Origin of the sequence: Amycolatopsis sp. NPDC006131 (genome assembly GCF_040614175.1) — a bacterium.
GTDB lineage: Bacteria > Actinomycetota > Actinomycetes > Mycobacteriales > Pseudonocardiaceae > Amycolatopsis_E > Amycolatopsis_E tucumanensis.
Window position 1 is genome coordinate 53,286 of sequence record NZ_JBEXTX010000008.1, and the last position, 55,773, is coordinate 109,058.

Annotated in this window: 56 protein-coding genes and 1 pseudogene (2 of these 57 running past the window's edge); 18 read left to right on the forward strand and 39 right to left on the reverse strand. The window is 71.2% G+C overall.

Going from position 1 to position 55,773, the window contains the following annotated elements; genetic code table 11:
• On the forward strand, positions 1-269 hold the 3' portion of the coding sequence (locus tag ABZ215_RS07315; RefSeq protein WP_354948446.1) for a 4Fe-4S binding protein. Its footprint begins 73 nt before the window's first position; 269 of the gene's 342 nt are visible here — the last part of the coding sequence; its start codon lies beyond the left edge, outside the window; it ends in the stop codon at positions 267-269.
• A 366-nt stretch (positions 270-635) separates the two neighbouring features.
• Here the strand turns inward: ABZ215_RS07315 and ABZ215_RS07320 are convergent, their stop codons facing one another.
• Together ABZ215_RS07320 and ABZ215_RS07325 are read right to left on the reverse strand one after the other, a co-directional pair.
• The gene (locus ABZ215_RS07320) at positions 636-932 is read right to left on the reverse strand and encodes an SDR family oxidoreductase (RefSeq protein WP_354948448.1); all 297 of its coding nucleotides are present in this window, start codon (positions 930-932) and stop codon (positions 636-638) included.
• Between the two features lie 164 nt (positions 933-1,096).
• Positions 1,097-2,026 carry an AraC family transcriptional regulator gene (locus ABZ215_RS07325; RefSeq protein WP_354948450.1) on the reverse strand — a complete coding sequence of 310 codons (930 nt, stop codon included), beginning with the start codon at positions 2,024-2,026 and terminating at the stop codon, positions 1,097-1,099.
• Between the two features lie 129 nt (positions 2,027-2,155).
• Here ABZ215_RS07325 and ABZ215_RS07330 point away from each other — a divergent pair, with 129 nt between their 5' ends.
• Positions 2,156-2,872: an SDR family oxidoreductase gene (locus ABZ215_RS07330; RefSeq protein WP_354948452.1), complete on the forward strand. Its 717-nt coding sequence runs from the start codon at positions 2,156-2,158 to the stop codon at positions 2,870-2,872.
• Between the two features lie 45 nt (positions 2,873-2,917).
• Here ABZ215_RS07330 and ABZ215_RS07335 read toward each other — a convergent pair whose 3' ends face one another.
• The 5 genes from ABZ215_RS07335 to ABZ215_RS07355 form a co-directional block, all read right to left on the reverse strand.
• A complete protein-coding gene (locus ABZ215_RS07335; RefSeq protein ID WP_354948454.1) occupies positions 2,918-4,561 on the reverse strand; it encodes an AMP-dependent synthetase/ligase in 1,644 nt (547 codons plus the stop codon).
• 40 nt (positions 4,562-4,601) lie between these two features.
• Positions 4,602-5,708, reverse strand: a complete 1,107-nt coding sequence (locus ABZ215_RS07340; RefSeq protein ID WP_354948455.1) for an alpha/beta hydrolase fold domain-containing protein — start codon at positions 5,706-5,708, stop codon at positions 4,602-4,604.
• Positions 5,709-5,851: 143 nt separating this feature from the next.
• Positions 5,852-6,058, reverse strand: coding sequence for a hypothetical protein (locus tag ABZ215_RS07345; protein WP_354948457.1), 207 nt, complete (start codon positions 6,056-6,058; stop codon positions 5,852-5,854).
• Between the two features lie 209 nt (positions 6,059-6,267).
• Entirely contained in the window at positions 6,268-7,068 is an 801-nt protein-coding gene (locus ABZ215_RS07350) for an alpha/beta fold hydrolase (RefSeq protein WP_354948459.1), read from the reverse strand.
• Entirely contained in the window at positions 7,065-7,907 is an 843-nt protein-coding gene (locus ABZ215_RS07355) for an alpha/beta hydrolase (protein WP_162146020.1), read from the reverse strand. Before ABZ215_RS07355 ends, ABZ215_RS07350 begins: the two co-directional genes overlap by 4 nt.
• A gap of 124 nt (positions 7,908-8,031) precedes the next feature.
• Between ABZ215_RS07355 and ABZ215_RS07360 the strand changes: the two genes are divergently transcribed.
• From ABZ215_RS07360 to ABZ215_RS07375, 4 genes are read left to right on the forward strand one after another with little or no spacing between them, the layout of a single operon-like run.
• Entirely contained in the window at positions 8,032-9,201 is a 1,170-nt protein-coding gene (locus tag ABZ215_RS07360; protein ID WP_020415836.1) for a CoA transferase, read from the forward strand.
• Positions 9,201-10,169, forward strand: coding sequence for an NADPH:quinone oxidoreductase family protein (locus tag ABZ215_RS07365; RefSeq protein WP_354948462.1), 969 nt, complete (start codon positions 9,201-9,203; stop codon positions 10,167-10,169). Before ABZ215_RS07360 ends, ABZ215_RS07365 begins: the two co-directional genes overlap by 1 nt.
• Entirely contained in the window at positions 10,166-11,497 is a 1,332-nt protein-coding gene (locus ABZ215_RS07370) for an MFS transporter (RefSeq protein WP_354948464.1), read from the forward strand. The genes ABZ215_RS07365 and ABZ215_RS07370 overlap by 4 nt, the downstream gene beginning before the upstream one ends.
• Positions 11,498-11,514: 17 nt before the next feature.
• Positions 11,515-12,333, forward strand: coding sequence for an IclR family transcriptional regulator (locus tag ABZ215_RS07375; protein ID WP_354948466.1), 819 nt, complete (start codon positions 11,515-11,517; stop codon positions 12,331-12,333).
• Here the strand turns inward: ABZ215_RS07375 and ABZ215_RS07380 are convergent.
• From ABZ215_RS07380 to ABZ215_RS07410, 7 genes are all read right to left on the reverse strand, one after another.
• Positions 12,305-13,297: an amidohydrolase family protein gene (locus tag ABZ215_RS07380; protein WP_354948468.1), complete on the reverse strand. Its 993-nt coding sequence runs from the start codon at positions 13,295-13,297 to the stop codon at positions 12,305-12,307. The two genes, ABZ215_RS07375 and ABZ215_RS07380, sit on opposite strands and share 29 nt — an antisense overlap.
• Positions 13,294-14,352: an AMP-binding protein gene (locus tag ABZ215_RS07385; protein WP_354948470.1), complete on the reverse strand. Its 1,059-nt coding sequence runs from the start codon at positions 14,350-14,352 to the stop codon at positions 13,294-13,296. Before ABZ215_RS07385 ends, ABZ215_RS07380 begins: the two co-directional genes overlap by 4 nt.
• On the reverse strand, positions 14,349-14,870 hold the full coding sequence (locus ABZ215_RS07390; RefSeq protein WP_354948472.1) for a 3-hydroxybutyryl-CoA dehydratase: 522 nt from the start codon (positions 14,868-14,870) through the stop codon (positions 14,349-14,351). Before ABZ215_RS07390 ends, ABZ215_RS07385 begins: the two co-directional genes overlap by 4 nt.
• Positions 14,871-15,075: 205 nt before the next feature.
• Positions 15,076-16,596: an amidohydrolase gene (locus ABZ215_RS07395; RefSeq protein WP_354948474.1), complete on the reverse strand. Its 1,521-nt coding sequence runs from the start codon at positions 16,594-16,596 to the stop codon at positions 15,076-15,078.
• Entirely contained in the window at positions 16,593-17,009 is a 417-nt protein-coding gene (locus ABZ215_RS07400) for a RidA family protein (protein WP_354948476.1), read from the reverse strand. The genes ABZ215_RS07395 and ABZ215_RS07400 overlap by 4 nt, the downstream gene beginning before the upstream one ends.
• A 17-nt stretch (positions 17,010-17,026) precedes the next feature.
• Positions 17,027-18,463 carry an aldehyde dehydrogenase gene (locus ABZ215_RS07405; RefSeq protein ID WP_354948478.1) on the reverse strand — a complete coding sequence of 479 codons (1,437 nt, stop codon included), beginning with the start codon at positions 18,461-18,463 and terminating at the stop codon, positions 17,027-17,029.
• Between the two features lie 76 nt (positions 18,464-18,539).
• Positions 18,540-19,307, reverse strand: coding sequence for an enoyl-CoA hydratase/isomerase family protein (locus ABZ215_RS07410; RefSeq protein ID WP_354948480.1), 768 nt, complete (start codon positions 19,305-19,307; stop codon positions 18,540-18,542).
• A gap of 103 nt (positions 19,308-19,410) precedes the next feature.
• Here ABZ215_RS07410 and ABZ215_RS07415 point away from each other — a divergent pair, with 103 nt between their 5' ends.
• Positions 19,411-20,169 (forward strand): SDR family oxidoreductase, encoded by a 759-nt coding sequence (locus tag ABZ215_RS07415; protein ID WP_354948482.1) that lies wholly within the window; start codon positions 19,411-19,413, stop codon positions 20,167-20,169.
• A 46-nt stretch (positions 20,170-20,215) separates the two neighbouring features.
• On the opposite strand, the gene ABZ215_RS07420 is transcribed toward ABZ215_RS07415, so the two are convergent.
• The gene (locus tag ABZ215_RS07420) at positions 20,216-20,410 is read right to left on the reverse strand and encodes a tautomerase family protein (protein WP_027935530.1); all 195 of its coding nucleotides are present in this window, start codon (positions 20,408-20,410) and stop codon (positions 20,216-20,218) included.
• A 5-nt stretch (positions 20,411-20,415) separates the two neighbouring features.
• Positions 20,416-22,080, reverse strand: coding sequence for an MFS transporter (locus ABZ215_RS07425; RefSeq protein ID WP_354948484.1), 1,665 nt, complete (start codon positions 22,078-22,080; stop codon positions 20,416-20,418).
• 154 nt (positions 22,081-22,234) lie between these two features.
• Here ABZ215_RS07425 and ABZ215_RS07430 point away from each other — a divergent pair, with 154 nt between their 5' ends.
• Positions 22,235-23,008 (forward strand): fumarylacetoacetate hydrolase family protein, encoded by a 774-nt coding sequence (locus tag ABZ215_RS07430; protein WP_354948486.1) that lies wholly within the window; start codon positions 22,235-22,237, stop codon positions 23,006-23,008.
• Between the two features lie 22 nt (positions 23,009-23,030).
• Here ABZ215_RS07430 and ABZ215_RS07435 read toward each other — a convergent pair whose 3' ends face one another.
• Positions 23,031-23,609: a helix-turn-helix domain-containing protein gene (locus ABZ215_RS07435; protein ID WP_354948488.1), complete on the reverse strand. Its 579-nt coding sequence runs from the start codon at positions 23,607-23,609 to the stop codon at positions 23,031-23,033.
• Between the two features lie 115 nt (positions 23,610-23,724).
• Between ABZ215_RS07435 and ABZ215_RS07440 the strand changes: the two genes are divergently transcribed.
• The 4 genes and pseudogenes from ABZ215_RS07440 to ABZ215_RS07455 all read left to right on the forward strand — a co-directional run bounded on the left by ABZ215_RS07440 (position 23,725) and on the right by ABZ215_RS07455 (position 26,337).
• Entirely contained in the window at positions 23,725-24,756 is a 1,032-nt protein-coding gene (locus tag ABZ215_RS07440) for an aldehyde reductase (RefSeq protein WP_354948490.1), read from the forward strand.
• 27 nt (positions 24,757-24,783) lie between these two features.
• Positions 24,784-25,260, forward strand: coding sequence for a hypothetical protein (locus ABZ215_RS07445; protein ID WP_354948492.1), 477 nt, complete (start codon positions 24,784-24,786; stop codon positions 25,258-25,260).
• A gap of 218 nt (positions 25,261-25,478) precedes the next feature.
• Positions 25,479-26,024: pseudogene (locus tag ABZ215_RS07450) on the forward strand (nitrilase-related carbon-nitrogen hydrolase); the annotation flags it as partial.
• Between the two features lie 88 nt (positions 26,025-26,112).
• Positions 26,113-26,337: a hypothetical protein gene (locus ABZ215_RS07455; RefSeq protein ID WP_354948494.1), complete on the forward strand. Its 225-nt coding sequence runs from the start codon at positions 26,113-26,115 to the stop codon at positions 26,335-26,337.
• A 104-nt stretch (positions 26,338-26,441) separates the two neighbouring features.
• Here the strand turns inward: ABZ215_RS07455 and ABZ215_RS07460 are convergent, their stop codons facing one another.
• The 8 genes from ABZ215_RS07460 to ABZ215_RS07495 form a co-directional block, all read right to left on the reverse strand.
• Positions 26,442-27,938 carry a CoA-acylating methylmalonate-semialdehyde dehydrogenase gene (locus ABZ215_RS07460; RefSeq protein WP_354948496.1) on the reverse strand — a complete coding sequence of 499 codons (1,497 nt, stop codon included), beginning with the start codon at positions 27,936-27,938 and terminating at the stop codon, positions 26,442-26,444.
• On the reverse strand, positions 27,935-28,798 hold the full coding sequence (locus ABZ215_RS07465; protein WP_354948498.1) for a fumarylacetoacetate hydrolase family protein: 864 nt from the start codon (positions 28,796-28,798) through the stop codon (positions 27,935-27,937). Before ABZ215_RS07465 ends, ABZ215_RS07460 begins: the two co-directional genes overlap by 4 nt.
• Positions 28,795-29,670 (reverse strand): dioxygenase, encoded by an 876-nt coding sequence (locus ABZ215_RS07470; RefSeq protein ID WP_354948500.1) that lies wholly within the window; start codon positions 29,668-29,670, stop codon positions 28,795-28,797. Before ABZ215_RS07470 ends, ABZ215_RS07465 begins: the two co-directional genes overlap by 4 nt.
• Positions 29,670-30,497 carry an alpha/beta hydrolase gene (locus ABZ215_RS07475; protein ID WP_354948502.1) on the reverse strand — a complete coding sequence of 276 codons (828 nt, stop codon included), beginning with the start codon at positions 30,495-30,497 and terminating at the stop codon, positions 29,670-29,672. The genes ABZ215_RS07470 and ABZ215_RS07475 overlap by 1 nt, the downstream gene beginning before the upstream one ends.
• Positions 30,498-30,523: 26 nt before the next feature.
• Positions 30,524-32,107, reverse strand: coding sequence for a bifunctional 3-(3-hydroxy-phenyl)propionate/3-hydroxycinnamic acid hydroxylase (locus tag ABZ215_RS07480; RefSeq protein WP_354948504.1), 1,584 nt, complete (start codon positions 32,105-32,107; stop codon positions 30,524-30,526).
• A gap of 98 nt (positions 32,108-32,205) precedes the next feature.
• On the reverse strand, positions 32,206-33,162 hold the full coding sequence (locus ABZ215_RS07485) for a cyclase family protein (RefSeq protein ID WP_354948506.1): 957 nt from the start codon (positions 33,160-33,162) through the stop codon (positions 32,206-32,208).
• Entirely contained in the window at positions 33,159-33,488 is a 330-nt protein-coding gene (locus tag ABZ215_RS07490; RefSeq protein WP_354948508.1) for a cupin domain-containing protein, read from the reverse strand. The genes ABZ215_RS07485 and ABZ215_RS07490 overlap by 4 nt, the downstream gene beginning before the upstream one ends.
• Before the next feature lie 13 nt (positions 33,489-33,501).
• On the reverse strand, positions 33,502-34,875 hold the full coding sequence (locus ABZ215_RS07495; RefSeq protein WP_354948510.1) for an amidohydrolase family protein: 1,374 nt from the start codon (positions 34,873-34,875) through the stop codon (positions 33,502-33,504).
• Between the two features lie 53 nt (positions 34,876-34,928).
• On the opposite strand from ABZ215_RS07495, the gene ABZ215_RS07500 reads away from it, so the two are divergent.
• Positions 34,929-35,708, forward strand: coding sequence for an FCD domain-containing protein (locus tag ABZ215_RS07500; RefSeq protein ID WP_354948512.1), 780 nt, complete (start codon positions 34,929-34,931; stop codon positions 35,706-35,708).
• Positions 35,709-35,868: 160 nt separating this feature from the next.
• A complete protein-coding gene (locus tag ABZ215_RS07505) occupies positions 35,869-37,866 on the forward strand; it encodes a glycoside hydrolase family 3 N-terminal domain-containing protein (RefSeq protein ID WP_354948514.1) in 1,998 nt (665 codons plus the stop codon).
• 64 nt (positions 37,867-37,930) lie between these two features.
• Here the strand turns inward: ABZ215_RS07505 and ABZ215_RS07510 are convergent, their stop codons facing one another.
• Genes ABZ215_RS07510 through ABZ215_RS07555 form a run of 10 tightly spaced genes read right to left on the reverse strand, consistent with a single transcriptional unit; the run spans position 37,931 to position 47,817 of the window.
• On the reverse strand, positions 37,931-38,929 hold the full coding sequence (locus tag ABZ215_RS07510) for an amidohydrolase family protein (protein ID WP_354948516.1): 999 nt from the start codon (positions 38,927-38,929) through the stop codon (positions 37,931-37,933).
• Between the two features lie 14 nt (positions 38,930-38,943).
• On the reverse strand, positions 38,944-39,468 hold the full coding sequence (locus ABZ215_RS07515; RefSeq protein WP_354948518.1) for a 3-hydroxyanthranilate 3,4-dioxygenase: 525 nt from the start codon (positions 39,466-39,468) through the stop codon (positions 38,944-38,946).
• Positions 39,465-39,902 carry a RidA family protein gene (locus tag ABZ215_RS07520; protein ID WP_354948520.1) on the reverse strand — a complete coding sequence of 146 codons (438 nt, stop codon included), beginning with the start codon at positions 39,900-39,902 and terminating at the stop codon, positions 39,465-39,467. The genes ABZ215_RS07515 and ABZ215_RS07520 overlap by 4 nt, the downstream gene beginning before the upstream one ends.
• A complete protein-coding gene (locus tag ABZ215_RS07525; protein WP_354948522.1) occupies positions 39,889-40,683 on the reverse strand; it encodes a fumarylacetoacetate hydrolase family protein in 795 nt (264 codons plus the stop codon). The genes ABZ215_RS07520 and ABZ215_RS07525 overlap by 14 nt, the downstream gene beginning before the upstream one ends.
• Positions 40,684-40,693: 10 nt before the next feature.
• Positions 40,694-42,157 (reverse strand): 2-hydroxymuconic semialdehyde dehydrogenase, encoded by a 1,464-nt coding sequence (locus ABZ215_RS07530; RefSeq protein WP_354948524.1) that lies wholly within the window; start codon positions 42,155-42,157, stop codon positions 40,694-40,696.
• Positions 42,158-42,207: 50 nt separating this feature from the next.
• On the reverse strand, positions 42,208-43,809 hold the full coding sequence (locus ABZ215_RS07535) for an ATP-dependent acyl-CoA ligase (protein WP_354948526.1): 1,602 nt from the start codon (positions 43,807-43,809) through the stop codon (positions 42,208-42,210).
• Positions 43,806-44,150 (reverse strand): zinc ribbon domain-containing protein, encoded by a 345-nt coding sequence (locus ABZ215_RS07540; protein ID WP_354948528.1) that lies wholly within the window; start codon positions 44,148-44,150, stop codon positions 43,806-43,808. Before ABZ215_RS07540 ends, ABZ215_RS07535 begins: the two co-directional genes overlap by 4 nt.
• Complete coding sequence (locus tag ABZ215_RS07545; RefSeq protein ID WP_354948530.1) at positions 44,147-45,334, reverse strand: thiolase family protein; 1,188 nt, start codon at positions 45,332-45,334, stop codon at positions 44,147-44,149. Before ABZ215_RS07545 ends, ABZ215_RS07540 begins: the two co-directional genes overlap by 4 nt.
• Before the next feature lie 23 nt (positions 45,335-45,357).
• Positions 45,358-46,992: a thiamine pyrophosphate-binding protein gene (locus ABZ215_RS07550; RefSeq protein ID WP_354948532.1), complete on the reverse strand. Its 1,635-nt coding sequence runs from the start codon at positions 46,990-46,992 to the stop codon at positions 45,358-45,360.
• A gap of 15 nt (positions 46,993-47,007) precedes the next feature.
• Entirely contained in the window at positions 47,008-47,817 is an 810-nt protein-coding gene (locus tag ABZ215_RS07555) for a cyclase family protein (RefSeq protein WP_354948534.1), read from the reverse strand.
• Between the two features lie 121 nt (positions 47,818-47,938).
• Between ABZ215_RS07555 and ABZ215_RS07560 the strand changes: the two genes are divergently transcribed.
• Positions 47,939-48,886, forward strand: coding sequence for a LysR substrate-binding domain-containing protein (locus ABZ215_RS07560; RefSeq protein WP_354948536.1), 948 nt, complete (start codon positions 47,939-47,941; stop codon positions 48,884-48,886).
• A 320-nt stretch (positions 48,887-49,206) separates the two neighbouring features.
• On the forward strand, positions 49,207-50,559 hold the full coding sequence (locus ABZ215_RS07565) for an MFS transporter (protein WP_354948538.1): 1,353 nt from the start codon (positions 49,207-49,209) through the stop codon (positions 50,557-50,559).
• A gap of 140 nt (positions 50,560-50,699) precedes the next feature.
• Here the strand turns inward: ABZ215_RS07565 and ABZ215_RS07570 are convergent, their stop codons facing one another.
• Genes ABZ215_RS07570 through ABZ215_RS07580 form a run of 3 tightly spaced genes read right to left on the reverse strand, consistent with a single transcriptional unit; the run spans position 50,700 to position 53,775 of the window.
• A complete protein-coding gene (locus ABZ215_RS07570; protein WP_354948540.1) occupies positions 50,700-52,133 on the reverse strand; it encodes an alpha/beta hydrolase in 1,434 nt (477 codons plus the stop codon).
• 26 nt (positions 52,134-52,159) lie between these two features.
• On the reverse strand, positions 52,160-52,879 hold the full coding sequence (locus ABZ215_RS07575) for an ABC transporter permease (RefSeq protein ID WP_354948542.1): 720 nt from the start codon (positions 52,877-52,879) through the stop codon (positions 52,160-52,162).
• 11 nt (positions 52,880-52,890) lie between these two features.
• Positions 52,891-53,775: an ABC transporter ATP-binding protein gene (locus ABZ215_RS07580; protein ID WP_354948544.1), complete on the reverse strand. Its 885-nt coding sequence runs from the start codon at positions 53,773-53,775 to the stop codon at positions 52,891-52,893.
• A 108-nt stretch (positions 53,776-53,883) separates the two neighbouring features.
• On the opposite strand from ABZ215_RS07580, the gene ABZ215_RS07585 reads away from it, so the two are divergent.
• Both ABZ215_RS07585 and ABZ215_RS07590 read left to right on the forward strand, forming a co-directional pair.
• Positions 53,884-55,023, forward strand: a complete 1,140-nt coding sequence (locus tag ABZ215_RS07585; RefSeq protein WP_354948546.1) for a histidine kinase — start codon at positions 53,884-53,886, stop codon at positions 55,021-55,023.
• On the forward strand, positions 55,020-55,622 hold the full coding sequence (locus ABZ215_RS07590) for a response regulator transcription factor (RefSeq protein ID WP_020415857.1): 603 nt from the start codon (positions 55,020-55,022) through the stop codon (positions 55,620-55,622). The genes ABZ215_RS07585 and ABZ215_RS07590 overlap by 4 nt, the downstream gene beginning before the upstream one ends.
• 137 nt (positions 55,623-55,759) lie before the next feature.
• Here the strand turns inward: ABZ215_RS07590 and ABZ215_RS07595 are convergent, their stop codons facing one another.
• Positions 55,760-55,773: the 3' end of an LLM class flavin-dependent oxidoreductase gene (locus tag ABZ215_RS07595; RefSeq protein ID WP_354948548.1), read on the reverse strand. It continues 997 nt past the right edge of the window; 14 of the gene's 1,011 nt are visible here — the last part of the coding sequence; its start codon lies beyond the right edge, outside the window — the gene reads right to left on this strand; the stop codon is at positions 55,760-55,762.

Here is a 55,773-nt window from a genome sequence, read left to right on the forward strand (position 1 = left end):
GCATCTACGAGGGTGCCCGCAAGCGCTACATCAACCCCCTGGAATGCATCGAGTGCGGGAACTGCCTGCCGGCCTGCCCGGTCGACGCCATCACGAAGGGACCGCCGCCCGACGCTCCCGAATGGGCCGAGGACAACGCCCGGTTCTTCGCCGAGCCGCTGCCCGGCAGGACCGAGCCCCTCGACTCACCAGGCGGCGCCTCGCTGCTCGGCCCGATCGGGGTCGACACCGAGCTCGCCGCGAACACGGGCAAGGACCAGACGGGATGAGCTTCTCCCCACCGCCCGGTCGACGTTGCCGTCCTGCCTCAGCGCGGCCCAGCAGCGTGAAACCAAAGCTCGGCTGTGCGCGTGTTCGAGCACGTGCATGACCAGCCAACGCAGAGTCCTCGTATACCCGCCTGCGGGCAACGCAGCTCGCCCGTGTCCCACGTCGCAAGGCGCGCAGCCCACCCGTCTGCGTCTCCAGGCGACGAGCCGGAACCCGCTCGGCCGACGTGGACTGGCGCTCAGTGCGGCGACGGGGCGGACGGGGTGGTCCCGCCTGGGGGGCCACCAGACCCCGTCGCGCCCACGCTCCTTTTTGTACAGTCCGGCACCCGGATCGAGCGGCACGACCCGCCGGCGCACCAGTGGTCAGCGAACGGCCAGCGGGAGGCCGCCGTCGGCCGGGAAGTCGGCGCCGGTGATGTAGGACGAGGCGAGGAAGAGCGCCAGCTCCGCGATCTCCCTGGGCTCGCTGAACCGTTTGAGCGGGATGCGGTCGGCCAGCCAAACCTGCCTCTCGGGGGAGTTCGGCTGGTGCATCGGGGTGTCGGTGACTCCCGGGTGAAGAGGTCGAAGTCCTCCCACCGGAAATCCTGAAGCGAACCTCCCCGGGAGTTCGCCCGCGTTGTTGACCAAGACGTCGACGCAGCCGTGAACCGACTCCACGTGCCGGACCGAGGCTCTGGAGACAGATGTAGTCGCGTCGAAGGCAAGTGTTGCGAGGTAGGCCCGGCAGTTCTTCCGTCGCCCCGTTGCTGATCCGGAGGCCGAAAAACGCGCGAAAGGGACTGCACTACAACTTCGGCAAAAGCAGGCGCGGTCGCGGGCCTTCAAGCCGATGCCTCACGCGCCCGCGCGCGGTACCGGCCCGGCGCGTCGCCGTGGGCACGGCTGAAGGCCCTGCTGAACGCGGGAAGCGAGGTGTAACCGACCCCGGCGGCGACGCTTTCGACCGTGTCGTCGGTGTCACGCAGCCGGACCGCGGCGAGGTCCATCCGCCACTGCGTCAGGTAAGCCCCGGGACTCTGCCCGATCGCAGCCGGAAACCTGCGGGCGAGCGTCGCGCGGGACACCGAGATCGCCGACGCCAGGGTGGTCGCGGTCCACGGCCGGGAGGGCTCACGATGGATACGTTCCAGCGCCTCGCCGACGACCGGATCGGCCAGCATGCCGAGCCACGTCCCGCGCTGCTCGGCGGGCCAGGTCGCCAGCCAGGCCCGCAGCACCTGGATCAGCATGACGTCGGCGAGGCTGTTCAGCACAGCGGCCGTCGCCAGCTGCGGGTGGGCCAGTTCGCGGCCGAGCAGGCGCACCGCGTCGTCGAAACACGCCGCGCCGGAATCGGCGCGCACGTGGACCAGCGGCGGAAGCGCACGGAGCACCTGGGTGCGCACCGCCGGGTCGTGGTCGTAGTGAATGGTCACCAGCCGGATCCGCGCCGGCGCCGACCCGATCGTGACTGTCTCGCCGGACTCGCGGGCACGAGCGGCGCCCGCCGCGTCGCAGGCGCGGGCCGTGACGCCGGGCGCGCTCGCGAGCGTGTGCACGGTCCCGGCCGCCAGCAACACGACATCGCCGGTGGCGAGCTCGCGCGGCTCCGCGCCATCCACGATCAGCCACGCGCTGCCGGACGTGATGGCGTGCATCGTCTCGCCGGGACAGTCCTCCAGGCGGATTCCCCACGTGCCACCGGCCTCGATCCGGGTGCCGATCGTGCCCCGGACACCGGAAACGGCGAGCACGTCAGCCAGTACGTCCATGACCTGCACTGTACTGACAACTCTCGCAGAGTGAGGCAGATGGCTAACAATCTGACTCGATCAGCCATCGTTCGCCGCTTCGCCGGCCCATAGGTTGGCGGTACGGCACAACTGCGAAGAGAGGGAACAATGCGACTGCGCGGAGCAACCGCACTCGTCACCGGAGCCAACCGGGACCTCGGCAGGCATTTCGCCCGGGAACTGCTGGAGCGGGGCGCGGCCAAGGTCTACGCCACGGCACGACGGCCGGAGATGGTCGATCTTCCGGGCGTCGAGGTGCTGCCGCTGGACGTCACCGACCCCGCGTCGGTCGCGGCGGCCGCTGCCGTGGCCGGGGACGTCACCCTGCTGGTCAACAACGCCGGAGTCTCCTACGGAGTCAACCTCGTCGACGGGGATCTGAACAAGATCCGGGCCACCCTCGACGTCCACGTCTACGGCACCCTGGCGATGATCCGGGCGTTCGCGCCTGTGCTGGGCGGCAACGGCGGCGGCGCGATCCTCAACGTGCTGTCGAACCTGTCGTGGCTGAGCTACGACGGAAACAACGCCTACGCCGTCGCCAAGTCCGCGGAGTGGAGCCTGACGAACGGCGTCCGGCTCGAGCTCGCCGGTCAGGGCACGCTCGTCAGTGGCGTGGTCTTCGGCCCCACCGCGACCGAGACCATGCGCACGCACGCGAGCGACGCGGTGATGAACGATCCGGTGGACATCGTCCGGACCGCGCTCGACGGGATCGAGGCCGGCACGACCGAGATCATCGCCGATCGGTTCGGCGCGGAGGCGAAGGCCGCGCTGTCCGGGCCGCCCCGGGGATTCGTCCTGGAGACGGTTCCCCGCGGATAGCGGGCGCGCAGGCCGACGTGTTCCGGTCGGCCTGCCCGGCCACCATCACGCAAGCCCACCGTCGCGGTAGAGGCCCTCGATCACGCCCGAATACTTGTCATCGATCACTCGGCGGCGCAGCTTCATCGTGGGTGTGAGTTCGTGGCCGGGCAGCCACTCGGCGTCCAGGACGGCGAACTTCTTGATCTGCTCGACGCGAGCGAGACCCGCGTTCGCGGCGTCGATCTGTGCCTGGACGGCAGCTGACACCGCCGCGTCGGTGTCGCCGGGGCCGAACGCCGCACGATTCGGCACGACCAGGCACACGTTGTAGGGGCGCCGATCTCCGATGACGCACACCTGGCTGATCGCACGACCAGCGGTGAGCACTGCCATCTCGATGTTGGCCGGAGACATGTTCTTGCCGGCCGCGTTGATGATGAGCTCCTTCTTGCGGTCGACGATCCACACGAATCCGTCTCCGTCGATCCGGGCGACGTCACCTGTGTGGAACCAGCCGTTCGCGTCGATCGCTTCCGCCGTCTTCTCGGGCAGGCCACGGTAGCGGCGCATGACTTGAGCGCTTCGAACGAGAAGCTCACCGTCGTCGGCGAGCGCGAGTTCGACGCTGCTCAACGGCTTGCCGACGCTTCCCGGTCGCCGGCTGGCCGGCGTGCTGATCGTGACCAGACAGGACAGCTCCGACATCCCCAGCACCTCGCAGAGCGGAAGACCGAGGGCGTCGAAGAACTCCACGACACTCGGCGGTGTGGGCGCAGCGCCGGTGTTGACCCACGTGGCAGCGTCCAGTCCGAGTCGTTCGCGGACGTGGGCGGCGAGCGCCGGGTTCTCGAGTACGTCGGAGACGAGGTCGCCTTCGTATTCCTCCTCCGCGCGGACCTTGAGCTTCTCCCAGATTTGGGGAACCGCGCCGAAGATCGTCGGACGGACCTCCGCGATCGCATCGAACAGCTGGGACGCATCAGCTACCGATGTCACCGTATTGCCGTAGGTCATGAAGGCCGAGTAGTGCGAAGCCCATCGGTCGGCCACGTGGGCCGCCGGCAGAAAGCTGATCTGGCGGCCGCCGCCGCTCAGCGGCAGGGACGAATGCACTCCACGGAGCTCCTCGAGCATGCCCCGGTGCGTCAGTTCGACGCCCTTGGGCGACCCCGTGGTTCCCGACGTGTAGATCAACGTCAGGAGATCGTCCGGTCCCACGCCTGCGGACGAGAAGTCGAAATCGGTCGTGTCCGCGGCAAGTTCCGGCGCGAGCCCGTCGATCACCAGCACCTGCTCCAGCGGAGTGCCCAGTCGCCGGGTTGCCTCCACCACGCCCGAGAAGGTTCGTTCCGTCACGAGGAGGCGTGCTCCGGAATCGACGAGGACGTGTCTCAGCTGCTCGGCCGGCGAAGTGTTGTAGAGGCTGAACGGCACGGCGCCCAGGAACATGACAGCGGCGTCGACGACGTGGAACTCCGGCCGGTTGCGCAACATGAGGGCCACGACGTCACCGCGGCCGACACCTAGCTCCCGAAGACGGCTCGCCACTTCACCGATGCGGGCCAGCACCTGGCGGTATGTCCACTCGACCTTCGACTCGTGTGACCGGAGGGCCGGCTGATCGAGTCGCGCGGAAGCGGTCGCGAGGAGGACCTCGCACAACGAGGTGGACTGCTCCAGCCGGGCGTGGGGTGAACTGTGCGACACGGACCTTCCTTCACGGGTCGACGTGCGTTCGCGCACGAGGTCAGTTCCCGCGCACCCGCTTCGCGAACCCCACTATGTCGGCGACTGCCGCCTTTGTGCTGGTACCGACGTAGTGGCGGAAGATGACCTCGGCACCGTGGACGATGCCCAGGTTCACCCGGGCCGACACCGCGACGCCGGCTCGCGCGAGCTTGCGGGCGAAGGCAATTCCCTCGTCGCGCAGTGGATCCAGCTCGTTGACCGAGATCACGAACGGCGGTAGACCGCGCAGATCCTCTTCGGTGGCGTAGTAGGGCCACGCGATGGGGTCTTCGGTGTGCTCGCCGTGCGGGTCGTAGGCACGGACGAGGAGAGCCATCATGCCTGTCTCGATGAAGTACCCGTCGTTCTCGACCAGCGAAGGCAGCTCGGCGAGTCGCCGTTCGCGGTCCCACCCGTAACCACCGCTGATGTACGGAACGCTGGCGTAGACGCCGTCGATGACGTCGATCCCCCGCCGCTTCGCGAGCAGTGCCGTGGCGATCGCCAGGTTGCCGCCGCCCGACTCACCTTGGATGACGACCGACGAGACGCCGAGCTCGCCCCTGTGCTCGTGGACCCACACCGCACCGGTGAGGCAGTCCTCGACCCCGGCGGGGAAGGGGTCGTGGGTCGCCGCGGTGCAGGCATTGCGGAAATCGACCATCACGACGACCGCACCGGCGAGGGCGACGTCGGTGCACCAGCGGCGGTGCACCGGATTGTCGGTGGTCAGGATCGCCATGCCGCCGCCGTGCGCGTAGACGACGCCGGGCAACGGGCCGTCCACGCCACGCGGTCGAAAGATGTGCAGGGTGATCTCGTTGCCGTCCACACCAGTGATGCTTGCGGTGCTCACGTCGACGTCGTCACTGTCGCCGGGCAGGGACAGGTCGATCGTCTCGTACAGCGCTTGGAACCCGTCGTGTGCGGCGCGGACGGCCGCCAGCACGGTCTCGAGATCGTCGGACGAGGAGACGGGCGGGGGCGCTCCGGTGACCTCGAGTCCGACGGCAGCGAGGCCGGCGAGCATCGCCGGGGAGAAGCGCTCGTCGCTCACGGGCGAGCGGGCCTCGTCGCCGAGTCGGCCTGGCAATACGGGGGCGGCAAGGAACGGGGTCGCAGTCATGCCCACCTCATCGTGGTATCGGTCACATTGCCCATCACTGTAGGTCGAGACGTTACATTTGGCAATAGGTAACAGGCGTCCCGGTTCAGGGGCTCGCGCGGCGGGCGTGGACCGGCTGTCGGCCGCCGCGAATCGCGCGACCGCTACTCGTGGATCCCGTCCAGGTGTGCTCTACGCCGGCCGGCGAACCGGGAGTACCAGGCGGCAAGCCCGGGGTCGTCGACACTGGCCGGGTCCAGAATGGATTCCGCGTCCTCTCCCCGGAACAGCCGCTTGAGCGGCACTTCCAGCTTCTTCCCCGTTCGCGTGTGCGGGATGCCCGGAACAGCCGCGCCGGCGGCCGCGTTCACCCGCGAACTGCTCGCCGCGGTCCCGGGGCGCCGGTCAGTGCACTCGGCGTGGTGACGAGTGAGGTTGTGGACGGCTGTCGGGTTGGTGCGCAGCGAGCAGGTCCGCGGCCGCGGTATCGGCTACGTCCACCCGTCGCTGCGTTCCTGCACCGCCCTCGGGCTGCACCGCAGCTGCATCTCACCCGGCTGCCTCGACCATCCCCAACTGGTCAGCGCACCAGGCGCGCCAGCCGGTCCGTGTGGGTCGCGAAGACCGCGTGGCCGGCGTCCAGGGTGACCTGCTCGAACGCGGGGGCCAGGTCGTCGGCGTCGCGGATCATCACGTCCTGCAGTTCGACCGGCAGGGCGCGATCGGCTGTCGTGCGCACGTACGTCCTCGGGACGCGGCCCCACCGCTCGGCGGTCGCGCCCGCCGGGGTGCTGAGGAACGACAGCGGCTGGTCCGGGCTGAGCAGCGCGGCCAGCGCGTGGAAGCCCGCACTGTCCACGCCGGAGAAGTACGCGGCGTGGAGTTCCGCCAGGTATGCCGGGTCGGTGCTGCGCGGGTCGATGCGAACCGCGCCGATGGCCGCCGGATCGCCCAGGTACAGGCCGCCACCCAGCGCGGTCTTCGCCTCCGGCAGCGCCAGGTAGGCGCCCGCGGTGCCGAGCCGGGTCGGGACGAACGCCGCCACGTACACCAGTTGTGCCACCAGTTCCGGGGCCAGTTCCGCCACGCGGGTCGCGATCGTGCCGCCCATGCTGTGCGCCACCAGCACGGACCGGCGGCGCAGGGCCGCGATCACGTCCCTCGCGACCTCGTCCAGCGTCAGGTCCGCGAGCGGGGACCGCTCGGTGCGCAGTGCGGCGGTGTCCCTGGTCAGGTAGCTCGCCGGGAAGCGGGCCTGCGTACCGTGGCCGGGCAGGTCCAGCGCCAGCACCCGGTGCCCGCGCGCGGTCAGTGCCGCGGCCAGGGCCGTGAAGTGCCCCGCGCCGTGCCACGCGCCGTGGATCAGCACCACATCGGTCACGACTCCCACCTCTCCACCAGGATGCCGGCCAGCTCCGCGGGACGTTCCTCCGGCACGTAGTGCCCGCAGTCCTCCACCCAGCACGACGACACGTCCGACGCCGCCGCCTCGACGGTGTCGAGCCACCCGAGCCCGACACCGTACCGCGCGCCGACGACCATTGTGGACACCGTGACCGGCCCAGCGGCGCGGAACGCGCGGTTGTCCTCGATGTCCTGGGGCAGCGCCCGGTAGTACCCCATGGTCGCGCGCACCGCACCGGGTGCGGCCAGGGCGCGGGCGTAGGTGTCCAGGTCCACGTCGTCGATGGCGTCCGTGACGTACAGGCCGATCGAGTCGCGGCGGAACATGAACTCCAGGTAGCCGCGTTCCCGCCCGGCCAGCAGGAACTCGGGCAGGTCGGGCACCATGTTGAACCCGAAGTGCCACGACCCGCCGGTCAGCGGGTTCGCCGCGGCGAGGCTGTCCCCCAGCCCGGGAATGCCCGCCTCGACGAACGTCAGGCTCAGCAGCGCGTCCCCGTGCAGCGCCGCGAGCGGGTATGCGACCTGACCGCCGACGTCGTGCCCGACGACGTGGTACCGCCCGAACCCCAGCGACGTCATCAGCCGGTGCACCACCTCCGCCACGGACCGCTTGTCGTACCCGCCGGTCATCCGCGAGCTGGCGCCGAAGCCGGGCAGGTCGGGGACCACGACCGTGTACCGGTCGGCGAGCAGCGGAACCACGTGCCGCCACGCGTACCCCGTCTGGGGCCATCCGTGCAGCAGCAGCACCGCGGGCCCGTCGCCGGCGACCGCGCACTCGACCACACATCCGGGGAGCCTGATCCGTGCCATGTGGACAGCCTGCCGGACCACCGGCCGCGAACAGGGCATCCGTTTCCGTTCACCGGAAACGTGTCGTAGGACCCGGGCATCCGGCGTTCCTATGGTCGGCGGACCACTGCCGCAGGGAGGCCGCATGATCGACCAGATGACGGTGCTGAGCTTCGCGCACTTCGTCCAGGGACCCGCCGCCGCGCAGTACCTCGCCGACCTCGGCGCCGACGTGGTGACCGTCGAGCCACCCGGCGGGTCGTGGGAGCGGCGGGTGGGCAGCGGCGGCATCCGGCTCGCCGGGCGCAGCGTCACGTTCCTGTCGGTGAACCGCAACAAGCGGTCGATCGTCGTCGACCTCAAGCACCCGGACGCGCTGACCGTGCTCCGCCCGCTGATGGAGCGGGCCGACGTGCTGCTGGAGAACTACCGGGACGGCGCGCTGGACCGGCTCGGGCTCGGGTACGAGGCGGTCCGGGCGATCAAACCGGACATCATCTACGCCTCCGCCAGCGGCTGGGGCTCCCGTGGCCCGATGGCGGGTCGTCCCGGTGTGGACCTGCTCGTGCAGGCCCGGACCGGGCTCGTCGACGTGACCGGGAACGGTCCGACCGCGGCGGGCACCCCCGTCGTGGACCACCACGGCGCGGCGCTGCTCGCGATGGGCGTGCTGGCCGCCTACGCCCGCAAGCTCACCACCGGTGCGGGTACGCGGGTCGAGTCGAGCCTGCTCGGCGCGGGGCTCGACCTGCAGGCAGAGTCGCTCGCACTGTACTTCTCCGGCAGGCGGACCGCCGCGGACCTCGCGCGCCCGGCCGAGCTGGCGTGCTGGTCGATCGACGCGCCGTACGGCGTGTACCGGCTGCGGGACGCGTCGGTCGTGATCGCGGTGCACGGCGCGGTGGACGAACTCGGTGAAGCGCTCGGCTCCCCCGTGCTGGCGGCCTACGACCAGCAGGCGCGCCGGGCCAAGCGCGACGAGTACACCGCGGCGGTGGCCGAGGTGCTGGGCGCCATGACCTACGCGGAGGTCGCGGAACGCCTGGGGCCCCGGGGTTTCTGGTTCGAGCGGGTGGCCGGTTACGACGACGTCCGCACCGATCCGCAGGTGGCCGCGGAAGGGCTGCTCGCCGAGTTCGACGTGGACGGTGAACCGGCGACGGTCCTGCGGCACCCGGTCCGCTACGACGGCGAACTGCCCGGCATCCGCACCGCACCCGCGGAACTCGGCGAGCACACCCGCGAGGTCCTGCGAGCCGCCGGGTTCTCGGCGGCCGAGGTCGACGGGTTCCTCGCCGCGGGCGTGGTGGCCTGATGCGCGCTCTGGTGTGCACGCGCCTCGGCGAGCTGGACGTGCTCGACGTGCCGTGGCCGGCCCCCGGGCCGGGTGAGGTGGTGGTCGCGGTCAGCCACATCGGGTTGAACTTCCACGACACGCTGGTCGTCGCGGGCACGCACGTGGTGCGGCCGGAACCGCCGTTCTCCCCCGGCAGCGAGTACGCGGGCACGGTCGTCGCGGTGGGCGCCGGGGTGACGTCGGTGCGGGTGGGTGACCGGGTCGCCGGGAACGAGGAGTACGGGTGCGCGCGCGAGGCCGTGGTGGTGCGCGCGGACCGGGTCACCGTCCTGCCCGCGCACGTCACCGACCGGCAGGCGGCGGCGATCCTGGTGACCTACTCGACCGCCTACCACGCGCTGGTCCAGCGAGCGGGGCTGAAACCCGGCGAGACACTCGCCGTGCTCGGCGCGGCGGGCGGGGTCGGCTCGGCCGCGGTGGACGTCGGAAACCTGCTCGGCGCGAGGGTGATCGCCGGTGCGTCCACGGTGGAACGCGCGAACGGGGCGCTGCGGTACGGCGCGCACGAGACGTTCTCCTACGGCGGCACGGACGCCAAGGCCGCCATCAAGGAGCTGACCGGCGGGGGCGCGGACGTGGTGTTCGACCCGGTCGGCGGCGCGGTGGGCGAGGCCGCGTTGCGTGCCGTCGCGTGGGCGGGCCGGTACCTGGTGGTCGGGTTCGCGTCCGGGGACATCCCGCGGGTGGGCCTGAACATCCCGCTCGTGAAGGGTTCGTCGGTGGTGGGCGTGTTCTTCGGCGAGTTCGTGCGGCGGGCACGCGCGGTCCACGAGGCGAACCTGCGGGTGATCTTCGACTGGGCCGGTGCCGGGCGGTTGCGCCACCGCGTGCACGACGTGCTGCCGCTCGAAGACGGGCCACGGGCGCTCCGCGATCTCGCCGCGGGCAAGGTCGAGGGCAAGCTCCTGCTGCACGTGACCGCATGACGCGCACTGGGATCGCGGTCACCGCGCTGCTCGCCGGGACGCTGCTGGCGCCGCTGAACTCGTCGATGGTGGCGGTGGCGCTCGCCCAGATCGGGCGGGAGTTCGCGCTGCCGCCCGGGACGACGACCTGGGTCGTCACCGTGTTCTACCTGACCGCGTGCGTCTGCCAGCCGGTGCTGGGACGGGTCGCCGACCGGATCGGGCCTCGGCGGTTGTTCGCCGCCGGGATGGCCGTCGCCGCCATCGCCTCGGCCGTGGCCACCACCGCGACGTCGCTGCCGGTGCTCGTGCTGTGCCGCGGTGTGCAGGCGGCGGGTGTGTCCGCCGCGTTCCCTCGCGCGGTCCTCGTCATCCGCCGCAGCGGCGAGGTGCGGCGGCTCGCCGCGGTCGCCACCGCCAACACGACCGCGGGCGCGGTCGGGCCGGTGCTGGGCGGGCTGCTCACCGAGTGGGCCGGGTGGCGGGCCGTGTTCTGGGTGAACCTGCCGATCATGCTGGTCGCGCTGGCGCTGGCGTGGCGGGCGATCGGGCCGGACGAGCGGCGGCAGCGGAACGGCATGAACCTGGACCCGCTCGGCGTGCTGCTGTTCGCGGTGGCCGTGGTCGCGTTGCTCGACCTGATGCTCCGCCGCTCGTGGCCTGCCGCCGTGGTGCTCGTGGTCGCGGCGACCGGGTTCCTGTGGTGGGAGCGGCGGGCGGCGGCGCCGTTCGTGGATGTCCGCGCACTCGCCGCCGCACCCGGGCTGGTGCCGGTGCTCGGCACGTTCGTGCTGTTCAACCTCGCCTACTACGGTGCGTTCTACGGGTTGCCGCCATGGCTGCAGAACACCCTCGGCTACGACGCGGCGGCCGCCGGGCTGCTGGTCATGCCGATCGCGGCGAGCAGCGTGGTGGTGACCTTGGCAGGCGCTCGCGTGGCGGGCCGGTGGACGTTGCCGCTCTCCGGCGGGTTGCTGCTGGTCGGGGTGGCCGCGCTCGCGGCGTTCGGGCCCGGGACACCCGCGTGGCTCATCGTGCTCGACGGGGTCGTGCTCGGCATCCCGTACGGCCTGTGCAACCTCCGACTGCAGCGCCTCATGTACGAACGCGCACCGGAACGCATGTCCGGGGTGGTCGCCGGCCTGTTCCAGTCGGCACGCTACGTGGGTGCCATCCTCGCCGTCGGCGTGGTCGGGGCGACCGGCGCCTTGCGTCCGCTCGCGCTGGCGATGACCGTCGTCGCGGCGGCCGTGATCGGCCTCCTCGCGTTCGACCTCCGACGATCGGGGTCGTCCGGGTTAGGATCAGCCGGTCAGGACCCCGGCCGGACGCTGTGGGCGCGGCCATGACCGAACCGGTGCCGATCATGAGCGTTCCCCGCGAGGCGAGCACCGGCCGCACGGTGGCCGGCCGGGTGTTCGCGCTGCTCAACGCGTTCTCCCAGGAGCGGCCCGCGCTCCGGCTCATCGAACTGGCCGCCGTGACCGGCATGCCCGTGTCGACCGTCCACCGCATCGCGACCGAGCTGGTCGAGCTGGGTGCGCTCAAGAAGGAACGGGACGGCGTCTACCGGATCGGCCTGCGGCTGTGGGAGCTGGGGGCGCTCTGCCCGGCGCCACGCACACTGCGGGAGGTGTCGCTGCCGTTCATGCAGGACCTGTACGAGGCGACCGCGGAGAACGTGCACCTCGCGGTGCTCGACGGCGACGAGGTGCTGTACGTGGAGCGGGTGTGGGGCCGCCGCTCGGTCGACGTCGTCACGCGGGTCGGCGGCCGGGCGCCACTGCACGCGACAGGGGTCGGCAAGGTGCTGCTGGCGCACGCGTCGCGGGAGCTGCAGGAGTCCGTGCTGGCCGCCGGGTTGAAGCGGTACACGCCGCACACGATCGTGATGCCGGGGATCCTGATGCGGTCGCTGCAGGAGGTCCGCGCGACCGGGATCGCCCGGTGCGCGGAGGAGCTGTCGCTGGGCACGGTGTCGGTGGCGGCGCCGATCTTCGGGCCGGACCGCCGGGTGGTGGCGGCGTTGTCGGTGGTGTCGCACACCGTCACGCACACCCGGGCGCTGACCGCGGTCGAACCGGCGTTGCGGCTCGCGGCGCTGTCGATCTCCCGGGACCTGGCCAACGGTTACGACGGCATCGGCACTGCCGACGTCACGCCGATCCGCCCAGCAACGCGGTGATCGTGCCGGACTCGATCCTCGCGGCGTCCGGCGGCGCCAGCCGCAGCGCGTCGACCGTCCCGAGTGGATCGACATCCGCCAGCTCGAACGGGTAATCGGTGCCGACGAGCACCTGGCCGGCGCCGAAGTCCTCGACGAGCCTGCCCAGCAGCGGGGCCGAGAACGTGGCGGTGTCGTAGTAGAGGCGGCGCAGGTAGGCACTCGGCGGGTGCGGGGTGGTGCGGGCGACCGCCTTGCGGGACCAGCCGAGGTCGAGCCTGCCCTGCAGGGCGGGCAGGCAGCCGCCGCCGTGTGCGAGACACACGCGCAGGTCGTGCCGTTCGAGGACGCCGCCGAGGACCAGCCGGGACACGGCGAGCGCGGTCTCCATGGGGAACCCGGCGAGCTGCGGCAGCCAGTAGTCGGCGAGGCGGGCGCCGCCGGGCGTGCTGTTGGGGTGGAGGAACACGAACGCCCGGCGCTCCGCCAGGTACTCCCAGAGCGGTTCGTGCACGGGGTCGTCCAGCTCCGCGCCGAGCCCGCGGGTGCCGATGGCGATGCCGGCACACCCCAGTTCCTCCAGGCAGTACCGGGCTTCGTCGGCGGCTTTCCCGGTGCCGAGCGGCACGTGGCCGAGCGGATCGAGCACTCCCCGGTGCCCGGCGAGCAACTCCGCGAGCGTGTCGTTGCCGCGCCGGACCGTGTCGAGAACCCTCGCCTCGTCGGTCGCGTCGGCGCAGGTGACGAACGGCGGCACCGACACGAGCTGCCGGGTGACGCCGGTGCGTGCCATGTCGGCCAGCCGCTCGTCCACGTCGTACTGGGCGGCGGGCAACGGGATGGGCGCGCCCGGCGGCATTCCGGAGATCACCGGGTCGATCCGGACCACCCCGTCGCCGCGGTCGGCGAGCCCCCGATCGGACAGCCAGTCCAGCAGCGGCAGCGGGAGGGCGTGCGTGTGCACGTCGACGACCGGGCGGTTCATCGCGTCCTGCCGAGGTGGTAGAGGTAGCCGTCCTCGAGACGGCACAGGTCTCCCGTGCGGAGCCAGCCGTCGCGGACCGGCGAACCGGGCGGGAACGCGTAGGAGCGCGCGATGTTCGGCCCGCGCACGCACAGCTCGCCCGCCTCGTCGAGGTCGATCTCGATGCCGGGGAACGGCCGTCCCAGCGACGCGCGGTGCGGGCCGAGGTGGTCGGCCGGGGTGCTGAAGGCGATCGTCTTCGGCGCCTCGACCTGGCCGAACACCTGGCACAGCACCTGGCCGAACAGCGCGTGCGCGCGGTCGATCTCGTCGTCGGTCAGCGAGGTGCCGCTGTAGATCAGCAGCTTCAGGCTCGACCAGTCGACGCCGGCGGCCCGCGGGTGGTCCAGCAGCGCCCGGAACGTCGGCGGCATGGCCAGGAGAACCGTCGGCCGGTACTCGACGACGGCGTCCAGCAGCGCGTCCACTCCGGGCTCGTCCGGGATGGTGAACGTGCCACCGAGCAGCAGCGTCGGCAGCACGAGGTTGCCGAAGCCTCCGGACACCGGCTCCGGGCACAGCACCCGGGGGCGGTCCGGCCAGGGCAGCGTGTCCCGGAGCAGGACCGCGACCGCGCCCAGCGCCCCGCTCGTCAGCTCGACGCCCTTGACCGGGCCGGTGGTGCCGCGCGTGAACCCGAGCCGCACCACCACGTCCGCGGGCGCGACCTCGACCGGCCCGCCGGGTGCCGGGATGTCCACATCAGACAGTATGGTCGCCGGGCCGATCCGGTCGAGCCGTTCGGCGAGCGCGGCGTCGTCCAGCGTGCCCGGTGGGATCCCGGCCGACCGGCGGCCTGCGACGTAGCACGCGGCGTTCACGAGCCACTGCAGTGGATCGTTGCGCCGGACCTGCACCACCGTGTCCTCGGGCGGCAGCTTCGCCAGCAGTTCGACCAGGCCGAGCACCGTGGTTTCGGCGTCGCGGTAGGACAGTGCGGTCCCCGCGTGTTCGAACGCCACCCGGTCCGGGTGTGCCCGCAGCGCGTCGAGGACCAGTTCGCCCGCGGGCCTCACAGGCGCTCGTCCGGCATGACCGTGCCGCACGCCTTGCACGTCCGCGCGTCCACGTCCCCGTAGAAGCGCTGGTAGGCGCCCGCGACCGGATCCGTGCGGTAGTCGCTGACGTGCACGGCCTCCTCGTGCAGGAACTCGTCGCACTTCGGGCAGAACCAGCGGAAGCGGTCCAGCTCGCCCGGACGCCGCAACCGCTCGATCACCAGCACGAACGCGTCGGGTGCGAACCGGGGCGAGTGCGCGATACCGGTCGGCGTGAAGATCGTGGCCCCCTCGGGGATCACGGCGATGTCCGAACCGCCCTCCGGCTTGCGGTAGTGCAGGTCCATCGAGCCACGGACCATGAGCATCACCTCGTCGCTCGGGTTGAGGTGGAACTCGCTGCGGTACTCGCGGCCGCGGGCGAGGAACGCGAGCGACTCGCTCTCCTGCCACAGCACCTTGACCCGCTTCCCTGCCGCCGCCAGTTCGTCGGCGGCTTTCCGCAGCTCCACGATGGGCATCTTGCTGGGGTGCATCGGTTACCTCCTAGGTTGTGTTTCCAAGTGGCGGAGCCGCTTGTTCCTGCGCCGTCAGCTTGCACCGCCGCGGGTTCTGAGGCGGTTCCTCGCGAGGACAGCGCCTCCGTGGTGACCTGGCGGTCATGAGGAGGCGATCCCGGAGCGAGGGGCCGCCTCAGGTTCCGCTACCCGCACCGGCCCGCAAACCACTTCGATACAGGCTCTAGTCGAGCAGACCCGTGTCGTGGACGACCTGTCCGTCCACGATGGTCATGAAGGTCCGGCCGTCGTCGACGATCGCGAGATCGGCCAGGTAGCCGGGCGCGATCCGCCCCTTGATCGCCTGCTCACGGGTGTGCGCGGCGCCCGAGGTGGTGTACAGGCGGATGGCCTCGGCGCGCGTGATCGCCTGTGCCGCGCCGACCACGCGGCCGTGCGCGTCCTGCCGGGTGGTCATGGCGTGGATGTTCTGCCACGGGTCGAGGTCGTTCACCGGGTAGTCGGTGCCCGCGGCGACGCCGTCGATCCCGAGCCCGTCGACGAGGTCCCGCAGTGGCACGGCCGCGTCGGCGCGGTCGTCGCCGAGGTGGCCCGCGATGGCGTCGCGGTTGCGCCACAGGAACGGGACCTGCGCGGCCACCTGCACGCCGAGTGCGCAAGCCCGGGCGATCTGGTCCGGCTGGATGAGGCTGGCGTGGATGAGCACGTCCGGCAGCGTGGTGCCGCCCCGGGTGGCCTCGTACACGTCGAGGGCGAGGTCGATGGCCGCGTCGCCGACGACGTGGGTGCCGACGGGCCAGCCCGCCCGGTGCGCGATGCCGACCAGCTCGGTGAGCCGGGCCCGGTCGACGAACAACTCGCCGTGATGGCCGGGCCTGTTCTCGTACGGCTCGCGCGTGGCCGCCGTGCCGAGTGTCATGCCGCCGTCGACCTGGAGCTTGACGCCGCGGGTGAGGTACCGGTCGCCAACGGGTTTCGGTGGGCCCCCGGCGAGCAGATCACGCCACTCCGCCGCGGAGACCGACGGGTTCAGCTCGCCGGTCGGCGTGACCATGGCCGCCACCCGCACGGTCGCGGCGCCCGATTCGGCCAGGTCGCGCAGCACGTCCACGTCGGACGGCGGCAGCGCGCCGGCGACCACGGAGGTGATCCCGTGCTCGTTGAGCACCCGCATCGCCGCCGTCAGCTGCGCGGCCCGCTCCCCGGGTGTCCACGGCGGCACGATGCGGGCGACGGCGTGCACGTCACCTTCGACGAGACGGCCGTCGTGCCCGTCCGGGTCGATGCCCGCCAGCCGCAGCGCCGCGGTGCTGACCGACGCGGCGTGGCCCTCGGGCAGGAACACCGGACGGCCGCCTGCGGCACGGTCCAGTTCCGCGCGGGTCGGCGCCCGGCCCACCTGGAGCACCGGGTTCCACATCTGCCCCTGCACCCACGCGCCGGGCGCCTTGGTCGCGGCGAGTCCGGCCACCCGTGCCAGGGCCTCGTCGAGGGTGCGCGCACCGGCGAACGACACGATGTGCCCGGCCATGCCCGCCTGCTCGAAGTGGCAGTGCGAGTCGATCAGCCCGGGGAGCACGGTGTTCCCGGCCAGCCGCACGACCCGCGTGGCCGCTCCGGCGAGGGCCGCGACGTCTTCGGTGGACCCGACGGCGGAGATCCGGCCGCCGGTGACAGCGACCGCCTCGGCGGCGGGTGCGCCCACCGCGTGCACCCGGCCGCCGAGCAGCACGAGGTCGGTCATGGCCGGGCCACGGCCGCGATGCACTCGACCTCCACCTGCACCCCGGTCCTGTGCGGCGTGGCGATCACGGTGGTCCTGGCCGGGAAGTGCGGGGTGCCTTCGAAGAACTCCCGGTAGACCGCGTTGAACGTCGGGAAGTTCGCGACGTCGGCCACGAAGCAGGTGCACTTGAGGACCGTCTCCCGGCTGCCACCGGCCGCCTCGACGACCGCGACCAGGTTGGACAGCGTCTGCTTCGCCTGCGCCGCGAAGTCGTCGGAGACGATGGTGCGCGTCTCCGGGTCGAGCGGGCCGGTCCCCGAGCAGTAGATCGTGTCCCCGTGCACGATCGCCTGGGACAGCGGCGCGGCGGTGCCTGCCGAGAAGCCCACGGTGGGCGCGTTGCGAGTACTGACGGCACGAATCTCGGTCATCTTTGCTCCCAGCTGGTTCACGGTGTGGCGATCTCCATGACGACGGCCTTCGGTTCGGTGAAGAACTCCCGGCTGTACGTGCCGCCCTCGCGGCCGACGCCGGAGTGCTTCGCGCCGCCGAAGGGCGCGCGCAGGTCCCGCACGAAGAAGCAGTTCGCCCAGACGGTCCCGACCCGCAGCGCGCGTGCGACGCGGTGGGCGCGGGAGAGGTCCTGGGTGAACACCATGGCGTTCAGACCGTATGGCGTGTCGTTGGCGGCTGCCACCGCATCGGCCTCCGTGTCGAACGGCAGCACCACCACGACCGGCCCGAAGATCTCCTCCTGGGTGACGCGGTCACGCTGACCGGCGCCGACCACGACGGTCGGGCGCACCGACCACCCGTCACCGACACCGCCCGTGTGCAGGCGGGCACCGGCCGCGGTCGCGATGTCCAGGTACCCGGCGACCTTCTCGAAGTGTTCTCGCGAGGACAGCGGGCCGATCTCGGTGGCCCGCTCCTTGGGGTCGCCGAGCACCATCGCGTCGGCGGCCGCGGTGAACCGGGCCAGGAACTCGTCGAAGATGTCGCGCTGCACGTAGAGCCTGCTGCCGGCGAGGCACACCTGGCCCGAGTTGCTGAACACGGCCTGGACGGCCCAGCGGGCCGCGTGGTCGAGGTCGGCGTCGCCGAAGACGATGTTGGCGCCCTTGCCGCCCAGTTCCAGGCTGACCGGTGTCAGGTTGGCGGCCGCGGCCCGGGAGATCGCTCTGCCGGTCGACGACTCGCCGGTGAAGGTGATCCGGTCGACGTCCGGTGACTCGGTGAGCGCCTGGCCTGCCGCGTTGGGCCCGTACCCGTGCACCACGTTCAGCACCCCGGGGGGCAGCCCGGCCTCGAGCGCCAGCCGCGCCAGGATGGTGGCGGATGCCGGGGTCTGTTCGGCGGGCTTGAGCACGACCGTGTTGCCCCAGGCCAGCGCGGGCGCCACCTTCCAGCTCGCCATCATGAGCGGGAAGTTCCACGGCGCGATGGCCGCGACCACACCGGCCGGGTCGTACTGGGTGTAGGCGTGGTGCCCGTCCGGCATGGGGAAGGTCTCGGCCGGGGTGAGCCGCGAGTGGTCGGCGAAGAACCGGAAGTTCCGCGCCGCGCGGGGCACGTCGTGGCCCGCGGTCTGGCTGATCGGCTTGCCCATGTCCGTCGTGTCGGCCAGCGCCAGCTCGCCGGCGTTGGCGACGATGAGGTCGGCGAGCCGGTGCAGGATCTCCCCGCGCTCGACGAAGCTCATCCGCGGCCACGGCCCGTCGTCGAAGGCCTGCCTGGCGGCCTGGATCGCGCGCCGCGCGTCGTCGGCCGAGCCGAGCGCGACCGTGGCCCAGGGCGCTCGCGTCCACGGGTCGACGGACTCGAACGTCGCCCCGTCCGCCGAGGCGACCTCCTCACCCGCGATGACGTGCCCGAAGGATTCCACCGCTCGTCCTCCCTTTCCTCGCTTCTCGGCTCACCCTCCGCCGCGGGCCGGGCTGTGCACAATGGTCCGTTTCCATTCACCGGGAACGCCCCCGTACGGTCTGGGACCACTCCCCCATCCGCCGCGCGAACTCCGGTGACCGCACCGCGCGGAGCTGTTCGGTGATCTCGGCGTCGATCGCCTCCTGGAAGGTGCCGGTCGCCGCCGCGATGAGCCGTTTCGTCGCCGCCGCGGCGGCTGGATCGGCTTCGGCGAGCCGCTGGGCCCGTGCGAGTGCCTCGTCCAGCGGCGCGGGCACGATCTCGTCGAGCAGCCCGATCCGCAGCGCCTCCTCGGCGCCGACCTTGCGGGCGGACAGGGCGATCTCGGTCGCCCGCGCCTGCCCGGCCGCCCTGGCGAGCAGCCACGTGACACCCCAGTCGGGCACCAGCGCCATCCGGATGAACGGGCTCGCGAACACCGCGTCCGGCGAGCCGATCCGCAGGTCGCAGGCGAGTGCCAGCGCCATTCCCGCGCCGACTGCGGCCCCGTCGACGGCCGCGACGGTCGGGGCGCGGAACTCCAGCAGCAGCCTTGCCGTGGCGAACTCGCGTGCCATCCGCGCCCTGGCCTCGTCGGGGGTTTCCGCACCCAGGTCGGCGAGCACGTCCAGGTCGCCACCCGCGCAGAACGCGCCACCACGGCCCGTGATCACCAGTGCACGCACCCGGTCGTCGGCGTTCAGTTCGGACAGCACGCCGGGCAGCCCGTCGAGCAGCGCGCGGTCCAGTGCGTTGCGGCGGTGCGGCCGGTCCAGCGCCAGCACGGCGACCCCGTCGGCGGGGAATGTCACGGTTGCGTCCATGCGGCGAGCGCACCGCACGCGCGGACAGATCGCCAGCACCCGTTCTCATCCACCGGAAACGCGCGGTGGTGACGTCGCGGCCTGCGGCGGATGATCGCGGACGATGTCGACCTTTGTGGAGGAACACGTGACCGGACAGCTCAGCGGCAAGACGGCGATCGTGACGGGCGCGGCGTCGGGCATCGGCCGGGCGACCGCCGAACTGTTCGCCGCCCGCGGCGCGACCGTGCTCGCCGTCGACCGCGACGTACAGGGACTCGCCGAGCTGTCGATGGCCACGCTGGCCGTCGACCTCGCGGCGCCCGGTGCCGCCGAAGAGGTGTTCGGCCACTGCGCCGCGACCGTCGGCACACCGGACGTGCTCGCCAACATCGCGGGCAAGGCCGGTGACCGGTCCGCGGGCGACACGAGCGACGAGGACTTCGAGTTCTTCGTGCGCACGAACCTGACCACGACGTTCGCGCTGTCCCGGCGGGCGGTCCAGGTGTTCGGCGGCGGCGGGGTGATCGTCAACACGGCCTCGTCGTTCGCGCTGACCGGGGTCGCCGGGTCGGCGCCGTATTCGGCGGCCAAGGGCGCGGTCGCGAGCTTGACCCGGCAGATGGCCGCCGACTACGGCAGGCGCGGCATCCGCGTGAACGCGGTCGCGCCCGGGCTGATCGAGACGCCGGCGACGCGCGCGAAGATCGCGTCCGGGATCTTCGACGACCTGGTGACCCGAGCCCGCCCGCTGCCGAGGGTCGGCACACCCGAGGACGTGGCGCGGGTCTTCGCGTTCCTCGCCTCCGACGACGCCGCGTTCGTCACCGGTGTCACCATCCCGGTGGACGGCGGCTGGACCAACACCCACTTCCGCGACTGAGTGCACATCGAAGGGGGCCGCGAGGATCGCGGCCCCCTTCGCTGTGTCAGCGGGACCGGCGCTCGGCGATGGTCTCGTCGTTCGCCGCCCAGTGCGTCGGCGGCAGTTCCCGCACCAGCACCCGCACCGACTCCCCCGGCACGCCCAGGCTCGTCACCACCGCGTGGTGGACCGCGGTGATCAGCTCACGCAGCTCCGCCTCGGTGCGTCCGGCCACCAGTGACACGTCGACGATCGGCATCCCGGTCACCGGCCCTGGCGAACGGGTTCGGCGGGTTCGGCGGCCGTGTCGCCGTCCAGGCTGACCTCGCCGAGGTCGACGCCCTTGGTCTCCGGCAACGTGAACAGCAGGATCACCAGTCCCAGCGCCATCGCGCCGACCGGATACCACAGAGCGGTGGTGAAGCTGCCGACCTCGGCGCTGATCGCGACCATCGTCGCGGGCAGCAGGCCACCGAACACGCCGACGCCGAGCTGGTACGGGATCGACAGCGCGGTGGCGCGGATCCTGGTCGGGAACACCTCCGCCATCGCGGTCGCGGCGGGGCCCTGCGTCATCTGCGCGAGCGCGACCAGCGCCAGCAGCAGCAGCGCGACACCGAGCACCCGCCCGTCGAAGAAGTCACCGATCCCGTCGACCTTGATGGTGGTCGCCGACCCGTCCACCGGGTAACCTGCCGCTTCGATGGCCGCCACGAGGTCGGTCTGCAACGACTCGCCGCCCGCGATCTCGGTGCCGTTCACCACGACCGTTGTCGGCCCGGACACGTCCTGCCGGTCGAACACGACCGAGTTGGCCTGCAGCACGTTGCGTGCCCGGTCGCAGTCCGAGGTGAACTCGGCCGTGCCGGCGGGGTTGAACTGGAACGAACAGTCGGCGGGGTCGGCCTTGATGACGACCGAGACGCTGTCCTGTGCCGCCGCGAGCGCCGGGTTGGTGGTCGACGTGATCGCGTCGGTGACGGGGAACGCGAGCAGCGCGGCGAGCCCGAGCCCGGCGAACAGCACCGGCCGCCTGCCGATCCGGTCGGACAGCCAGCACACGAACACGCACAGGAAGAACCCGATCAGCATGATCACCATGTAGATGGCGTTGACGGTGAACGAGTCGGCCTTCAGGTAGGTCTTCATCGTCGTCACCATGTACACGGTCGACAGGTAACCGATGAACGACTGCGCCGACGCCATCACGAACACGATCGCGATCATCCGCACCCGCGCCCGCGACCCGAACGCCTCCCGCAGCGGGGCCTTCGCCTGCGTTCCCTCCCGCTTCATCTTCAAGAACAGCGGGCTCTCGTTGAGCTTGCTGCGGATCCACACCGACAACGCCAGCGGCAGCACCGAGATGAGGAACGGCACCCGCCAGCCCCACGAGTCGTACGCCGCGGTGCCCACGATGGACTCCACGACGAGCTGCACCCCCAGCGAGAGGCTGAACGCGAGCGCGGTGGTGCCGGTGAGCCAGCCGACGAAGAACGAGCGCTGCCTGGCGGGCGCGTACTCGGAGACATAGGTGACCGCCGCACCGAACTCGCCGCTGACCGCGAGCCCCTGCAGGATGCGGCACGTCACCAGCAGGATCGGCGCCGTGATCCCGATCTGGTCGGCGGTCGGCAGCAGCCCCACCGCGACGGTCGACACTCCCATCAGGACCAGCGTCATCAGGAACACGATCTTGCGGCCGACGAGGTCGGTGATCCGCGCGAACACCACCGCCCCGATCGGCCGGACGATGAACCCGGCGGCGAACGTGAGCAACGCGAACACGGTCTGCGCCGCGGACCCGTAGTCGCTGAAGAACTTGCTGCCGATGACCGGCACGAGCGCCCCGTAGAGGAAGAAGTCGTACCACTCGAACGCCGTGCCGACGGCCGACGCACCGACGACCTTGAGCTCCTGTTTGTTCATGGACGGTCTCCTCGAGCCAGCCGTGCCGCCCGCCACGTCGCGGGCGGCGGTTTGGAGCGACCGTAGGTCCGGTCGTGGCGAGAACAACGCACCCGTTTCCGGTGGCCGGAAACGATGGATGGTGGTACCTGGCCGAAACGTCCACAGTGGCGTCATGACCGTGACCACGTGGACAGTCGAGCGGGCCGTCGGGGAACTGCGCGCTGCGGAGACCGGCCGCACCGCCCGCCGTCCCATCACCGACGACTGGCCGGAACTCGACCTCGCCACCGCCTACCAGGTGCAGACGGAGTTCGTGGCCGCCCGCGGCGAACGGGTGATCGGTGTCAAGCTGGGCCTCACGTCCCACGCCAAACAGCGGCGGATGGGCATCGACGCGCCTCTCACCGGCTGGCTCACCGACGGCATGGTCCTCGCCGCAGGCGCCCCGGTCCCGGTCGGCGAGCTGATCCACCCCCGGGTCGAACCGGAGATCGTCTTCACCCTGGGTGCCCGCCTGCGAGGCCCCGGCGTCACCCCGGCGACCGCCATGGCCGCGGTCAGCACCGTCTCGGCCGGGCTCGAGGTGATCGACAGCCGCTACCGCGACTTCCGCTTCACCCTGCCCGACGTGATCGCCGACAACGCGTCGTCGGCCCGCTTCGCCGTGGGCGACGTGACCCGCGATCCCCGCGAACTCGACCTCGCCCTGGAGGCCTGCGTGCTGCGCGAAGCAGGCGAGGTCGTCGACACCGCCACCGGCGCGGCCGTCCAGGGCCACCCGGCCAACGCGCTCGCGCTGGCCGCCAACGCACTCGCCGAACGGGGCCTCGCCCTGGAAGAAGGCTGGCTCGTCCTCACCGGCGGCCTCAGCGACGCGCTGCCCTTCCGCCCCGGCCACCCGATCACCGCGGAGTTCGCCCACCTCGGCAGCGTCACGGTCGGCTGACCGCTGGTGGGTGCCCGCCGCCTCAGTCCCGGGAGCGCGTGCCGTTCAGGAAGAAGCTCGCGGCGGTGGCGCTGGCTTCTTCCAGTCCCAGGCGGTGCTGCTGGTTGAGCGCGATCGCCTTCAGGATGGTGCCGGCGAGGAACTCGTAGAGGATCTCGACGGGCAGGTCGTCGCGCAGGACGCCGGTCTCGATTCCCCGGGTGAGTACCTCGTGCAGCGGGGCGGCGAGTTCTCCGTGTGCCGCTTCGAGTGTCGCCTGGTCGTTGGTGAGCACCGCGTAGCGGTCGCCGACGGCCACGAACGCGCGCAGGATCCGCTCGATCGCCTCTTCGACGGTCGCGCGTTCGAGGTTCGCGTCCACGAGGCGGCGTGCCACGGCGTCAAGGGCGTCGGCCGTGAGGGCTTCGAGCAAGGCCTCGCGGTTGGCGTAGTAGCGGTACAGCGTGGCGCGGCTGATACCGGCTGCGAGGGCGACCGTGGCGAGGTTCGCGCCTGCGCCCTCTTCGGAGAAGACCCGGGCCGCGGCGTCGAGGATCGCGGCGGACGTGCGGTCGAAGCGCGGGGCGATCTTGCCCCTGCTGGGAGATGGTGCTCGTTCCATGGTGAGTAGCAGCGTATCAGGTTGAGACATCGCTGTCTTGATGCTCGCGTCTCACACTGATACATTCGTGTCTCATACGAAGACACGCTTGTTGTCGAGCGCAGGGAGCGAAATCATGAGTGGCGAGTTGGTATTGGTCAGCGGGGGCTCGGGTTTCGTCGCGGCCCACTGCATCCTGCGACTGCTCGAAGCCGGTTACACCGTGCGGACGACGGTTCGCTCCCCGGAGCGAGAGGAGCACGTCCGCCGGTCGTTGCGTGCGGGCGGCGCGGAACCGGGTGACGCGCTCAGCTTCGCGTTCGCGGACCTCACCTCCGGCGAAGGCTGGGCGAGCGCGGTGCGAGGCTGCGACTACGTGCTGCACGTCGCCTCGCCGTTCCCGGCCGCCGTGCCCCGCCACGAGGACGACCTCATCGTGCCGGCGCGTGACGGTGCGCTGCGGGTGCTGCGCGCCGCGCGCGACGCGGGGGTGCGGCGGGTGGTGCTGACCTCGTCCTTCGCGGCGATGAGCTACGGCCACACGAGTTCCGGCCGGACGTTCACCGAGCAGGACTGGACCGATTTGGACGGTCCCCGGGTGAGTGCCTACGCGAAGTCCAAGACGCTGGCCGAGCGCGCGGCGTGGGACTTCGTGGATCGTGCGGGCGGGTCGCTCGAACTCGCCGTCGTCAATCCGGTCACGGTGCTCGGGCCCGTGCTCGGACCTGATCTGTCGACCTCCAACACACTCGTCCGGCGTCTGCTGAACCGCGAGGTACCCGCGCTGCCGCGCCTGTCCTTCGCCCTGGTCGACGTGCGGGACGTGGCAGACCTGCACCTGCGGGCGATGACTGATCCGGCGGCCAGGGGCGAGCGCTTCCTCGCGGTCGCGGGAGCGACGCTGTGGATCGCCGACATCGCACGCGTGCTCCGGGACCGGCTGGGCGCGCGGGTGCCCACACGTGAGGCGCCGGATCTGCTGGTACGCCTGGCATCGCGCGCGGATCCGGCGCTGCGCGGGCACGTGCACGAACTGGGCAAGGTCAAGCGGGCGAGCGCGGAGAAGGCACGCCGGGTGCTGGGCTGGCAGCCCAGGTCCAACGAGGAGCTGATCGTCGACACTGCCGAGAGCCTGCTCCGGCTCGGCTTGGCCGGGAACGCGGCCTAGCACGCGCACGGGAGCTCGGAGGACTCGATGAGCAACGTCTCGAACGATCGACGACGCTGGTTGTGGCTGGCCGTCGGCGCGGTGGCCGCCCTGTTCGCCGTGGGCGGTCGCTGGGACATCCCGCTGGCCGCGTGGCTGTTCCCGGTGTTCCTGCTGCGCTTCGCGCGCACCAGCCACCCGCTCGGCAGCCTGGTCCTGGTGTGGCTCGTGTCCTGGGCCGGGGCGATGTTCTGGATCTGGCAGACGGCCGTGCCGATGACCGGGATGACGGTGCTGGCCGGCCTGACCTTCGGCGTCGTGCTCGCGCTGCCCTACATCGCCGACCGGCTGGTCGCGCCACGACTGGGCACGGCCGGTGAGTTGTTGCTGTTCCCGATGGCGGTCGTCGTGTCCGAGTTCCTGTTGGGCACGTTCGCGCCGTTCGGCACAGTCGTCGGTCTGCTCGCCAACACCCAGTTCGACAACCTCGCGTTGTCGCAGGTGGCGTCCGTGACCGGCTCGTAGGGATCGGTTTCCTCATCGGTGGATGTGCGACCGTGGCGAACTGGGCCTGGGCGCACCCGCCGTCGTGGCGCACCGCGCGCGTGGTCGGCGGCTACGTCGCCGTCCTCGCCCTCGTGGTGGTCGGCGGCGCGGCGCGGATGGCGTGGTTCCCGGTGGACACCACGCAGACCGTCCGCATCGCGGGCCTCAACGCCAACATGGGCCTGATCCACGACCAGATGACGGCCCTCGGCCGCCCGGACGTCGAGGTGACCCGCGGGCAGGGCGCGCTGCCGCGGTTCGATCCCGACACGGTGAGAGCGGAGTCCGCCGCCGTGATCGACGACCTGTTCGCCAGGACGAGGAACGCGGCCCAGGCCGGCGCGAAGATCGTCGTCTGGTCGGAGAACGCGGCCTACGTCTCCCACGCGGGCCTGCCCGCGCTCCTCTCGCGGGCGCAGGACATCGCCCGGCAGGAGCAGATCTACCTGCTCGTCGCCGACAACGTCTACCTGCCCAGCCCTCGGGACAGCCGGGACGAAACCCACCTGATCGGCCCGGACGGCGCTGTCCTGTGGACCTATCAGAAGTCGCACCCGGTTCCCGGTTTGGAGCCGTACCGGCCCGGCGGCGGTGTCGCCCCGGTCGTCGACACGCCCTACGGCCGCCTCTCCAGCGTGATCTGCTACGACGCCGACTTCCCGGCGATGATGCACGCGGACGCCGACATCATGCTGGTGCCCGGCGGTGACTGGCCGGAGATCGGCCGGGTGCATTCCGAGATGGCCGGTCTGCGCGCCATCGAGAACGGCTACTCGCTGGTGCGGCAGGACTACGTCGGCTGGTCGGTGGCGTTCGACAACCAAGGGCCATGTGCTGTCCACCCAGAACACGCTGATCGACCAGAACCTGTGGCTGGTCGACGTGCCGGTCCACGGCGTCACCACGCCGTACCGCGTGATCGGGGACGCCTTCGCCTGGCTGTGCCTGGCCGGCACGGTGGTCCTCATCGGCACCGCTGTCTTCCGGCGGCGCCCTCCGGCGTCCGGACCGCCGCGGCTTTCCCCGGAGCGCGAGCCGGAACCGGTGGCACGGTAGGTGGCGGTGAGTACGCCCTGCCGGCTGCCGGCGAGGCACCGACGCAGTCACCCGGGTGGATTCCACGCCGAGGCGCTCCTCGACGTGGAATCCGCCGTCCAGGGTCAGGTGTTCTGCGGGAAGCCCAGGTTGATCCCGCCGTGCGACGGGTCGAGCCAGCGCGTCGTGATCACCTTGCCGCGGGTGAAGAAGTGCACTCCTTCGACGCCGTGCGCGTGCGTGTCGCCGAAGAGGGAGTTCTTCCAGCCGCCGAAGGAGTGGTAGGCCACGGGGACCGGGACCGGCACGTTGATCCCGACCATGCCGACCTCGATCTCGTCGGCGAACCGGCGTGCGGCGCCGCCGTCGTTGGTGAAGATCGCCGTGCCGTTGCCGTACGGGTTCGCGTTGATCAGCGCGATCGCCTCGTCGTAGGTGTCCACCCGGACCACCGACAGGACCGGGCCGAAGATCTCGTCGGTGTAGATGGACATGTCGGTGGTCACATGGTCGAACAGCGTCGGGCCGATGAAGAATCCGTCCCCGTCGGCGTCCGGCTTCGTTTCGCGGCCGTCCACCACGAGTTCGGCGCCCGCGGCCTGCCCGGCCTCGATGTAGCCGGTCACGCGGTCCCGGGCCGCCGCGGTCACCAGCGGTCCCATGTCGCAGTCCCGCCTGCCGTCCCCCGTGCGGAGCGCCCTGGTGCGGTCCGCGATCCGCGCGACCAGCTCGTCGGCGATGTCGCCCACCGCGACGAGCGCGGAGATCGCCATGCACCGCTCCCCCGCGGAGCCGTAGCCGGCGTTGACGGCCTGGTCGGCGGCCAGGTCGAGGTCGGCGTCGGGCAGCACGACCATGTGGTTCTTCGCGCCGCCCAGCGCCTGCACCCGTTTGCCGTGCGCCGTCCCGGTTTCGTAGACGTAGCGGGCGATCGGGGTGGAGCCGACGAAGGACACCGCCTTGATGTCCGGATGGGTCAGCAGCCCGTCGACGGCGACCTTGTCCCCGTTGAGGACGTTGAACACGCCGTCCGGCAGCCCGGCCTCCTGCCACAGCCGCGCCAGCCAGAGCGCCGCCGAAGGCACCTTCTCACTCGGCTTGAGCACCACGGTGTTCCCGGCCGCGATCGCGATCGGGAAGAACCACATCGGCACCATCGCGGGGAAGTTGAACGGGCCGATGATCGCGACCGGCCCCACCGGCTGCCGCACCGAGGTGACGTCGACCTTGGTGGAGGCGTTCACCGAAGCGGAACCCTTGAGCAGGTGCAAGATGCCGCAGGCGAACTCCACGACTTCCTGGCCGCGCGTCACCTCGCCGGCGGCGTCGGAGAGGACCTTGCCGTGCTCGGCGGTGATGAGCGCGGCCAGCTCGTCCTTGCGCGCGTTCAGCAGCTCGCGGAACCGGAACAGGACCTGGGTGCGCCGGGCGAGCGAGGTGTCCCGCCAGGCGGGGAACGCGGCCGTGGCAGCGGCCACCACCGCGTCCACTTCGGACTGCTCCGCAAGCGCCAGCCGCGCGGTGACGGCGCCGGTGGCCGGGTCCGTCACCTCCGAGTAGCGGCCCGCGCGTCCGGGCAGTTCGGCTCCCCCGGACCAGTGGTTCAGGGTCGGAGTGGTCACGGACGTGCCTCCTCGAGCTCGGTGCGGGGGTGTGCCGGCGCACCGGCGGTGACGATGGGGGTCCGCAGCACACCGAGCCGGTCGACGGCGACTTCGACGACATCACCGGGTCGCAGCAGCCACGGCGGTGTGCGGACGTAGCCGACGCCCTCCGGGGTGCCGGTGGCGATGACGTCACCGGGGTTCAGCGTCAACGTGCGACTGATCAACGACAACACCTCGCCGACCTCGAAGATCATGTCGCGGGTGTTGCCGTCCTGCACGACGGTGCCGTTGACGCGGGTCGTCACCGACAGCCCGTCGCGCAGGTCCCCCACCTCGTCGGACGTCACGAGCGGGCCCGTGGGCCCGCTGCGGTCGGCGTTCTTGCCCAGCGTCCACTGCGTGGTGAGCTTCTGCGCGCGGCGGGCGGTGAGGTCGTTGAACGTCGAGTACCCGAGGACCGCGGCCCTGGCCGTGTCCGCGTCGACGTCGCGCAGGGTGGCGCCGACGTAGGCGGCGACCTCTCCTTCCCAGTCGAGTCCGGCCTCGCCCGCCGGAACCGGGGCGGAGGCGCCCCCAGCCGTGAGCGAAGCGGTCCAGCGGCCGAAGAGCGTGGGGAACTCCGGCACCTGGAAGGCCCCTTCCGCGGCGTGGGCGCGGTAGTTCAGGCCGACGCAGATCACGCGGGCGGACGGCGGGACGACCGGCACGAGGTGTTCGGGTGGCACGACTTCGCCCGCTCCCCGCCCGGCGCGGGCGAGCCAGCCGCGCGGGTCCGTCCAGAAGACGTCGCGATCGGCGATGGGCGTCGCCGTACCGTCGTCGTTCAGGCGCGCGATCGTCGTGGCGCCGCCGGTGGAGATTCCTACCAGTTTCACTGCGCTGCCCCGTCCTTCCAGTCGGCGGGCGCGAGGTGGAAGTCGAACTCCAACTCCTCGAAGGGTGTGTCCATCTGCCAGCGCCGCAGATCGGCCTCGGTCTCGCGTCGTACTGGTTCGACGACCAACTCGTCCTTGACCGCGAACGCCGCGTCGGAGTCGAGGTACGGGTCGCCTGCCAGGAACACGTGCGTGGTGAGCGGCCGGTATCCGTCGGCGGTGATCCGGACGTGCAGGTGCGCGGGCCGCATCGGGTGCCTGCCGATCGCGGTGAGCAGCTTGCCGCCGGTCCCGTCGGTCGGGACCGGATAGCTGCTGGGCACGATGGACCGGAACCAGTAGGCGCCGTCGGCGCCGGTGGTCAGCAGTGCCCGCAGGTTGCCGTCGTCCTGCGAATCGTCCTGGGAGTCGTACAGCCCGGTGTCGTTGGCCTGCCACAAGTCCAGAACGGCACCGGGGATGGGCGTGCCGTCGGTGTCGAGCACCCGCCCGTGCACGACGGCCGAGGTGGCCCGCTGTCGTTCGGGACCGTGGCTGATCCACGCGCCGAGTTCGCGCGGCGGCGCAGGCGAGTGGAAGGGGCCCTCCACCGACGACGGGGTCATGCCCTCCGGGCCGACGTGGTTGACGTCGTCGACCGCGGTGGTCAGTCCCAGCATGTCGGACAGCAGGATGAACTCGTTGCGCCGGGGCGTGCACCAGCGGCCGGTCTCGACGAGGAAGTTCAGGCCCGCCAGCCATTCCTCCTCGGTCGGCTTGACCTCGGCGACGAAACCGTGCAGGTGGGTGGTCAGCGAGGTGATCACCTCGCGCAGGCGGGGGTTGTCCCCGCCGATCTGCGCGAGCACCTGGCCGAGCAGGTCCTCGGCCATCAGCGGTCCCCGTCCAGGTGCGCGGCGAGGAACGCCGCGGTGAGCCGCAGGTGGTCCGGCCGGTCGAACTCCGCGCCCTCGTGCCCGGCGCCGCCCAGCAACACGAACGTCGACTCGGCACCGGCGCGCACCAGCGCGTCGTGCAGTGCCTGGCTCTCGCCGGCGGGCGTGACCCGGTCCCGGTCGCCGTGCACGACGAGGAACGGCGGCGCGCCGGCGTGCACGTGGTACAGCGGGCTGGCTTCGCGAGCGCGCGCCGGGTCCTCCCCCACGTCCCCGAGGCCCAGCAGCGGGCCCTCGAACGGCGGGTTCAGGATTTCCTTCTCCAGCCACGTGCGGCGCGAGTTGGCCAGCAGGTCGGTCTGGCCGAACCAGTGCACGACGGCCTGCACGGCGCTGGACTGACCGAGGTCGTCGCCGATCTCGCCCTCCAGCTCCTCGTGACCCGCGGTCAGCCCCAGCATGCTCGCCAGGTACGCCCCGGCGGACGCGCCCCACGCGCCGATGCGGTCGGTGCGCAACCCGTACTCGCCGCCGTGCGCGCGCAGCCAGCGCACCGCCGCCTTGGCGTCATGCACCTGCGCGGGATACCCGGCCTCGGCCACGAAACGGTAGTTCGCCGACGCCACGGCGATGCCGTGGCTCGCCAGCGCGGCGAGGCGCTCCTTGGCCCCGTCGGTCTTGTCCCCTACCTGCCAGCCGCCACCGTGCAGGTAGAGCACGACCGCGACCGGTTCCGGGCGCTCCGGCCGGTACAGGTCGAGCTTGAGGGACGTGTCCCCCACCCGGGCGTATTCGAGGTCGGTGGTGGTGCTTACTTCGGTCATGTCGAACCTTTCTTGCAGTGCTGGAATCAGGCGGCCGGCGCCGGTTCCGCGGTCCGCGGCGTGAGGGAGAGCCGCTCGGCGAGCTCGTCGACCAGCGCGCCGACGCCGTCCGCGGCGGCCGTGCCGAACACGTACCAGTCCGGACGGGTGAGGTAAGCGTCGGCGCCGTGCTGGTCGAGGAACGCGGTGTACACGCCGTCCACGTCGGTGACGGCGTGGGCGGCGGAGTCGTCGCCGACCACCGCGATCGCGCAGCCGATCGCCTCCAGTGCGGCCCGCTGTCGCTCGTCCAGCTCGGGTTCGCGCCTGCTGATGAGCTGGAAGCCGTGGCCGAGCACGTCGTCCCCCCGGCCCTGGTGCGCGCCGCGCCGCAGGGTTCCCTGCGGGGACAGCGATCCCGTGACCGGCGCGACGCTGCCGTCGGCTTCGCGGTGCAGGACGCCGTGCTCCAGCTTGGGGAACGGCGGCAGCGGCGGCATCAGGTTGTTGCGCATCTCGTAGTTGCGCTTCTCCGCCGCCTCGTGGTCCACGATGTTGACGATCTTGGCGAGGGCGTGGCTGGCGAACACCAGCGTGGTCACGTGGGGTTCCCGCTCCGCCTGGTACTGGTCGAGCAGCGCGTCACCGGCCTGCCCGGACAGCACCAGCGCGAGCTTCCACCCGATGTTGCGGCCGTCCCGGATCGCCGAACACCCGCCCTGGCCCAGGTACGGCGTCATCGTGTGCGCGGCGTCGCCCGCGATGAAGACCCGGCCCTTGCGCCACTGCGTCGCGACGCGCGTGTAGTAGTGGTAGACGACCTGGCGGCAGATGGAGAGCTTGTCCTGGCCCAGCCCGTGCACGCGGCCGAGGAAGTCCCACGCCACCTGCGGGTCGTGCATCGCCTCGTCGGTCTCGTCGTCGGCGACCCTGATCTCGAACCGCTGCCGCTCGGTGCCCAGCGGCATGTACATGTGGGGACGCTCCGGGTCCATGATCATGATCAGCCGCTCGAACTCCGGCGGGAGCTCACCCAGCTTGTTCATGTCGAAGTTCAGCCAGCGCTCGTGGATGCCGTAGTCCTTCATCCGGATGCCCGCGGCCTCGCGCACGAAGCTGTTCGTCCCGTCCGCGCCGATCACGTAGCGGGCCTTGACCACCCGTTCCTCGGCCGGGTTGCGGGAACCCTTCGGCCGCACGGACAACCGGACGTGGTCGTCGAACTGCTCCAGCGCGCAGACCTCGGTGCCGCGGCACACGTCCACGTTGTCCATCGCGTCGACCCGGTCGTGCACCACCTGCTCGACGTCGGGCTGGAAAACCGAGTAGTGCGCCCGGAACCCGCACTGCTCCCCGGCCCAGTCGAGCACCAGCATCGCCTCGGCGGCCGCGTCGCCGAACTCGCAGCTGTCGAGGACCTTCGCCGTGCTGAGAGCGAGATCGACGTCGGTGCCCGTGGCCTGCACCGTCCGGCACGCCTCACCGTCGAACGTCACCATGCGCGGCAACGGGTAGAGGGCGTGGTGGCGCTCGAACACCACCACCCGGTGACCGGCCAGCCCCAGGGTGGCGGCCGCCACCTCGCCGGCCGGGCCGTAGCCGACGACCGCCACGTCGTAGATGTCAGACACGCGACCTTCTCCTTTGAAAGCGCCCGAGATAAAACATCCGAACCTTTACGAGGTTTTGATAGTGCACGCGAGGTCCCCGGACCGTCAAGGGATTCCCGCTACTTGAAGAGAACCGCGTTGGCCGCCGAGGCGATGCCACCAGGCGCCTGAGTGGGCGCGCTGACCAGGAATCCCTCGTAGACACCGGTTTCCGCGCAGTCGGCGGCGAGATCGGCGAGCCACCACAGCTCGCCGAGCGCCATGCCGAAGCTCCCGATCAGCATCTGGTGGATGAACCCGAAGGGCTGCCGGGCCTCGCTCGTGTCGGCAGGCCACGCCTCGACCGCGAACGTGTCGGACGCGACGGCCGCCACGTGCGCGTTCCACAGGTAGCGGCAGACGTCCTCGGAGTGTTCGAGCCCCGGCGCGCGCAGGCCGCGGGGCAGCGCCTTGCGCACCTCCGGCGGGGCATCACGGTACCAGGACCCGAAACCGGTGTGGATCAACAGGATGTCCCCGGTTCGGTAGTCCACTCCGGACAGTTCGCGGGCCGCCTCCAGCTCGGCGACGCCGAGCTCGACGGTTTCCCCGGGGTCGTAGTCCCGCCCCAGCTCCCGCATGGTGGCCGGGATGTCGAGCAGCACCCCGCGCCCGGCGATCCCGTGCCGCGCCCAGCCGTCGACCGTGTTGCGCCGCCCGGCGCGGATGTCCTCGGCGGTGGCGCCGTTGTAGTACACCTCGCGCGTGTACCCGATGTGGGCCAGCGAGTCCCATTGGCTCCCGGCTTGCGGGTAGACGTTGTCCCAGACGTCGTCGAACCCGATCCCGCCCGGCTGGGCGATCACGTGGTGACGAGGGTTGCCCCGCGCGCTGTTCAGCGGTGGCGCGAACGTGCCGTGCGGGACGTCGAGCGAGAAACCGACACCGCGCCGGACCAGTTTCGCCGCTTCGGCGACCCGTTCCGGGGTCAGCAGGTTGACCAGCCCGAGGTCGTCCCCGGCGCCGAACAACCCCCAGCCGAGCCGTCCGCCGTGCGGCCCCGGCGGGAGCTGGTCGTAGTCCGGCAGCCGGTTCACGGCGCACCGCCCAGGACCACGAGCAGGACCGCGTCGGCATCGGACACGTTCACCACCGAGCGTGTCTCCCCCGCCCTGAGGAAAACCGAGTCGTGCACGCCCAGATCGACGCAGGCGCCGTCGTCGTGCGACGTCACCCGCAAGGTGCCGGCCAGTACCACGTACACCGTGTCCGCCGCGGTGGGCAGTTCGGTGACGGCACCCCCCTGCTCGTAGGTGGACACCGAAACGGTCAACCCCGCCAGTTGCTGCAGCCGCCGCGCGTCGACACCCCGGTGTCCCGGCGGGTCGTAGGGCACGGCCTCGTCCGCGCGCACCACCTTCATCGAACGTGCTCCTTCACCACGGGAGGTCGAGCGGGGGTTGCGGGAAGAAGCCACCGTTGCGCGTGATCACGCCGGTCAGGTACTCCTTCGACTCCTCCAGCCGCTTGCGCACCGACGCCCAGTCGGCGGTCAGCCGCCCGCCCGACTTCAGCTTGCGCCCGGCGACGAGAACGGTGTCGATGTTGCCCGGATGGGCCTGGGACACGACGGTGGCGTACGGATCGTGTACCGGGGCGGTGTTCACCGCGTCGGCCCGGATCACGAGCAGGTCCGCCTGCTTGCCAGGGCGGAGGCTGCCGATCCGGTGCGCCTGGCCCAGCGCCTCGGCGCCCCAGATGGTCGCGCCCTTGAAGATCGTCTCGCAGGACGGCGGGACGGACTCCGGGGCACGGCCCGACGCCATCCGCTCGTCCGCGGCGAGCAGACGCCCGACCTGCATCGCGGTGCGCGCCTGGCTGAGGATGCTGCCCGACACCGACGTCGTCACGTCACAACCGAAGGTGCAGTGGCCACCGGCCGCCAGAACCCGCTCCGTCGCGGGCCTGCCCATGCCCATCGCCATCTCGGCTTCCGTGCACGTCGCCACGGAACCACCCGTGTCCGCGACCCGGCGCAACTGCTCCGCGGTCGCGTAGTTCAGGTGCACCCACACGATGTCCGGCCCGAGCAGCCCGGCCGAGTCGAACACCTCCAGGTCGTCGACCGGCTCGTGGAACAGGATCGCGAGACCGTTGGTGGTGCTGCGCAGGCCGAGTTCGCGGGCGCCGGTCAGCTCCGCGCGGATCCGGTCGATCCCCACCTCGGGCAGGTCCGACAGCGCGATCCCCATCGTCACCAGGGCATCGTCGGACGACAGCCGTCCGTTGCGCAGCTTGGCGGCGAGCGCCAGCAGCCCCTCCGGCGTGGCGAGCGACGGATCGCGGCCCGGCACGTCGCTGAAGCCGAGCGCGAACTGGCTGCGCGCACCGGACTCGATGGTCCCGTCGATGGCCGCGTCCGCGTGGTCGGGCGTGACGATGGCGTGGGAGAAGTCGAGCACGGTGGTCACGCCGGCGTCGACGGCCTCCAGCATGCCGGCGAGGTTGCCGATCCGGATGTCCTCCGGCCGGTAGTGCGGCGAGGCCTGGAACCGGACGCTGCGGAAGTAGTCCTTGAGCACCGAGTCCCCGGTCAGCCCGCGCAGGCCCGCCTGCCACACGTGCCGGTGGGTGTCGACCAGGCCCGGGGTCACGATCTGCCCGGACGCGTCGATCACCTCCGCGTCCGCCTCGATGCGCTCGTCGACCGCCACGATCTTGTCGTCTTCGATCAGGACGTCCGCCACCCGCGGCCGGTCCCCCGGCTCCATCGTCAGCACGGTCCCACCGCTGACCAGTACGCGCCCCATCGCGCCACCACCTTCCCGACGTTCGGATCGGGCGAACATAACATCATGACGGTTTGGATCGTAAGTGTGAATTCGGCGGCGGCTCCGGCTTCGCGGCGAGCACGCAATCTGTTAGATTGGTTCGGATGTTTACGACCCCACCGCGGACGCGCGCCGAAGCGCTGGCTGCCGACATCGAGAGCCGGATCACCGAGCAGGGCCTGCGGCCCGGCGACGCGATCGGCACCATCGAAAGCCTCCGCGAGGAGACGGGCTTCGCCCGTTCCACCGTCGGCGAGGCCATCCGGCTGCTCACCGACCGCGGCAGCCTCGAGATCCGCCCCGGCCGCGGTGGCGGTCTCTTCGTCGCGAACCCGAACCCGGTCGTCCGGCTCCGGCACACCCTGCTGACTGTGAAGGCCATGCCGACCACGGTCGAGGACGCCATCGCGGTACGCGAAGCCCTCGAAATGCTGATCGACACCGACGCCGCGCGCCACCGCGACGCCGCCGACATCAAAGCCCTCAAGCAGGGCTTGCGTGCGTTGAAGAAGGCCGCGACCGACACCGACAGCTTCATGCGCGCGAACTGGGCGCTCCACGAGCGCATCGCCGAGATCAGCCGGAACCACATGGCCAAGGCCGTCTACGTGACCATGACGCGGTGCATCGCCGACCTGTCGACCCACGCCGACCCGGACCGGGAAGAGCCGACCGGCGACTACCTCGGCCACCGCGTGGCCGTGCACGAGGAACTCGTCGCCGCCATCATCGATGGCGACATTCCCCGCACCGAGGCGGCTGTCGAACGCCACCGCGGTCTGTTGCAGGTGCCCCGCGACACGACGCGGTGAGCCGCGTGCCGGACACCGGCTATCCACGAGACTGATGCGGCACTTCACGAGAAGTGATTTCCGCTCCGGCGTGGACGAACCCAGACTCCATGGTCGAGGCCTGGCGTGGCCCGCTGCCGCCGGCGCCCGGCCGGTGAACGACCTCAACGGAGAGGATTTCATGCGCATTTCCAGACACCGCACGGGCCGGCGCGGGAAGCTGGCCGTGGGAGCCGCCATCACCACCGTGGCCGCGCTCACCGCCGGCGGGTTCAGCGCACCGGCCGCGGCCCACGGCCACACCGCCCGGCAGCCTCAGCTGTCCACCCGCAGTGTCCCCATCATCGAGGTGAATGGGCTCCGCTTCCGCGATCTCGACCGCGACCACCGTCTCACCCCCTACGAGGACTGGCGCCTGGACGACACCGCCCGCGCCCGCGACCTGCTCTCCCGGATGACATTGGAGGAGAAGGCGGGACTGCTGGTCCACGGCACGCTCCCGGTCTCCGGCGAGGGCTACGACCCGGCCAAGACCGCCACGCTCGTCGGCGAGCGCCACGTCACCAGTGCCATCACCCGCCTGTCCGCGGCGCCCCGCAAGGTCGCCGCGGCGAACAACAGCGTGCAGGAGACAGCCGAGAAGCAGCGCCTGGGCATTCCGGTCGTCATCTCCACCGACCCCCGCAACGGGTTCGCCGTCGTCGAGGGCCAGACCGTCGCGGGATCGGGCACCACCGCCATGCCCGACGCCATCGGCATCGCCGCCGCCGGCGATCCCCGGCTCACCGAGCGCCTCGGCGACATCATCCGCCAGGAGTACCGGGCCGTCGGCATCACCGAAGCGCTCTCGCCCCAGGCCGACATCGCCACCGAACCGCGGTGGACCCGGATCAACGGCACCTTCGGCTCCGACCCCCAAGACGCGTCCCGTCAGGTCGGCGCCTACGTCGAAGGCCTGCAGAACGGCTCGACCGGGCTGCACGACGGCAGCGTCGCCACGGTCACCAAGCACTGGGTCGGCTACGGCGCCCAGGCCAACGGCTACGACAGCCACTACTACTACGGCCGCTACGCCACTTTCCCCGGTGGCGACTTCGCCGACCACATCACGCCCTTCCAGGGCGCGTTCGCCGCGAACACCTCCGGCATCATGCCCACGTACTCCATTCTGAAGGACCTCACCCACCAGGGCACCGAGGTGCCGCAGGTCGGCGCCGGGTTCAACTCCTACCTGCTGAAGGACCTGCTCCGGGGCACCTACGGCTTCGACGGCGTCATCGTGTCGGACTGGGGCATCACCGGTGACTGCCCCGAGGAATGCCGGAACAACCGGCCGCCTGCCTCGTTCATCGGGCCGTGGGGCGTCGGCATGCCCTGGGGCGTGGAGCAGCAGACCGTCCTGGAGCGCACCGCGCTCGCCCTCAATGCCGGCGTCGACCAGATCGGCGGCAGCGACCAACCCGGGTACGTGGTGCAGGCCGTGCGGCAGCACCTCGTCAGCGAGGAACGGGTCGACGAAGCGGCACAGCGGGTGCTGGAGCAGAAGTTCCAGCTGGGCCTCTTCGAAAACCCGTACGTGGACGAAGCCGCGGCGGGCCGTCTCGTGGGCAACGCCGGGTTCCAGGCCGTCGGCGACCGCGCCCAGGCCAACTCCCTGACCCTGCTGAAGAACAGCGGCCAGACGCTTCCCGCCGGCCGGAAGACGGTGCGCGACGTCTACCTGTACGGCATCTCCGCCGCCGAGGCCGAGAGCCGGAACCTCCGTGTGGTCAGCGATCCAGCCGAGGCCGACCTGGCACTGGTCCGGCTGGCCGACCCCCGCAGCGGTGCCGACCTCACCGGACTGGAATTCACCGGTGCCGAGCCGGACTACCAGGCTCTCCAGGCGGCCGCTGCCACGGGCACCCCGACGGTCGCGATCCCCAAGCTGGACCGCCCCCTGGTCCTGACCGACGTCGCCCGGACCGCGGATGCCGTGCTGGCCAACTACGGCGTGTCCGACGGTGTGCTCCTGGACACCGTGCTGGGCAAGCGCAGCCCGGGCGGCTCGCTGCCCTTCGAACTGCCCTCGTCCCAGCAGGAAGTCGAGGCGCAGCTCGGCGACGTGCCCGACGACACCGCGCATCCGCTCTACGAGCGCGGCTACGGTCTGCACTACCGGCCCGGGAAGGCCCGGTGACACCAGCCGCGTGAATCCGGCGGTGCGGTGGATTCCCCGGACGGGATCCACCGCACCGGCGGTTTCAGCGGTGCCGGCCGAGGAACGCCAGCGCGTTCCCGCCAAGGATGAGCTTGCGTTCCTCCTCGCCGAGGAACGCGGCCTCGCGAACCACGGCGCCGGCCGGTTGCTCGCCGAGCGGGTACGGGTAGTCGCTGCCGAGCATGACCCGCTCGGCGCCCATCGTGTCCACCAGCAACCGCAGGGCCCGCTCGTCGAACACGACGGAATCGACGCTGAACCGGTCGAGGTAGTGCGACGGCGGGAGCTCCGAGGTCCCGACCACGTCCCGCCTCTGGTACCAGGCGTTCTCCAGCCGCCCCAGCCAGAACGGGAAGGACCCGCCGCCGTGCGCGAAGCACAGCCGCAGGCTCCGCGGCACGCGGTCGAACACGCCGCCCAGAATCAGGGCGAGGATCGACAGGTGGGTCTCGGCGGGCATCCCGGTCAGCCACCGGGCCATCCACCGGTCCAGCCGGGGCGAACCCGGCATGTCCCAGGGGTGCACGAAGACCGGTGCGCCCACCTGCGCGCAGTGCTGGAGGAACGTGACGATGCCCTCGTCGTCCAGGTCCCGGTCGCCGACGTGGTTGCCGATCTCCACCCCGGCGTGGCCGGCCGCGAGGCAGCGGTCCAGCTCGGCGCAGGCGGCGTCCGGATCCTGCAGCGGGACCTGGCAGAACGGCACGAACCTCTCCGGCGCGGGCGCGCAGATCTCCAGCGCCAGGTCGTTGAAGATCCGGGCGACCTTCGCCGCCTCCTCGCCAGGGCGGGCGTAGGAGAAGAAGACCGGTGTCGGTGAGACGACCTGCACGTCGACGCCGTGGGCGTCCATGTCGGACAATCGTTCCCCGGCATCCCAACAGTTGCGCTGGATCCGGCGGAACTCCGCCGACCGGATCATGATGGTCGCCTCGTGCTCGGTCTCCGCCCGGAACCAGGGCCAGCCCGCGGAACCGGTCTCCTGTTCCAGGTCCGGCCACCCGCGCGGCACGTAGTGGGTGTGCACGTCGACAGTTGTCATGTCGGTTCCGGACCTCAGCCCTTTCCGGGGTGCACCGTGCCGCAGGCGGAACAGGTTCGCACCTCCGGGTCGGCGTAGAACTGCTCGAACACCGGCGGCAGGTCGGCGACGATGTCGCGCACCTGCAGTTCGACCTCGTGCACCAGTGCGGAGCAGTTCAGGCAGTACCACTGGAACTTCTCGGTGGTGCCTTCCTCCCGGACGCGCTCGATCACGATGCCGATCGATCCGGCTTCCGGGCGCTGCGGCGAGTGCGGGAGGTTCCCCGGCAGCAGCCAGGTCTGGCCTTCCCGGATGTGCACGGTCTGCGGGCCGTCCCCGGTCATGACGTTGACGTGCATGTCGCCCTTGACCTGGTAGAACCACTCCTCGTAGGGATCGACGTGGTAGTCGGTCCGCTGGTTGGGACCGCCGACGACCTGCACGATGAAGTCACCGGTCCGCTCCCACATCTGCTTGTTGTTCACCGGCGGCTTCAGCAGGTGCTCGTGCTCGTCGATCCACCGCGCGAAATCGATGACCGGGTTGACCGGGGTCATGACCTAACCTCCTTTTCGGACACTCCAGGAACGTGTGCCACTGCCTGAATTTCCAGCAGCAGGTGCGGGTGCGGCAGCTGGTGCACGGCGACGGTGGTCCTGGTCGGGCCCGACTCGTCGAAGTACTCGCCGTACACCTCGTTGTAGCCGCCGAAGTCGTTCATGTTGACCAGGTAGGCGGTCACCTGCACGAGGTCGGTCAGATCGGCCCCGACCGCGTGCAGGATGTCCGCGATGTTCTCGATCACGGCCCGCGTCTGGGCGCGGATGTCGAGCGCGGTGGTGCCCATCGGGTCGACTTCGGCTCCCGCGATCGTGTTGTCCGGGCGCCGGCTGCTGGTGCCGGACACGTAGACGTGATCGCCCGCGACCTTCACGTGAGGGAACCGTCCCCGTGGTGTGGCCTTGCCTGCCACGACCTCACTGCTGACCATCTGTGCCTCCGCGTAGTCGTACGGTCACTTCGCCGAGCGTGTCCACCCGGGCGCGCACTTCCGCTCCCGGCGGCACGGCGACCGCTTCGGTGGCCGCACCGGCGAGCAGGACTGTGCCGGCGGGCAGGGGAATCCCGTAGGTGTGTGCCAGCCGGATCGCCGCGGCCACCGCTTGCCACGGGTCGCCGAGGATCGCGTCGGTGGAGCCGGTGGCGACCACTCGGCCGTCGAGCTCGAGCACCACGGGAAGATCCCCGAGGGGACGGGACGCGTCCTGCCACGCCGCGATCACCGCGTGTGCCGCGGAGGTGTTGTCCGCCACGACGTCGGTGAGGTCGAACTCGAAGTCGCGGTAGCGGGAGTCGATGATCTCCAGCGCCGGCGCCACCGCGTCCACGACCGCACGCGGGCCGGGCACCGGGTCACCGGGCTCGATCGTCCGGGACAGCCGGAACGCCACCTCGGGCTCCACGCGGGGATGCACCAGCCCGGCGTGGTCGACGGCGCCGCCGTCGTCCACCAGCATCGCCGAGCTCAGCTGCCCGATGATCACGTCCGACACGCCCATCTGCTCGGCTTTCGCCCGGCTGGTGAAGCCGAGCTTCACCCCTGCGATCCGCTCGCCCCGCGCGACCCGGCGGGCGAGCACGGCGCGCTGCACCGCGTAGGCCTCATCCAGCGACAGGTCGTGCTCGTCGGAGAGCTGGGCGCACGCGGTGGCGGTCAGTTGCGCCGTGTCCAGCCGCTCGGCCAGCGAGTCGACGACCGGTTGTCGGTTCACGAACTTCCCCTCACAGCTCGACGCACACGTTGGTGGGCTCGGAGTAGAAGTGCAGCGAATGTTCGCCGCCCTCACGACCGATACCGGACAGGCCGGAGCCGCCGAACGGCGAGCGCAGGTCGCGCAGGAACCACGTGTTCACCCACGAGATGCCCACCCGCATCCGGCCCGCGACGCGGTGACCGCGGTCGAGGTCGGTCGTCAGCACGGTCGCGGCGAGGCCGTAGCTGGTGTCGTTGGCCAGTGCCACGGCTTCGTCCTCGGTGTCGAACGGCACCAGCGCGGCCACTGGCCCGAAGATCTCCTCGCGCAGCAACCGGTTGTCGTTGCCGGCCCCGGTCCACAGCGTCGGCTCGATCCAGGCCCCGCCGTCGAGGCCGGCTCCGAGCCGCGGCACGGCCCCGCCGACCACCGCCTGCGCGCCGGTCTCTTCGGCCAGCCGGTAGTAGCCGAGTACCTTCTCCCGGTGTTCGGTCGAGATCAACGGCCCGGTGGTGGTCTCCGCCTCCTCCGGCCGCCCGAGGCGCAGCGCCGCCGCCCGCTCGGCCAGTGCGGCGACCACCTCGTCGAACACCGGCCGTTGCACGTACACCCGCTCGGTGCACAGGCACACCTGTCCGGTGTTGGTGAACACTGAGCGGGTCAGTGTGTCCACAGCCCGCTTCAGGTCGGCGTCGGCGAACACGATGGCGGCGTTCTTGCCGCCGAGCTCGAACGACACCGGGCGGACCCGCGGCGAGACGGCGGCCATGATCGTGGATCCGGTGGACGACTCCCCGGTGAACGTGATGCCGTCGATGCCGGGGTGCACGGTCAGGTGCGCGCCGGCCGAGCCCGCCCCGAAGCCGTGCACGACGTTGTAGACGCCGTCGGGCACCCCGGCCTCGGTGATCACCTCGGCCAGCAACGTGGCCGTGGCCGGTGTGAGCTCGGACGGCTTGACCACGACGGTGTTGCCGCAGGCCAGCGCGGGAGCCACCTTCCAGGTGAGCAGCAGCAGCGGCAGGTTCCACGGCACGATCACCCCGACCACGCCGAGCGGCTTGCGCAGCGCGTAGTTCAACGCGCGGCGGCCGTCGGGCAGTTCGGTCAGGAAGGAGTCCAGCCCGGTCGCGGAGACGAGGTCGGCGAACGCCCGGAAGTTCGCCGCGGCACGCGCCACGTCGATCTGGCGTGCCAGTGACACCGGTTTGCCGGTGTCGGCGACCTCCGCGGCCACGAATTCGTCGAACCGGGCCTCGATCACGTCCGCGATCCGGCGCAGCAGCGCCGCCCGCTGGGGCGCGCCAAGGCGGCTCCACGGTCCGTCGAGCGCCTTCCTCGCGGCACGCACCGCACTGTCCACAATCGACTCGTCGGCTTCGTGCACGCGGGCGGCCACGCTGCCGTCGACGGGGTTGATGTCGTCGAACAGTTCACCGCTCTCGACGAACTGGCCGCCGACGAAGTTCCGCACCACGCCGGCACTTGTCATATCGATCTCCACATCTGCGTTCGCGACGACTGTGTTTCTGCTTGGACTGCTCACCGCTGGAGCCGGTAACCGGCTGCTTCGAGGTCCCATTCGGCGGCGGCGGCGCCGAGGCTGCGCAGAGCGGCCTTGCGGACCTTGCCGTTTTCCGTCACGGGGAACTCGTCGAGGCTGACGAAGTACCGCGGGATCGCGAAGTAGGCCAGCCTGGACTCGCAGAACCGGACGATCTCCGGGTAGGCGGGGGTGACGCCGGTTTCGAAGATCAGGCCCGCCATGACGTCGTCTTCCCCGAGCTCGGAGTCGACGGCCCACACCGCGGCGTCGCGGACCTGCGGGTGCTGCCGCAGCACGTCCTCCACCTCCGCCGAGGAGATGTTCTCCCCCCGGCGGCGGATCACGTCCTTGATCCGGTCGACGAAACGCATCCAGCCGTCCTCCTCGAGGACCACCCGGTCGCCCGTGTGGAACCACAGGTCGGCCCACGCCTCGACGGTCTTGTCCGGCATCCGGTGGTAGCCGGTCGCGAACGCGTACGGCTGGGTGCTGCGGATCAACAGCTCTCCCGGCACGGACGGCGGGACCTCCGCCCCCAGCTCGTCGACGACGCGAGCCTCGAAGCCGGGCTGCAGCCGCCCGCAGTACCCCGGCCGCTGCTCGGCCGGCGAGTTCGCGAACACCGCGTTCGTCTCGGTGGAACCCCACCCGTCGAGCAGCGTCACACCGAACCGCGACCGGAACTCCGCCAGCAGGGACGCCGGCGTCGCCGGGGACAGCGCGGCGCGCAACCGGTGGGCCCGGTCGTTCTCCGACGGCGGCCGCCCGGCCAGGATGCTGACCATCGCGCCCAGCAGGTAGCCGACGGTGGCGCCGCGGGCCGCGACCTCGCCCCAGTAGCGGGATGCCGAAAACCGCTCGCCGAGCACGTACGTCGCGCCGCTGACCAGGGCCTGGCTGAACGCGTTGAGGGCGTTGGTGTGGAACAACGGCAAGCAGGTGTAGAGCACGTCCTCCGGCGTGATCTCCAGCTGGCGGCTGACGTTGAACCCCCACCAGTAGAACTGGGCGTGGGGACACAGCACGCCCTTGGACACCCCGGTGGTGCCGGAGGTGTACAGGATCACGGCGGTCTCACCGGGACGAGCCGCATACGGGGGCTCGGCGCGGGCGGTGTTCACGTAGTCCGGCATGCGCGAAGCCGGGACGGGCAGCCCCGCCGGCGGGTCGCTGTCCATGATCCAGATGTTTTCGAGTTCCGCGACGTCCGGCAGGTCCGACAGCCGCGCCGCCAGCTCCGATTCCCCCGCGAGCAGGCGGGCGCCGGAGTTGGCCAGGGCGTGGTGCAACTGCTGGCCCTTCCACGCGGTGTTGACCGGGACCGCGACGGCTCCGGCCCACGCGCAGCCGAGGATCAGCTCGAGGAGTTCCAGGCGGTTGCCCGCCAGGAGCAGCACCCGATCGCCCGGCTGCACGTCCTCGGCACGCAGGGCGGCGGCTGCCCGGGCGACCCGGTCGCGAACCTGTGGCGCCGTGAACGAACGCTCGCCGACGACCAGCAGCGGCCGGTCCGATCCGGTGGCGGTGCGATCGTCCAGCATGGCCGGCAGGGTGGCGCGGTTGAGCGGGCGGTCCGGTGTCACGGACAGGTCTGTCATCGGGAGGTCTCCTCCTGCAGGTGGCGGCTGGGTGGGGCCGTCTCGTCAGATTCCGTTCCGGGCACCACCGCGACCGGGCCGGGGCCGTCGATGGCACGAGGGTGCAGCGGCACGAGATCCCCGCGCTCTGCGCGCCCGTGCAAGGCACCGACCAGCACGAGATCGCCGTCCACCAGCGTCACCAGACGGGTCGCCGCCGCGTCGTGCACCAAAGTGGACGTTTCGATGCGCGCCTTGGCGACCTCGGCCACCGTGAAGTTCGCGCCGTCGCAGGCCGCGCAGAGCAGCCGGCCGGGGAAGTACCGCCGCCCGCAGTCCTGGCATCGCTGCACAGTGATCACGCCGCCGCCCCCAGTACCGCCATGTTGGCGCAGGCGCCGTGCCGGTACAGCACCATGCCGTACCCGCTCACCACGCCCAGCCGTGCGCGCACCTGGCGCCCCTCGGCTTCTCCGGTGAGCTGCCGGACGACCTCCACCAGCCCGTGCATTCCGCCTCCGGCACCGGCCTGGCCCGCCGACAGCTGGCCACCCGAGGTGTTCACCGGCACGGTCCGGTCCTCCGCGAGCTCGCGGAGGAAGGCCGGCACGGCGGCGTCACCGTCGATGACACCGAGATCGCGCAACTGCGCGAGCACGACGGCCGGGTAGTCGTCGTAGCAGCTGACGACGTCCAGGTCTTCCGGCCCGGCGCCCGCGCATTCCCACGCCCTGGGTGCACAGTGGACCAGTCCGGTGCTCAGCCCGGACCCGACCTGGTCATCGGAGTTGTACGACGTGGTGACCGCCAGGACGCGCGCCCGCGGCGTGTCACCCCAGCGGTCGTCCGCTGCGACCACCACCGCGTTCGCTCCGCTGACCGGCGGCACGCAGTCGTAGCGGTGCAACGGGTCCGCGACCGCGGGTGCGGCCAGGTAGTCCGCCATCGTCATCGGCTCCCGGTACACGGCACCGGGATTCCGCCGTGCCCAACGCCGCTGGGTGACGACGAGCCTGCCGTAGTCCTCCCTGGTCAGGCCCAGCTGTTCCATCTGCCGCGACGTGAGCATCGCGAACAGCGCGTTCGGCCCGGTCATCGGCAGCGGGGTGAGGTGCTCCGCCGTCGCCGAGTTGTAGCTGCGCACCAGCGACTCGTGTGCCGCCCGGTCCATGTGGTCACCGGCGACGAGGACGATGACCGAGGCATCACCAGCCTGGATCGCCCGCACCGCGTGCTGCAGCAGCCCGCCTGCGGACGCGCCGCCGTTGGTGTCCTGCATCAGCCAGCCGAGCCGGAGCCCCATCCGCCAGGCCAGGTCGATGGCGTGGTCGTGGCCGAGGGTGAAGCTGGCCACCCCCAGTCCGTCCACGTGGCGCAGCTCGATACCCGCGGCGCGCGTGGCCGCCAGCACCGCATCCGCGAGAAGCCGCGCCGTCGTCGTCCCGGCGGGAGCGTGCCGCGTGTAGGGGGTCTCGGCCGGTCCCGCGACCGACACACCGGTTCCGCCGCCGGGACCGCCGGACCGGGCTGGATTGTGGTTCGTCATCGCCTCTCCCATTCCGATGTGGTTCAGTGGCCGAACGCCTCGGCGAGCCACCACGACGCCTCCCGGGAGGTCACCTTCGCGTCGATCACGAGTGGCACGACGCTCTCGTCGTCGAGCCACGCCTTGACCGGCAGCAGGTCCTCGACGCGGCGCACGGTGAGCGCGCGGCAACCGTGGCCGCGTGCGATCGCCGCGATGTCCACGTCGGGGAAGGTCACGCCCGACAGGTCCGCGGCTTCGCCGAAGTGGTGCACTTCGGCGCCGTACATGGCGTCGTTGTAGACCAGGACGAGCAGCGGAAGCCCCAGCCGGACGGCGGTGTCCAGCTCCGAGATGCCCATCAGGAAACCGCCGTCGCCGCAGGCGGCCACGGGGAGCCGGTCCGGCCGGGCGACGGCCGCGCCGATGGCGGTGGCAAGACCCAGCCCGACGGACTGGAAGGCCTGCGTGAAGCAGAACCCGTACTCGTCGGGCACGTCGAGGTACATGCTGGGATAGCCGAGGAAGTTCCCGGAATCCACCGACACGATGCGTTCCGCGGGGAGCAGGCGGTTGAGTTCGGCGGTCATGACCCTCGGGTCGATCCGGCCGGACCCGCTCTGGTCGGCGAACGGGACGGCGAGCCAGCTGCCCTCGTGCTTGATGCGGTCCGCGATGTGCGGGGCGCGGTACCCGTGACGTACCGGAACGCCGTCGCCGCGCAGCTTGGCGAGCGTGTCCCGCGCGGTCTCGGTGACGCCTCCCCACAACCCGAGGTCGACGTCGCGGTTGCGGCCGATCGCGGCCCGGTCGATGTCCACCTGGACCACCGTCGCGTCGCCGGCGATGAGCTTGCCGTGCCGCATGGTCCACATGTTGAGTGCGCAGCCGAAGCCGGCGATCAGGTCCGCGCCGGAGATCAGTTCCGCGGCCAGGGGCGTGGAGAACCCGCCGGCCACGTCGATGTTCCAGGGGTTCCCCCGGAACATGCCCCGGGACACGGCGGAGGTCGCGAGCAACGCGCCGGTGTGCTCGGCGAGCTCCGCGATGGCTTGCGCGGCGCCCGGTGTCCGCGAGCCCCGGCCGGCCACGAACACCGGGCGCTGCGCCGACCGCAACCGGTCCGCGAACTCGTCGACGCTCGCTGGCCGAGGGGCGCCCGCCGCGACTCGCCTGGTGGGTCGCGGCGCGGCGGTGGCGAGCTCGTCCTGCACGTCGATGGGGACGTTCAGCACCACGGTGCGCCGCTCCGTCGCACAGGTCTCGTAGGCCCGCACCACGTCGTGCACCGCGGTTTCCGCCGACCGCACTCGCATGGCCACCGCTCCCACGCTCTCGGCGATGCCGGGCTGGTCCACGTAGAAGTTCGAGGTCCGGTCGGTGGCCTCGGCGGTCAGGACGAGCAGCGGGGTCCGGCTCTTCGCCGCTTCGGTGATGCCCGTCAGCGCGTTGGTGTAGCCGCATCCCTGGTGCAGCGAAAGCAGGGCCACCTCGTCGCTCATCCTGGCGTAGGCGTCGGCCATGGACGCGGCGCCGCCTTCGTGCCGGGCGGCCACGAACCGGCCTCCCGCGGCGACGAACGCGTTGGTGTAGTGGAAGTTGCCGCTGCCGATCACACCGAACGCCATCCGGGCGCCGAGTTCGTACAGGGTCTGTCCGATGAGGTCACGGACGTACATCGAAGAGTTCTCCGTTCAGCCGAATGCGGCGGGTGCCGCGACCAGTGCCAGGACGCGCGCGGGGCTCCCCGATCCGCCCGCGATCTTCAAGGGCGCCACCACGATCACCGCGCCGGTGGGCGGCAGCAGCGCCAGGTTCTGCAGCTGCGTCACGCCGTACTTGCCGGCGCCCAGCAAGTAGCGATGCGCGGGGAAGGGAGGATCGAACCGGAACGCCTGCCCCGCGTCGGTTCCGACCGTTTCCACGCCGAGACCGGCGATGTTCGTCTCCTCGGCCAGCCACCGGGCGCACTCCGGTGACAGGCCGGGCGTGTGCGGGCCGGCGTCGTCGGCGTTGAGGAACAGGTCCTGGTCGTGGGACCGGGCGTCCCAGCCGGTGCGGTACAACAGCCAGCCCCCGTCGGGCAGCGGACCGTGCTGCTCCTGCCAGGACAGGATGTGCTCGACCTCGAGCAGGAAGTCCGGGTTCTGCTGGCATTCCCGCACGGCGTCCAGCACGACGGCCGGCGCCACCAGCCGCCGGGCCGGGACGGCGGCCACGTCCTCCAGCTCGCGGCCGCTCCACCAGTGCCGTGGCGCGTCGAAGTGGGTGCCGACGTGTTCGCCGGTGTGAATGGCGTTCTGCAGCGAAATCTCCGCCGGGTCGTCGTAGTGTGCGAGCTGCTCCAGCCGGAAGCGCGGGATGGCGGCCATCTCCGGAGGCAGCGGGAGCACGGGCGTCGCTTCGGACAACGTGGCCGTGAGGTCGACGACGTCGATGTGACCGCGGCTGAACGCGTCGGCGAGCGCGGTCGGCGAGGATCCGGCGGCGGGGCGATGCGGCATGGACTCATCGTGAGCCCCGACTGCCATGCCTGACCAATGCCAAGTTCGGCTCGGCCATGCCCTCTGGCGCATAGCTCGATGGCTGGTTACGCTGCGCCAAACCACCCGGGAGGAACGCACGGTGAGCCTCGACAAGCTGCTCGACGGCCGGTTCAAGATCCGGCACCTCGTCCTGATCACCACGATCGCCGAGGAGGGCAGTCTCGTCGCCGCCGCCAGGGCGCTCCACGTCACCCAGCCCGTCGTCACCCGGAGCCTGCGCGAGATCGAAGACGTGCTCGGGGTCGCGCTGTTCACCCGCGGTCCGCGCGGTGTGCGGACCACGCCGTTCGGCGACATGGTGCTCGAACACGCCCGCGCCGTGCTCGCGAACCTGCGCCGCGTCAGCGAGAACATCGAACACATCCAGCGCGGCGGCGGCCGTCCCGTGCACGTGGGCACCAACCTCGCCGGATCGTCCGGGTTGCTCCCGCAGGCGCTGGCGGAGTTCAAGCGCACCCGGCCCCGGACCCAGGTGACCGTCGTCGAAGGCACCGCCGACGACCTGATCAAGGCGTTGCGCCGCAACGAGACCGACTTCGTGGTCGGCAGGCTCACCCGGGATCTGGCCACCGCCCCCGACCTGCGGCAGCAGCCGCTCTACGACGAGCCGGTCCGGATCGCGGTGCGCCGAGGTCATCCCGCCGCGCGGGCGTCGGAACCGGCCATCGAGCACCTGGTCAAGTACCCGTGGATCCTCCCGGGCCCGGGAACCCAGCTGCGTCTCGCCCTCGACACGGAGTTCAGCTCCCGCGCGCTGCCGCCGCCCGCGGACCTCATCGAGTGCAGCACCTTCCTGACCATTCGCGAGATCCTCCTGGCCACCGATGCCGTCGCGCCCCTGCCGCTGCTCATCGCCAGGCGGGACGAACACCTCGCGGTGCTGCCGACTCCGCTGGCCGGCGTCGCGGCCTCGATGGGGGTCGCTCAGCTGGCGGACGCCTCGGTCGGCGAGAACGCGCGTGCGCTCCTGACCCTGATCCACCGCACCGCGCAGGACATCAACATCGAGCTCGGCATGGAGCCGTGAGCCGCGCTCCGGGCTATAGCCGGCCTGCTATAGCCCGGACAGGAACGGCATTAGCCCCGTCGCCGCCGTGCGTTCAGGATTGCCAGTCAAGGCCGGACCGCCACCGGCCCGGTCGCCCGAGACCCCAGCTGCGCACGGGAGCAGACATGTGCGACATCCTCTCGACCGCCCCGCACCGAAACGTTTCCCGCGGCGCTCACGGCCCCAGCTTCGGCGACCTCCGCCACTAGCAGTCCGCTCATTCACCGGGCGCCGCCCGCAGCGCCCCGAGGACGTCACGGTCGACCGGAGCGGCTGCCCGCCATCCGAAGGAGGAACGCATGCCCCACAGCAACTCACCAGCCATTCCCGCCGATCAACGAAAAGGTCAGGCCGGATCGATCCGCCGGGTCGCGGCCGCCAGCCTCGTCGGCAGCGCGCTGGAGTGGTACGACTTCTTCCTCTACGGTACTGCGGCCGCACTCGTGTTCAACAAGCTGTTCTTTCCCGGGGCCGACCCGACGATTGGAACACTGGCGGCGTTTTCGACCTTCGCGGTCGGTTTCGTCGCCCGCCCCATCGGCGGCGTGATCTTCGGGCACTTCGGAGACCGGGTCGGGCGCAAGGCGATGCTCCTCATCACGCTGGTGATCATGGGGGTGAGCACCACCCTCATCGGAGTCCTGCCCACCTACGACCAGATCGGGATCCTGGCGCCGATCCTGCTGGTGGCCGTCCGCATCGTGCAGGGCATCGCGGTCGGCGGCGAGTGGGGCGGGGCGGTTCTGCTGATCAGCGAGCAGAGCACGAGGAAGCGCCGCGGTTTCTACTCGGCCTTCAGCCAGACGGGCGTGACGCTCGGATACGTCATCTCCGCCGCCGTGTTCGCGATCTTCGGCACGCTCCCGCAGGACGACTTCATGTCGTGGGGATGGCGCGTGCCGTTCCTGCTGAGCATCGTCCTGGTGGGCGTCGGCCTGATCATCCGCACCCGCATCAGCGAAACTCCGGAGTTCGAGAAGGCCAAGAACTCGGACGAGGAACTGCCGCGCCTGCCGGTCGTCCAGGTCCTCAAAGAACAGTGGCGATCGGTGCTGCTGGTCATCGGCGCCAGGATGGCCGAGAACGGCGGATCGTACGTGCTCCTGGTCTTCTCGCTGGCGTACGGCACGCGGATCGGCCTCAGCACCGGGCTGATGCTCACTGCGGTGATCCTCGCCAACGCTCTCGAGACGGTGACCATCGTCGCGTTCGGTGCGTTGTCGGACCGCATCGGCCGGCGACCGGTCTACATCATGGGCGCGGGCGGCCTCATCCTCTGGGCCTTCCCGTTCTTCTGGCTGCTGAACACGAAGAACCCGGTCCTCGTCTGCCTCGCGGTGGTCGTCGCGGTGAGCGTCTGCCACGCGGCGATGATCGGGACGCAGCCGAGCTTCTTCACCGAACTGTTCACCACCAAGGTCCGCTACAGCGGACTCGCGCTGGGACACGAACTGTCCGGCGTCTTCGCCGGTGGCTTGGCCCCGTTCATCGCCACGGCGCTGCTGGCCTGGCAGGGCTCGTACTGGCCGGTGGCGGTGTACTTGGCGCTGCTCAGCGTGATCACCGTGGTCACCGTGATCCTCGCCCCCGAACCGACGCGGCCGTCCCGCGTTCGGTCCCGCAGCGGAACGGCCGCCGCACACGGCGAGTAGCCCGGCGCGCGGCTCCGCGCCACGGTCTCGGCCACCGACGCGGCCGGGAAGGAGGCCACCGCGGCGTTCGTCTGGTTCGTTTTCCGCTGACCCGAAGAAGCGGTGCCACCCCAGGGACGGGGTGGCACCGCCGCCCACGGTCAGCTTTCCGCGGCGCAGAAGGTGTCGTCCGGCCGCTTCCCGCTCACCAGGTACTCGGTCACGAGCGCGTTCCCGCACTTGTTGGGTGCGAACAGGTAGGCTCCGTGCCCGCCCTGGTCGATCGTGATCATCCGGGCACGCTCGCCGAAGGCCGCGCGCAGCTTGCGGGCCCCGGACAACGGCGTGCCCGGGTCGCGCTGGTTCTGCACCATCAGGACGTTCGCCGGGCCGTGGCCGGTGATCCGCACCCGCGGCTCGGCGGGCGGCGCCCAGTACGCGCACGCCGCGATGTTCGCGCTCGCCGCGCCGATCAGCGGGTAGCGGATCCGGTCGACGGCCACGTCCAGCTGGTAGCTCGCGATCGAGCGCGGCCACGCCGAGTCGCCGCAGGTCACCGCGAACCGGGACGCCAGCAGGTTTTCCACCCCGGTCACCGGTTCCGCCGGCGGTTTCGGGGCCCGGCCCTGCTCGAGCCCCTGCCAGTCCTCGGCCAACTTCGTCAGGTCCGTCGAGTACAGGCCTTCGAACGTCAACCCGCGGAAGGTCGAGCCCGTGATGCCCTCGACCGGGGTGCGGTCCAGCCGCGCGGCCAGCTCGTGGAACTTGGCCCTCACCTGCGCGGGCGTCGTGCCGAGCCCGTACTCCGGGTGCTTCGCCGCGAAGGCCGCGAAGTCGGGGAACCGGTCCTCCATGCCCCGCCCGAAGCCGCGCATCGCGTCGATGTCGTAGCCGCCCGGACCGAGGTTGCTGTCCAGCACGATCCGGTCGCTGCGCTCGGGGAACAGCGTCGTGTAGACCGCACCCAGGTAAGTCCCGTAGGACGCGCCCAGGAACGACACCTTCGGCTCGCCGAGCGCCGTCCGGATGCGGTCCATGTCCCGCGCGGTGTTCGCCGTGGTGATGTACGGCAGCATCGATCCGGTCTCCGACCCGGCGCACTGCTCGGCTTCCCGCTTCGCGATCGCGGCTTGCTTCACGACGTCGGCCGGCCCGTTCGGGTACGGCAGGTTGCCGACCGCGATCTGCTCCGGCGTCAGGTCGCACGTCACCGGCGTGCTGTGCGCGACCCCGCGCGGGTCGAACCCGATGATGTCGTAGGAGTCGAGCACGTCCTGGGGCAGCTGCACGTACTTCAGCAGCTGCGGGTAGTCCAGGCCACCGCCGCCGGGGCCGCCCGGGTTGGTCAGCAGCACGCCCCGACGCTTCTCCGGGTTCTTGCTCGGCAGGCGCGACACGGCGACGTCGATCGTCCGCCCGCCCGGGTCCCGGTAGTCCAGCGGGACGTTCACTGTCGTGCACTGCAGGTCCGGCGTCGGGAACGCCCCCGCCGGGCACGGTCCCCAGGTCAAGGTGCTCGGTGCGGCGGAGGCCGCGGGCACGGCGGTCGTCGCGCCGAGCACGGCGATCGCGGCCACCAGCAAAGCTTTGCGCATCGGAATTCCTTTCGTGCGCACCGCGCTCAGCGGCGCGGTTCCCAGCGGAAGAGCCGCGTCGCCAGCACGACCGCGACGAAGACCCAGGCCAGGGTCGGGGCGAAGAGGAGCAGGGAGCCGGCGGCCGGTTTCCCGCCGTTCCACGCGTCGAGCACCAGCTCGGCCGCCGAACCGCCGGGCAGCAGCCGCTTGAGCAGCGTCAGCTCGCCGGTGCCGGTGAGACCGACCCAGCCGGCCACCGCGATCACCCCGACGCTGATCGGCAGCGTGGTCACCTGCGCGTGTTCCGGCGAGTTCGTCAGCCCGGCCGTGGCCAGGCCCAGCGCGAGCATCATCACCACGGTGGCGACGACGGCGGCGGCCAGCAGCAGCGGGTTCGCCGGCTTCCCCGTGACCACGGCCAGCACCGCGAGCAGCACGGCGATCTGGACCACCGCGATCGCGGTGACCGGCAGCAGCAGTCCGCCGAGGATCGCGGCGTCCCCGGCCGCGGTCGAGCGCAGCCGCTTGAGGAACAGGTTCTGCCGGCGGGCGGCCAGCGTCGTCACCGTCGTGGTGTAGAGGCCGATGCCCAGCACGAAGAACAACGTCAGCGTCGCGATGTAGCCGAGGCTCCCTATCTCCGTGAAGGCGTCGTGCCGGGCGATGAAGAACGCGCTGAGCGCTGCCGGCAGCACCAGCGCGGTGACCAGCACGAGCCGGTTCCGGAAGAGCTGGATCAGCTCGCCGCGAGCGATCGTCAACACGGTTGCTCCTCTCAGGAGTTTTCGATGGCGCGGAAGACGTCGTCGAGCCGCGTCGGCCCGGCCCGCAGGTCGAGCAGCTCCACGGCTTGGTCCTGCGCCCAGGTGAGCAGCGTGTGCAGGTCCTTCTGCAGGCCGAAGGTCTCGACGAGGAACTTGCCGTCCACGCCCCGGGTGGCGAGCAGCGGCGGCGACGGCGCGTGGGCCGGGAGTCCGAAGTGGATGGTCGAGGGCAGCGTCCGGGTCAGCTCGGCGACGGTGCCCTCGCGGTGGAGGGCGCCCTGGTGCATGAGCCCGATGCGGTCGGCGCGCTGCTGGGCTTCCTCGAGGTAGTGCGTGGTGAGCACGACGGTCGAGCCGTCGTCGCGCAGTTTGTCGACGGCGTCCCAGAGCGCGTCCCGCGACTGGATGTCGAGGCCGGTGGTGGGCTCGTCGAGGAAGACCAGCTCGGGCGTGCCGTAGACGGCGGTGGCGAAGTCGAGCCGCCGCTTTTCCCCGCCCGAGAGCTGCCCGACCTTGGTGCCTGCCTTGCGGGTGAGGGCGGCCACGTCGAGCAGGCGCCCGATGTCGTCATGCCGTCCGGTGAGCCGCCCGACCAGCCCGACGGTCTCGCGCACGGTCAGGTCGGCGGAGAACCCGCTTTCCTGCAGCATGATCCCCACCCGTGGGCGGACGGCGGCACGGTCGCGGGGGTCCTTTCCGAACACCCGCACGGCACCCGAGCTGGGCGCGCGGTGCCCTTCGACTGTCTCCAGGGTCGAGGTCTTGCCGGCGCCGTTCGTGCCGAGCAGGGCGTACAGCTCCCCGCGATCCACCTGGAACGACAGGTCTTTCACGGCGGGGAAGCCGCCGTAGGTGAGGGTGAGGCGATCGACGTCGATGACCGGTGTCGTGGACATGCCTCGAATTCCAGCGTGGACCGGCGCGGCCCGGCAGTGCGGCGGCGTCACCCGGATACATGACGTGGTGTCACTGGTGGTGCCCGCTCAGCCGGATACGCTCGGCTGGTGGAGGTGCCGACGATCGCGCGCAGGACGTCCTGGACCGGCGGGAAGGTCCAGGAACGCCTGCGCCGGCTGAACCTGATCACGACCGTCCCGCCCCTGGCGCTCGTGGGCGTGTTCCTGCTGCTGGTGAGCGCCCGGTCCGGGTGGCACGTCGTCATCCAGGTCGTAGGGCTGCTCGCGGCGCTGGCGACGGCCGAACGCTGGACCGCGGGTGACTACCTCCGCGTGGCGCGGCCGAGTCTGGTCGTCACCGCCGTGGTGTGGCTGGCCGGGTCCCTGACCGACGACACGGCCGCGTTCTTCGGGCTGTCCGTCGTGGGGTCGTACCTCATCCCGCCCCTGCCCCGCCGCCGGCTCGCCGCCCTGGCCGGGCTGACGGTCCTGATCGCGGGGCTGGGCGCGGCGAACGTCCTCGTGCACGACGACCGGATCGGCTGGCGGTTGTTCCAGTTCGCCGCCGTGCCCGCGGCGGCCACGCTGGTCTCGACCGCGTTCATGTTCGCGAGCCAGCGCTTCTTCGACCTGATCGCGGAACTCGAACAGTCCCGCGAGCGCGACGCCGACCTCGCCGTCACGCGGGAACGGGTGCGCTTCGCGTCCGACCTGCACGACATCCAGGGGCACACCCTGCACGTGGTGAAGCTGAAGGTGGCGCTGGCCGAGAAGTTGCTGGACCGCGAACCGGCGCGGGCGCGCGAGGAACTGCGGGAAGTGCACGACCTGGTCGGCGACACCATCGTCCAGACCAGGGAACTCGCCTACGCCCAGCGGCGGCTGAACCTGTCCGCCGAGCTGGAGAACGCCAAGAACCTCTTCGAGGCCGCGGGGATCCACGTCCGCGTCGCGCGCGAGTCCGAAGTGGACGCCACCGCGGGCGAACTGCTCGGCCAGGTGCTGCGCGAGACGACGACCAACATCCTGCGGCACGCCGAAGCCCGCCAGGTGGGGATCACGCTCACCCGGCGCGGGATCGCGATCGTCAACGACGGCGCCCCGGACACCGGCCCGCTCGAGCTCGGCGGGCTCGCGGTGCTCCGGCAGCGCTTGGCGGAGCACGGCGCCGAGCTGGAAGTCTCGCACTCCGGCGGCCGTTTCCGCACCGCGGCGGCCTTCCCCGCGCCGAAGGAGGCCCGACGATGACGACGGTGGTGCTCGCCGACGACGAAGCCCTGCTCCGCAAGGCACTGGCCGCACTGCTGCCGCTGGAAGACGAGATCACGGTGCTGGCCGAGGCCGACGACGGCGAAACGGCGGTCGCGGCCACCCTCGAACACCGGCCGGACGTGCTGGTCATCGACCTCGAGATGCCCCGCGTGGACGGGCTCGGCGCGGTCGAGGAGATCCGCCGGGCCCGGCCGGAGCAGGTGATCCTGATGCTGACCCGCCACGCTCGCCCCGGCGTGCTCCGCAAGGCGCTGAAGCTCGGCGTCCAGGGCTTCGTCAGCAAGGCGGCGGAACCGGCCCACATCACCTCGGTGATCAAGACCCTGCACGCGGGCAAGCGCTGGATCGACCCGGACGTCTCGGCTCTCGCCGTCGTCGACGACTGCCCGCTGACCGACCGCGAGCTGGACGTGCTGCGCGCGACCCGTGAGGGTTTTTCGGTGGCCGACATCGCCGGGCAGCTGCACCTCGCGGAGGGCACGGTCCGCAACTACCTGTCCAACGCGATGCAGAAGACCCAGACCCGCACCCGCCACGAGGCGGCCCGGTACGCCCGTGAGCACGACTGGCTGTAGCCGATCGACCCGAATGGCGCCGAGGGCGATCAGCCGTTGGCACTCCGCCTCGACTGCCGTCATCCCCTCGGCCCCCTGCCTGCCGGTGCGGCCCTGACGTCGAGGGGCGGTCTTGTCCTCCGGCACCGAACTGGTGCTCACCGGACGGGCT

Bases quoted from the DNA above. Each gene is read 5' to 3' on its own strand.
- ABZ215_RS07325 (WP_354948450.1), bottom strand. From the start codon at position 2,026: ATGGACGTACTGGCTGACGTGCTCGCCGTTTCCGGTGTCCGGGGCACG.
- ABZ215_RS07330 (WP_354948452.1), top strand. From the start codon at position 2,156: ATGCGACTGCGCGGAGCAACCGCACTCGTCACCGGAGCCAACCGGGAC.
- ABZ215_RS07340 (WP_354948455.1), bottom strand. From the start codon at position 5,708: ATGACTGCGACCCCGTTCCTTGCCGCCCCCGTATTGCCAGGCCGACTC.
- ABZ215_RS07355 (WP_162146020.1), bottom strand. From the start codon at position 7,907: ATGGCACGGATCAGGCTCCCCGGATGTGTGGTCGAGTGCGCGGTCGCC.
- ABZ215_RS07360 (WP_020415836.1), top strand. From the start codon at position 8,032: ATGATCGACCAGATGACGGTGCTGAGCTTCGCGCACTTCGTCCAGGGA.
- ABZ215_RS07365 (WP_354948462.1), top strand. From the start codon at position 9,201: ATGCGCGCTCTGGTGTGCACGCGCCTCGGCGAGCTGGACGTGCTCGAC.
- ABZ215_RS07370 (WP_354948464.1), top strand. From the start codon at position 10,166: ATGACGCGCACTGGGATCGCGGTCACCGCGCTGCTCGCCGGGACGCTG.
- ABZ215_RS07375 (WP_354948466.1), top strand. From the start codon at position 11,515: ATGAGCGTTCCCCGCGAGGCGAGCACCGGCCGCACGGTGGCCGGCCGG.
- ABZ215_RS07380 (WP_354948468.1), bottom strand. From the start codon at position 13,297: ATGAACCGCCCGGTCGTCGACGTGCACACGCACGCCCTCCCGCTGCCG.
- ABZ215_RS07390 (WP_354948472.1), bottom strand. From the start codon at position 14,870: ATGCACCCCAGCAAGATGCCCATCGTGGAGCTGCGGAAAGCCGCCGAC.
- ABZ215_RS07395 (WP_354948474.1), bottom strand. From the start codon at position 16,596: ATGACCGACCTCGTGCTGCTCGGCGGCCGGGTGCACGCGGTGGGCGCA.
- ABZ215_RS07400 (WP_354948476.1), bottom strand. From the start codon at position 17,009: ATGACCGAGATTCGTGCCGTCAGTACTCGCAACGCGCCCACCGTGGGC.
- ABZ215_RS07410 (WP_354948480.1), bottom strand. From the start codon at position 19,307: ATGGACGCAACCGTGACATTCCCCGCCGACGGGGTCGCCGTGCTGGCG.
- ABZ215_RS07415 (WP_354948482.1), top strand. From the start codon at position 19,411: ATGTCGACCTTTGTGGAGGAACACGTGACCGGACAGCTCAGCGGCAAG.
- ABZ215_RS07420 (WP_027935530.1), bottom strand. From the start codon at position 20,410: ATGCCGATCGTCGACGTGTCACTGGTGGCCGGACGCACCGAGGCGGAG.
- ABZ215_RS07425 (WP_354948484.1), bottom strand. From the start codon at position 22,080: ATGAACAAACAGGAGCTCAAGGTCGTCGGTGCGTCGGCCGTCGGCACG.
- ABZ215_RS07430 (WP_354948486.1), top strand. From the start codon at position 22,235: ATGACCGTGACCACGTGGACAGTCGAGCGGGCCGTCGGGGAACTGCGC.
- ABZ215_RS07435 (WP_354948488.1), bottom strand. From the start codon at position 23,609: ATGGAACGAGCACCATCTCCCAGCAGGGGCAAGATCGCCCCGCGCTTC.
- ABZ215_RS07440 (WP_354948490.1), top strand. From the start codon at position 23,725: ATGAGTGGCGAGTTGGTATTGGTCAGCGGGGGCTCGGGTTTCGTCGCG.
- ABZ215_RS07445 (WP_354948492.1), top strand. From the start codon at position 24,784: ATGAGCAACGTCTCGAACGATCGACGACGCTGGTTGTGGCTGGCCGTC.
- ABZ215_RS07470 (WP_354948500.1), bottom strand. From the start codon at position 29,670: ATGGCCGAGGACCTGCTCGGCCAGGTGCTCGCGCAGATCGGCGGGGAC.
- ABZ215_RS07475 (WP_354948502.1), bottom strand. From the start codon at position 30,497: ATGACCGAAGTAAGCACCACCACCGACCTCGAATACGCCCGGGTGGGG.
- ABZ215_RS07490 (WP_354948508.1), bottom strand. From the start codon at position 33,488: ATGAAGGTGGTGCGCGCGGACGAGGCCGTGCCCTACGACCCGCCGGGA.
- ABZ215_RS07495 (WP_354948510.1), bottom strand. From the start codon at position 34,875: ATGGGGCGCGTACTGGTCAGCGGTGGGACCGTGCTGACGATGGAGCCG.
- ABZ215_RS07505 (WP_354948514.1), top strand. From the start codon at position 35,869: ATGCGCATTTCCAGACACCGCACGGGCCGGCGCGGGAAGCTGGCCGTG.
- ABZ215_RS07510 (WP_354948516.1), bottom strand. From the start codon at position 38,929: ATGACAACTGTCGACGTGCACACCCACTACGTGCCGCGCGGGTGGCCG.
- ABZ215_RS07515 (WP_354948518.1), bottom strand. From the start codon at position 39,468: ATGACCCCGGTCAACCCGGTCATCGATTTCGCGCGGTGGATCGACGAG.
- ABZ215_RS07520 (WP_354948520.1), bottom strand. From the start codon at position 39,902: ATGGTCAGCAGTGAGGTCGTGGCAGGCAAGGCCACACCACGGGGACGG.
- ABZ215_RS07530 (WP_354948524.1), bottom strand. From the start codon at position 42,157: ATGACAAGTGCCGGCGTGGTGCGGAACTTCGTCGGCGGCCAGTTCGTC.
- ABZ215_RS07535 (WP_354948526.1), bottom strand. From the start codon at position 43,809: ATGACAGACCTGTCCGTGACACCGGACCGCCCGCTCAACCGCGCCACC.
- ABZ215_RS07545 (WP_354948530.1), bottom strand. From the start codon at position 45,334: ATGACGAACCACAATCCAGCCCGGTCCGGCGGTCCCGGCGGCGGAACC.
- ABZ215_RS07550 (WP_354948532.1), bottom strand. From the start codon at position 46,992: ATGTACGTCCGTGACCTCATCGGACAGACCCTGTACGAACTCGGCGCC.
- ABZ215_RS07555 (WP_354948534.1), bottom strand. From the start codon at position 47,817: ATGCCGCATCGCCCCGCCGCCGGATCCTCGCCGACCGCGCTCGCCGAC.
- ABZ215_RS07565 (WP_354948538.1), top strand. From the start codon at position 49,207: ATGCCCCACAGCAACTCACCAGCCATTCCCGCCGATCAACGAAAAGGT.
- ABZ215_RS07570 (WP_354948540.1), bottom strand. From the start codon at position 52,133: ATGCGCAAAGCTTTGCTGGTGGCCGCGATCGCCGTGCTCGGCGCGACG.
- ABZ215_RS07580 (WP_354948544.1), bottom strand. From the start codon at position 53,775: ATGTCCACGACACCGGTCATCGACGTCGATCGCCTCACCCTCACCTAC.
- ABZ215_RS07590 (WP_020415857.1), top strand. From the start codon at position 55,020: ATGACGACGGTGGTGCTCGCCGACGACGAAGCCCTGCTCCGCAAGGCA.